A 57,671-nucleotide genomic window follows, 5' to 3' on the forward strand; every position below is an offset into this window, starting at 1 on the left:
GTCTGGAACATCCCCTTTAACGGGCTGGCCATCGCCGCCGGGGGCGTCGCCACGGATCGGATCGTCCAGAGCGAACACTTCACCCAGCTCGCCCGCCTGCTCATGCGCGAGGTGCAGGCTGCCGCCCGTGCTCACGGTCACTACATCCCGGACGACTTCCTGGAGTCTCAGATCGAGGAGACCCGGCACATGGACGCCTACAAGCCCTCCAGTATGCTCGACTACGTCGCCGGGCGCGAAGTCGAGGTAGAGTCGATTTTCGGCGAACCCTTACGCCGGGGGATGTCGAAGAGTGTTGTCATGCCCCGCCTGGAGACCTTGTATTACCTGCTCAAAGGGCTCTGCCCGCCGCCCGCGAAGGATGGCCACGGCAAGTCCAAGCACCGAAAGAAAGCCTGACCCTTTTTCCCATGGACCGCATCGCCGACGCCTTTTCCCGTGCCAAAGCCGAGGAGCGCACGCTCTTTGTCTCCTACCTGTGCGCGGGCGACCCCGATCCGCAGACTTCGTTTGAGGCCTGCCGCGCCTTGATCGACAACGGCGTCGGCCTGATGGAGCTGGGCGTGCCTTTTTCCGATCCGCTGGCCGACGGCAAGACCAATCAGTTGGCCGCCCAGCGCGCGCTCGAGAACGAGATCCGCCAAAGCGATATCTTTGCCCTCGCCAAGCGCGTGCGCGGCATTACGGACAAGCCGATCATCTTTTACACCTATTACAACCTCGTGTTCGCCAACGGGGTCGACGCCTATGTGCGTCAGGTCAAGGAAGCGGGCGTCGACGGCATTCTCGTGCTCGACCTGCCGCCCGAAGAAGCCGGCGAAGTGCTCGAAGCCTGCGAGCGCCACGACGTGAAGACCGTTTTCATTGTCGCCCCGACCACTCCGACCGAGCGTCTGTCGATCATCGCCGAAGCCACCACCGGCTTCATCTATTACGTCTCGCAAGAAGGCGTTACGGGCGTCCGTAAGTCGCTTGCCGAGGATATCGGCGACAAGGTGGCGAAGATCAAGGAGCACATCGACCTGCCCGTGGTCGTGGGCTTTGGTATCTCGACGCCGGAACAGGTCAAGACGGTCGCCAGCGTGGCCGACGGTGTGGTGGTGGGCAGCGCCCTCGTCAACTGCATCGGCGACAACCTCGACCACCCCGAGCAGGGTATTGCGAAGCTCGGGGCCAAGGCTCGCGAACTCGTGGGCGGACTCAGCTTGTAGTCGCTTTTTGCCTACGCATCCGCAAGCTCGAATGCTCGGGTGGGGTAGCTAGTATCCCCTATCGTTTGGCTTGCTATGGCTAGTATGGGCACTTAAGAGTGTGACTATGCTAGCTGTCTTGCGGTCGGGCCTTCTGTCTCGGGGGCTGTTTTTGCGTTTCCTGTTTCTGTGCTCGTTGGCCCTGTGCCCGAGTGCTGGCTGGGCTTGGTCTTGGGGCGTGAAGTGGCAGGAAGTCACGCCGGAAGAGATCGCGATGGCGGAGCCCAAGATCGACCCGGATGCGGGCGCGGAAATCCTCATCCGCGAGATGGAAGTGGACGACCAGCTCCGCACCGAGGTCGTCCGTCGCAACTACATGCGCTTCAAAGTCTTCGACCAGCGTGGTGTAGATCGGCTCAACCCGATGAAGATTGAGGTGGAGCGCAAGGTAAAGGTTTATGGAGTGGCCGCGCGCGTGATCAAGCCAGACGGATCCATTCTCGTGGTGGAGAAGAGCGATATCTTTTCCCGCGAGACTTCGCGTGACGATGATGAACGCTGGCGCACAGTCTCGTTTTCCTTCCCCGGCATCGAGCCAGGCTGCATTGTCGAATACCAGTGGGATGAAATCGAAACCGGGCGTAATGCCAGCGGGATGTTTTTCCGTTTCGCTTCCCGTTATCCCACTCACTTGGCCCGCTTTCGGATCCGCCCCTTCATCACATACAACTGGACGGGCAACATGTTGCAGGGGGAAAGGCTGGAGAAAGGCGGAGCCGGCTACCGCGAAGTGGTCCTGCGCGACTTGCCCGCGCTACCAGATGAACCTTTCATGCCGCCTCGTTTCGACTATCAACCGTGGGTCAGCCTTTATTATACGGGCGACAGGCGGTATGGAAAGCCGGATGTCTTTTGGGGAGAAGTCGCCGATTGGCTGCATGATCACCAGCGGCAGCGCTTCAAGTCGCGCCGGTCGGAGATCCGCGAAAAGGCGGCCGAGTTGACGGCGGGGGCCAATACTCCGCAGGAGAAGATCCAGCGCATTTATGATTTTTGCACCTACCAGATCCGCAATACGCGCATTTCGTTGCCCGATGGCAGCTTTCACGACATCCCCAAAGACCTCGACAACGCCGACGCCCCTGCAACGCTAAAGGCCGGGGTGGGGACGCCCGACGATATTGCCATCCTCTTTGGGTCGCTGCTGGAGGCAGCGGGCCTGCATGTGTCGCTCGCTCTTTGTAACGACCGCTCGCTCTTGAGCTTCTACGTCGAATCTCTCGTGCCCCAGTCTTTGCCCGACTTGATGGTGGCCGTGCGGATCGACGATTCCCGCTGGGTATACTGCAACCCAGGCGTGCCTTTCGTGCCCAACGGCATGCTACACTGGTCCAATGAAAATGGTGTTGCCCTACTGGCAGGGGAGAAAGAGCCGAGGTTCCTCAAGCTGGGCGCCTCCCCGGCGGGCGATACCCAAATCAAACGCAGGGCCATTGTGAGCATCGACGAAGAAGGAAAGCTCTCCGGCACTGTCACCTTCAGCTACACCGGCCATGCTGCCATTCGCCAAAGAGATATATACAATGGCGTTACCCCCGTGAAGCGGGAGGAAGACATGCTGGAGAAAACGCGGGAGATGTTGCCCAATGCACAGATCACCGAGCTGCAGTTCAAGAACCTGGTCGATTGCAACCTGCCCTTGGAGGTCAGTTTCGAGATTGAGGTGCCTGCCTATGCGGACGTCGCCGTGCAGCGGATCTTCATTCAGCCTTCGTTCTTTGAAAAGGGTGCCGAACCGGTGCTGAGGAAGGAGAAGCGCGAACATGCGATCCAGTTTCCTTGTGCCTGGGAGATGCAGGATGAGGTGCGCATTACCTACCCCGACGGCTATGAAGTGGAGGAAGGCCGGACGCCTGTCAGCGTTGCCAACGATGAATACCTTACCCATCAGGTGGTCTTTGGAAAGGTAAAGGATCGCAACATGTTGATCTACCGTCGTCAGCAGGCGATCAAGTTCCTCAATGTGGGGGCTGAAGGCTATGAACCGATCAAGAACTATTTCGACCTCGTCTATGAGCAAGACCAGCATGTGGTGACGCTGCGCCCAAAGCAGCCCGACCCGCTCGCAGCCGCCGAATAACACAAGATCCCTTTGATGATGCCCTTCAGTTCTCGCCTTCTCTGGTCTGCGCTCTATCTGATCACACTTGCGTCAGCCGGCGTGGCTGCGCCAAAGCTACCCGCATGGGTAGAACAAGCTCGCCAGACGGCTATCCCCGCGGCTTATACCTCCGCACCGGCGGTCGTGCTGAACGATGTCTCCGAAGTGGAAGTGGCGCGTTCGGGCAAGATCGAGAGCCGCACCTATTATGCCGTTCGCATCCAAAACGTGGAAGGGCGCGAATATGCATCTGCCACCCTTTCCTATAATCTGGAGACGGACAAGGTCCGTGAGCTCAACGCCTGGCTCATCCTGCCCAACGGCGAAGTACGCACCTACAAAGAGCGTGATTTCGCCCGTCGGGAGGAAAAACTCTCCCGCAATGTTTACCACGAGGGGTGGGAGCGTAGCCTGGATCTGGAGTCTGCGGCGGCTCCCGGTTCCATCTTTGCCTGGAGCGCCCGTTTGGAAGAAGATTCGATCTTTCCTCAGTTGATCAGGTATTTCGAGAAAGGGGTGCCAGTGATTCAGACCCGCCTGCAGTTGGAACTGCCTGAAGGATGGCGGTTGACCACCACCCCGGTCAACAATCCTACCTACACCTATCAGGAGGAGGGCCTGCGGCACCGTTGGATCGCCAGCTACCTTGACGCAGTCGAGTATGAAGAGTGGCAGCCAGACGTGGCTTTCCCTTTTCTTGGCATCAACCTTTTCCCGGCCGAGCAGGATCAGCGACGCGCCCGGATGGAGACTTATACCGACTGGAACAGCATTGCTGCCTTCCACGTTCCGGTCATGGACGGTGCTGCGACCCCTGACGAAGCGGTGAGAGCCAAGGTCTTGGAATTGACCAAGGATTGCTCCACGCAGTGGCAAAAAATCCAGGCAGTATCGCGCTTTTGCCAGGCCGTAAGCTATGCCAGTATCGCGCTCGATTTGAGCAAAGGGGGCGGCTACCGGCCATACCCTGCGCCCACCGTGCTTAGCCGTAATTATGGCGACTGCAAGGACAAGACGGCCCTGTTGCGCGCCATGCTCTCCTGCCTCGGGGTTGAAAGCTATGCCGTTGCCTGCCTGGTTTCAGACTCGGATGCCGTCACGCCCCTGTGGGCATCGCCCATGCAGTTTAACCACTGCATCACGGCCTTGCGTGCCCCGGAAGGTATCGAAACTGGGGCTGCCGTGGACCATCCCGACCTGGGCAAGCTGCTGATTTTCGACCCAACTAACCCCTATGTGCCGGTGGGCAGTATCAGCAACAGCCTGGCAGGCTCCTTCGCTTTGGTCATCGCCCCGGAAGTGCAGCGCTTGCAGGCAATCCCTACCACGCTTCGTTCGGTGAAGCTTGAACTGAAAGGCACGCTCACGCCCCGCGGCGGTCTGACTGCTCATGTGGAGGAAGTGGCGGAGGGCCACGAAGCGGTCCTCGGGCGCAGGCTCTACCGTAACCATGGCAGCTCTCACTACGAGCAGGGGCTGCTCAACTGGATGCGTAGCGAACTGTCTGCGACCAGAATTTCCGCCTGGGACGTGACCGACGACCTCGACTCCGACCGCTTTACCGTGGGGCTTGATCTGGAGGCGCCGTCCTTCGGTCGTGCCTTGGGCTCGACGATGATGATCATCAAGCCCTTCATCAACTCCAACTACATGCAGCGGCCCGACTTGGGCGAGAAGCGCGCAGCTCCCATCCGGATGCCCTATTTTTCGACGGAGAATGCCGTCGAGATCGCTTTGCCCGAAGGCTACGTGGTCGATGAACTGCCGGCGCCGTTGCTGGTGGAAGATACCTTTGGGCGGGTCGAAGTGGAGTATCGCGAGGAAAACGGCGCGCTTATCGCGCACCGCAAGGTTTCCCTCAACGGTGCCACGGTGCCCGCTACGGAGCTGGAGCGGCTCAACGCCTTCTTCGATGCCTACCAAAAAGCGGGGCAGGGGCGCGTTGTGATCAAGCGCCTCTAACCCCGCTGCTGGCGAAAGGAAAAGGGGTGTTGAGCGAGTGTCCTATTGAGCGGTCCTTTTCACAGTGGCACCCCTCCAGGGTGCTTTATTCTTCGAACGGTTACCTGCAGTGTCGGTTCGCTCCGCAAACCTCAACTGCAGGCTAAGGGATGGCATCCCTCAGGGATGCTGCATCATCCAGCAAGCCAGAGGCTTGCCAGCTCGTAGCCCGGGGTTGAGGTCCGCATAAGCGGGCCGATACCCCGGGATATTTAGCTCCCCGCAAAGGCACCCTGGAAGGGTGCCACCATAGGACGTGCAAACATCTTGTTGAAGGAATTCGCTTTTGCGAGCATTCACCCCAACGCGACACTAGATCAGCACCTCGAAGATGTGGGCCGGGTTCTTTTGCGGGTCCAGCTTGATGAAGGCCTTACGGCCCTTCCAGCTATAGACGGGCTGGGTCGGGTCGTTGAGGTCGCGCACCCCGAATTCACGATTGGCGTCGATGCCCATGGCTTCCAGCGGCAGCTCGATGAAGCCCTGCTGCGTCCAGTGCCAGTCCATATTGACGACGACGAGGATACGGCTGGAGCGGTCGAAGTTCTGCTTCAGGTAGGCGAGGAACTGCGGGTTGTCGGTCTCGACGAAGGTGATGTTGGCCGTGCGGCGCAGGGCGGCATGCTCGCGGCGCAGGTTGTTTACGCGGCGGATCTCCTCTTTGAGGTTGCCCGGCTGGTCCCACTTCCAGTCTTTGAGCTGATACTTCTCGTTGTGGTTGTACTCTTCCTTGCCGGGGAAGGGCTCCTTGTCCATCAGCTCGTAGGCGGGGCCGTAGATGCCGTGGTTGGAGCTGAGGGTAGCGGCGAGGATGTAGCGGCCGAGGAAGGTGGCGCGGTTGCCCTGCTGCAGGTCTTCGTGCAGGATGTCGGGCGTATTGGGCCAGAAGTTGGGCCAGAAGTAGTCGCGCACGGGCGTCTGGGTCAGCTCCTCCACGTATTCACGCAGCTCCGCCGGGTTATTGCGCCAGGTGAAGTAGGTGTAGCCGTGGGTGTAGCCGGCCTTGCCCAGCCAATACTTGCGCTTGGGGCGGGTAAAGGCTTCGGCGAGGAAGATGACTTCCGGGTGCTGCGTCTTGATCTCCGTGACGCACCAGTTCCAGAAGGGGAACGACTTGGTGTGCGGGTTGTCGACGCGGAAGACCTTTACGCCACGCTCGATCCAGAATTCAAAGACGCTCTTCAGCTCTTCCCACAGGTTTTCCCAGTCCTCCGTCTCGAAGTTGAAGGGCAGGATGTCCTGATACTTCTTGGGCGGGTTTTCGGCGTACTGGACGGTGCCGTCGGGGCGCCACTTGAACCACTGCGGGTGCTCCTTCACGTAAGGGTGGTCGGGGGCGCACTGGAAGGCGATGTCCATCGCCAACTCCATGCCGTGCGCCTCCGCCTGCTCGCGGAAGAAGGCAAAGTCTTCAAACGTGCCCAGCTCGGGCAAGAGCGCCTTGTGGCCGCCTTCGGTCGAGCCGATGGCCCAGGGGCTGCCGACGTCTTCGGGGGTGGGGGTGAGGCTGTTGTTGCGGCCCTTGCGGAAGACGCGCCCGATGGGGTGGATGGGCGGCAGGTAGACGATGTCGAAGCCCAGGCGCGCCACTTCGGGCAGCAGGCGGGCGGCATCGCGGAAGGTGCCGTGCGTCACGCCATCGTGGGTGGCGGAGCGGGGGAAAAATTCGTACCAGGCGCTGCAGGCGGCCAGCTCGCGCTCTACCAGCAGGCGGCAGGGCTCGGCCAAGGTCGTTTCCAGCGCGCGGTTGGGGTAGCGCTCCATCAGGTGGTGCAGCTCGTCGCTGCGGGCAAGGCTGAGGCGCTGACCGAGGTCGCGCTCCTTGTCGCTCAGGAAGGTGCCCCAGCCCTGCAGGCGTTCCTTCTCTTCACCGATGGCGCGCAGGGCCGCCGCGATGACAAGTTCGCCACCGATCAGCAGCTCCACGTCGAGCTTCTGGCCGGAATCGGCCTTCTTGATAAAGCCTTCGCGCCAGCTGCCCCAGTGGTCGATCAGGCCGGCCACGGTGTATTCGTAGGCGCCGATCTCGCCGGGCGTCCAATGCGCGTCCCACTCGTCGTTGCCGAGGGGGCGCATGCGCTGCTCCTGCCAGTCGGTCGAGCCGAGGCGGCGGGTGCGGAGATAGACGCAGACGAGGTCGTGGCTGTCGGCGAAAACGTGGGCGTTAAAGTGGATCTGGTCTCCCAGCACGCGCTTGATGAAGAACTGGCCGCCGGGGATTCCGGGGCTGACTTGATCGACCAAGACGCGGCGTTGGGCGGGGGCTTTAAGCGAGGGTGCCATGTTGGGCAATGATCTGGGCGTAGAGCTGATGGGTTTGCTTGGCGATGGCCTGCCAGCTAAAGGTGTCGACCGCGCGGATCCGGCCCGCCTTGGCGAAGCGGTTGCGCAGGGCCTCGTCTTTCATCAGGCGGTTGATCTGGTGCGCGAGGTCTTTGGAAAACTCTTCGGGGTGGTAGGGCGTGAAGGGGCTTTCCTGGTGTTGCGCAACCGGCACGAGGAAGCCCGTCTCGTCGTGCACCACCACCTCGGGGATGCCGCCGACGCAGGAGCCGACCACCGGGGTCTCGCAGGCCATGGCTTCGAGGTTGATAATGCCGAAGGGCTCGTAGATCGAGGGGCAGCAGAAGACGCTGGCGCCTGAGTAGAGCTGGATCAGTGTCGGCTTGTCGACCTTCTCGGCGATCCAGTGGATGCCCGAGCGCTCCTTGGAGGCGGCGGCGACGGCCTGCTTCATCTCTTCGGCGATCTCCGGGGTGTCGGGCGCACCGGCGCAGAGCACCACCTGATAGCTCGGGTCCATGTGCTTGATCGCTTCGACGAGGTAGATGATGCCCTTTTGCCGGGTGATGCGGCCAACGAAGAGCAGGTAGGGCTGCTTCGGGTCGATCCCGTAGCGCTGCAGGGCCGAGGCGGCATCGACGGGGCGGTATTCCTCCGGGTCGATCCCGTTATAAATGATGTGGATACGGTTTTCCGGCACGTCGAAATGCTTCAACACGTCGGTCTTGGTGCCGTGGGAGACGGCGATGACGGCGTCGGCCATCTCCAGCGCAGTCTTTTCGACCCAGCAGCTGAAATCGTAACCGCCGCCGAGTTGCTCGCGCTTCCAGGGGCGCAGCGGCTCCAGCGAGTGCACCGTGACGACCAGCGGGATGCCGTAGCACAGCTTGGCCATGATGCCGCCCAGATGAGTATACCAGGTGTGGCAGTGCACCACGTCGGCGTCGATCTTCGTGGTGTTGAAGTCGAGGCAGCGCTGGGCGGCGCCGAAGAGGCCCTGCAGATTGGGCGGGCAGGTGTAGCCGGCCTTGCTGAAGTCGAAGCCGCGCACGCGCAATGCTCCCTGCTGGAGGTTTTGATCGCCAAAGGCGCGCACATCCACGTCCATCAGTTGGGCTAGCTGTTGGGAGAGGTATTCGACGTGCACCCCGGCTCCGCCGTAGGTGTAGGGAGGATACTCGTTCGTCAGGAGCAGGGTTTTCATCTGTCAGTCAAAAAGTAAGGGGAATCGCTAATAAACGGCCGGGCAGGGGGAGACGTTGTACAGGCACCGGCCTCGTCTAGCGGTTTAAGCGCGTGGTGGCTGCTTGTCGAGTCTTGATCCTGCGCGACTTAGGCGGCGGCGTTGGCGCTGCTGGGCGGGGGCGTGTGGGTGTCTTCCTCGTATTCGAGGCGGATGGAGAAAATCATCGAGAGGATGAGCAGGCCGGCGACCGTCAGCACCAGCACAAGGTTGCCCGCCACGTCGTGGATGTTGCCCAGGTCGATGCCGGCGAGGTGCACATGGTCGTGCAAGGCATCGGGGCCGTGCGTATAGGCCCAGATCGTGAGGAAAAGGCTGCGCAGGAGGTTGTTGAAAAACGCGAGAGCCATCGCGCTGGCCACGAGCGCCACCTTTTTCCACACCTCGTCGAAGAAGATCGCGGAGATGAAGGAGCCGGCGAAGAGACAGGCCATGAGCGAGCGGATGCCCGAGCAGGCTTCGGCCACGCCCACCTCGCCTTGCGGCAGCACCAGCACGCTGTGGCGCTGCTCGATCACAAAGCCGAGCGCGTTCATCACGTTGAAGACGACCGTCGCTACCTTCAGCATGAGGAAGGTCGAGACGGTGTGGTCGAGCGAGCCGAACATCGGCACCGACAGCAGCCAGATCAGCGCCGGGAAAATAAAGAAGCTGGCGAAAGTCAGCCGCAGCTTGCCGTTGAGGGGCTGGCCCTGCTTGTCTTCGCGCGCCAGGAGGAAGGCCGAGCCGAGCAGCATGCCCGCAAAGCCCAGCGAGTAAAAATTGGACGTCACCAGGTTGCGCCCTTCGAGCGCGTGGTAAAAGCCGCCCCAGATAAAGAGAAACGCGCCAAATGCCACCGCCGTGATCGCCAGCACGTTGGCGGCGGGGATCCAGCCCTCCAGCGGGCCGGAGCGCTTCTTCAGCCGTTCGAGGAACTTGCCGTGCTGCTTGCGCTGGGTCTTGGTCAACGTGCTTTCATCGGGCCGCTGCAGTAGCCATTGCATCCGCGTATAGCGCTCGTAGAGCACATAAAGCACGAAAAGCGGCACGAGGTAGCCAAACATATATTCGTCGTCGCGCTCCCACCACACTTGCTGATTGAGGATCATGATCACCATCAGGCCGGCCAGGATCAAGGCGGCGTAGCGGAGAGGCGGGGTGAGCGCGGGCAGGAATTTGGCAAGCATCGAAGGCATGAGCTTGCAGGGTATCGGCCCCGATACAAGCCGAAGCGAACGCGAGATGACGTTTGCAGGAACTTCTGCGTTTTTTCCTTGCGCGCTATGCCCAATCCGCATTTGATGCGTGTTTTTCCCATGAGCAACGAGCCCAGCGAAGCCCAGCAGAATTTCAAGAACCCGCAAGAGATCACCATCTTTGACGTGGAGCAAATGCAGCGCTATGTCACCGATACCGGTAAGATCCTGCCGCGCAAGTTCACCGGCCTGAACGCCCAGCAGCAACGCCACGTGACGAAGACGATCAAGCGTGCGCGTAACATGCTGTTGATGAAGTAGGCCTGCAAGCCGACTTTTTACGACAAAGCGCGGGAGCCGAAAAGGGTCCGCGCTTTTTTCGTGCCACTGCCCGATCCTCCGCTACGATCAGCCTCTTGCCATCATGCAACGATTTGAAGGTAACAACGCGTCCCTCGAGTTTCTGGCGGGGCGCCTGAAGGCGGGCGAAGTGGTCGCCCTGCCCACCGAAACGGTTTACGGCCTCGCAGCCAATGCGCTCAACCCGACCGCCTGCCGCCAGATCTTCGAGATCAAGGGCCGCCCGTTGATCGACCCGCTCATCGTGCATGTCGGCTCACAGAATGCCGCCCGCCGCCTGGCGGAGTGGCCGGAAAAGGCGCTGTTGCTGGCCGAACACTTCTGGCCAGGCCCGCTGACCCTCGTGTTGCCCAAGAAGAAGCTCGTGCCCGACCTCGTAACGGCGGGGCGCGATACGGTGGCACTCCGCCAGCCCGCGCACCCACTCGCCCTGCGCCTGCTCACGGGTTACGACCTGCAGCTCGCGGCCCCGAGTGCGAACCCCTTCGGTTACGTTTCGCCTACCACGCTGGACCACGTCGAGGCGTCGCTGGGCGAGCGCGTGGCTTGGGGCCTCGAAGGCGGGCCCTGTCAGGTGGGGGTCGAGTCCACCATTGTGGCGGTGACGAAAGCGGGCGAAGTCGGCCTGTTGCGCCCCGGAGGGGTCTCGGTCGAGGCGCTGGAGCAGGTCCTCGGGCAGCCGGTGAACGACCTCCGCCGCGCGGCTCCCGACCATGTGAAGGAAGGCCTCGCTGCCCCCGGCATGTTGGCCCGCCATTACAGCCCCAGCACGCCGCTTGCGCTCTTTGCGGGTGGAGAAACCCCGGCGGTGGGGGAGGGTGAGGCCATCGTCTGGCAAAAGCGACCCGCTTCCGGTCCTGCCATCGACGGGCAAACTTTCTGGTTGAGCGAAGACGGCAACCCGGCGGTCGTGGCGCGCGAATTGTTCGGCATGTTGCGCCGTCTCGACGAGCGGGGCTTCCCGCGCGTGTGGTTCGAGTTGGCCGAAGACAGCGGTCTCGGCCTTGCGATCAACGATCGGCTGGGCCGAGCGGCGGCCAAACGCTGAAGACGAGAGAGTCGACCCTCGTCCTCAACAGTGGTAGAAACTTCTTAGCGGCTGGCGCGGAGGCGCTTGCGCATGGCGACGGCTGCGAGGCCCAGGCCACCCGCCACCAGTGCGATCTGGGAAGGCTCGGGAATGGCGGCGCCTGGGATCGGCGTGGCGACTCCCGGTTGGTCCTCATAACCCCAGCTATAGACCGAGAGGGTGCTGTCGCTGGAGTAGGAGAACTCGAGCCAGCCATACTTGTAGGTATCGCTCGAGCCCTTGTCGCGGAATCCGTAGCCGAGGAAGAACACTTCGTCGGGCGTGTAATTGGCGAAATCGAAAGCGAGGTAAGGCGAATCCACCACTGCATTTTCGCTGCCGACGATGTCGCCGGGAGAGAGCAGGGTAGGCTGGTATTGGGTGTAGCAGCCCATGTTCACGCCTTCACCGACGAAAAGATACTCATGCTCGGAGTCATAGGTAGGCACGATACCACCGAATTCCAAATTCGGGCCTACACAGAATGGAAGACCGGGCGAAGTCGATGTGATGGGGCCGTAGTCGTTACCATCGACGTCTACGTAGTGCAGACCGCCGCCCCCTTCGACAGGGCCCTCGTAAGGGCTGGGGTTGGGCACAAATACCTGCACGGCGGCAGCGGCTTCGGTGCTCAGCAGGGCCATGGCTGCGGCGATACCGGCAGCGTTGGCAGGAGATCCAGAGACAGGACTAGCGAGGCGTTTTTTCATAATGCCGTTCAGGCTGGCTAATATAAAGAGTAACGCAACATCTTTCGGGGTGCGGCGAAGGATCGCCTGTCAGCCTTGGTTTTTACGCCGACCGCCTTGCCCGCTGGCTCGACGCTTAGGCGTGACAAGTGCAGTGGGGCTTTGTTACGCCTTAATGCCTCCCCTACACCCTCAGGACATGCTACGTTTCCCCCTTTTCCTTCTGCTGTGCCTCTGCGTGCATCTTGCCCAGGCGGCCCAGAGTGACGATGAATTGATTCTCGGCCACGTGCGCGAGCTGCTGAGCGCCTCCGGTCAGGCCGACAAGGTGAGCTACCGGATCGATGCGAGCCTCGAGAACCCCGAAGTCTTCCGGCTGGAGCGCAAGGGTGGGGCGGTAGAAGTCGTGGCAGGCGGTGCCCCCGGCGTCTTCTACGGCGCGCAGGAGACCGTTTTGCCCCATAGCGTAGTGGAAGCCGAGGGCGCGCCCGACTTCGATATCCGGGGCTCGGTGCTGATGATGCTCAGCGCGAGCTGGGCCTACCAGTCCGACCTCAGCCCGGAGACCTACCCGTGGTTCTTCGACCGCGAGCTGATGACGCGCTACCTCGACTACATCGCCTCGGCCCGCATCAACACCCTCATCGTGTGGTCGGGCCACCTCTTCCCGCACATCCTCGAGCTGCCCGGCTATCCCGACGCCTCGCAATTTTCGGACGAGGAGATCCGCCGCAACCAGGAGCAGTTCCGCTGGCTGGCGACGGAAGCCGCCAAGCGCAACATCTCCGTGCTCACCCACTTTTACAACATCCACATCAGCGAGCACATGGCCGAGGCCATGCACCGCGAGCCGACCGAAGGCGACGACCCGACGCGCTATCAGGTGCCCGACCAGTTCGTCAGCGACTATTATTACACCATCCTCAGCCGCTACTTCGAGGAGTTCCCGCACGTGGGCCTCTACGTCTGCCCTGGCGAATCGCTCAAGCTGGAACACCAGGAAGCATGGTTCCGCGACGTGATCTTCAAGGCGGCCCAGGACAGCGGCAAAGACCCTCTCCTCATCATCCGCGACTGGACGCTCGACGACGACTTCAAGGCCGCACTGCCCGGCATGTATGACAACCTTTACTCGGAGTTGAAGCACAACGACGAGACGATCACCAGCCCCTGGCCCGACGTGCGCCACGAGGAGTGGAAGGGCTTCCTCAAGGGCCACATCGTGAACCTGCACGACCCGGCCGACACCACGCCCTACCGCGTGGGCAGCCCCCGCCTGATCGGCGAGATGGTGCGCCACTGGGACGAGGCCGGCTGGTTCAAGGGCGCCTGGTTTTACCCGCCCCAGTGCTGGATCTGGCCCGATACGCTCGACATCACCGAAGACGGCGAGCCGCTGGTCAACTTCGACCGCGACGAGCTCTGGCACCTGCTGGAAGGCCGCCACCTCTGGCAGGCCGGTCGCGAAATCGAGGCCGACCACCAGTGGGCCAGCGCCTGGCTCGGTCGCAAGTTCGACAACCCCCAAGTCGGCCCGCTGCTGACGGACTGGTACGACCTGACCGGCCCGATCCTGCCCGGCCTGCAAAACCTGACCGCCACCCGCTTCGGCAACTTTTTCCCCGCCGCTATCGCCACGGTGCAGGCCAACGTCGACGACATCCTGACCTACCGCGTGCGCCTCGACGACCCCCGGCCCGAAGGCCCGACCGGCTACACCCACCAGCGCTATTACTCGCAGCCGGTGGATGAGTATACGATCGAGCAATACAGCGAGCGCCACCAGCCCGGCGAGCTGAAGGACCTGCGCAGCCTGCCCGTGGCCCAACTCGGCGTCGAGCTGGCGGCCGGTCGCGACGGCAGCGGCTATCTGCGCCCCGACTACCTGCTGCAGACCTACCTCGCGATGGCCAAGGAAGCCCTCGCCAAGGCCGAAGCCGCCGCCGCGCTGCCCAGCAACGACCCGGCCGAGCTGCAACGCTTTGTGCAAGACAGCCGCTGCCTCGTCCTCACGGTCGAATACTACCAGTTGAAAGTCGATGCCGCGCTGGAAAAGCGCATGTATCAGCTCACCGGCCGAAAAGCGCGCCTGGAGACCTTCGAGCAGTTGATGGAAGACTCGGTGGCCAAATACGAGGAGCTGATTGACTACGCCCGCCAGTATTACACCGGCGGCACCCCCATGTTCCACGCGCTGACCTGGGAGCAGACGCTCAAGATGCGCGTGCAGTGGGACTACGAGCTGCAAATGAAGTGGCTCGAAGGCCTCAACCGTTAAGCGGCCCTTTTTCCGCACCCATATGTCCAGCACCACGATCAAGCGCGCCTCGTTTTACCGGGCGCGATCCCCGCTTTCCCGGCCCATTGCCGACGCCACCCACGAGATCGACGCGATCGAGTTTGTGGTCACGCGGCTCGAACTGGCCGACGGAACGGTCGGCGAGTCTTACCTGCTCGCCTTCGAGTTTTCGCCGCACGGCATCGCGGGTGCGCTCAAGGATGCCGCCCCGCTGGTCGAAGGCCGCGAGGTCTGCGAAACAGGCCGCTTCCTGCGCGATTTCGAGCAGCAGAGCGAATACTTCGGCATCAACGGCCTGCACCGCTGGGCCCAAGGCGCGATCAACCTCGCCATGTGGGACGCCTGGGCACGCGTGCTCGGCCAGCCCGTGTGGAAGCTCTTCGGCGTCTGCCACCACCGCGTGCCCCTCTACGGCAGCGGCGGCTGGCTTTCTTACACGCCCGACGAGCTGGTCGACGAAGTCACCCGCTACGTCTCCCGCGGCTTCCGGGCGGTGAAGATCAAGGTTGGCTCGCCCGAGCTGGAGCGCGACCTCGAGCGCCTGCACAAGGTGCGCGAGGCCGTAGGCCCCGGAATCCGCATCATGATGGACGCCAACCAAGGCATGAACCTGCCCAATGCGCTGGAGCTGGCCCGCGCCGCCCGGCCCATCGGCATCCACTGGTTTGAAGAGCCGCTGCCGCATACCGATTTCGAGGGCTACGCGCACCTGCGCCGTCAGGCCGGTATGTCCATCGCGATGGGCGAGCGCGAGTTCGACCTTGTGCCGCTGCGCGAGCTGATCCGCCGCGAGGCGATCGACCTCTGGCAGCCCGACATCCTCCGCCTCGGCAGCGTCGAGGCCTGGCGCGATTCGGCCGCTCTGGCCCACGCCCATCACCTGCCAGTGCTGCCGCACTATTACAAGGAATACGACGTGCCGCTGCTGATGACGATCCCCAACCCCTACGGCGCCGAGTCGTTTGACTGGGTCGATGGCATCATCACGCACCCCATCCGCATGCAGGACGGCTTTGCCTACCCCAACCCCGGACCCGGTTGGGGCTTCCGTTTCAAGGACGAAGCGCTGCAGGAGTTGTAGGAGCCGGCGATTGTATAAGGAAAGGCGGTCGAAGCGATTCGGTCGCCTTTTTTTACACGCGCAGCTCAGTAGCACGGGGCTGCAAGGCCTTTTGCGTAGGCGAGTGCACCTTATAAAATGGCCCCGAACGCCCGGTTTTGGCGACTTTTGGAGCGTAGGTGCGAGATTGAGCGTTTTTGCCCTTGCGGAGGGGTGGGTGGGGCGACTTATTTACCCACTCAATGCCCAAGCGGACGGACATTGAGAGCATCCTGATCATTGGATCTGGCCCGATCATCATCGGCCAGGCCTGTGAATTCGACTATAGCGGTACCCAGGCGTGCAAGGCCCTGCGGGAAGAAGGTTATCGTGTGATCCTCGCCAACAGCAATCCGGCGACGATCATGACCGACCCTGAATTCGCAGATGTGACTTACATCGAGCCTCTGACGGTGGAGATCATGGAAAAGATCATCGCCAAGGAGCGCCCGAACGCCCTGTTACCGACGTTGGGTGGCCAGACGGCCCTCAACCTCGCGGTGAAGCTGCACGAGGAAGGCATCCTCGAAAAGTATGGCGTCGAGATGATCGGCGCCCGCTACGATGCCATCCAGAAGGGCGAAGACCGTGAGCTGTTCAAGGAGGCGATGCAGAAAATCGGCCTCGACGTCGCCCAGTCGGCCATCGTGCAGACGCTGCACGACGCCCAGGAGGCGATCAAGAGCCTCGGCACCTTCCCCTTCATCATCCGCCCCAGCTTCACCATGGGTGGCACCGGCGGCGGCGTGGCCTACAACCGCGAAGACTTCGACAACATCGTGCAGGGAGGCCTCGACGCCAGCCCCACCCACGAAGTCCAGATCGAAGAATGCCTCGTAGGCTGGAAGGAATATGAGATGGAAGTGATGCGCGACCACAAGGACCAGTGCGTCGTGGTGTGCTCCATCGAAAACTTTGACCCCATGGGCGTCCACACGGGCGACTCCATCACCGTTGCGCCCACCATGACGCTGACGGACAAGGAGTACCAGCTGATGCGCGACGCCTCCTTCGCCGTGATCCGCGAGATCGGCGTCGAGACCGGCGGCTCCAACATCCAGTTCTCCATCGACCCGAAGACGGGCCGCATGGTGGTGATCGAGATGAACCCGCGCGTGAGCCGCTCTTCTGCGCTCGCCTCCAAGGCCACGGGCTTCCCCATCGCCAAGTTTGCCGCCAAGCTCGCCGTCGGTTACAGCCTCGACGAGCTGCAAAACGACATTACGCGCGAGACCCCGGCCAGCTTCGAGCCCACGATCGACTACGTTGTCACCAAGATCCCCCGCTTTGCCTTCGAAAAGTTCGCCAATACCGACGACACGCTGACTTCCTCCATGAAGTCGGTGGGTGAGGCGATGGCGATCGGCCGCACCTTCAAGGAATCGTTCCAGAAGGCCCTGCGCTCCCTCGAAACCGGTGCCAACGGCTTCGGTGGCGGCGGCAAGCTCGGCGGCGACAAGCTGCCCGACATCGGCGAAATCAAGCGCCACCTCAGCCGCCCGAACCACAACCGCCCGGCCTACCTCCGCTACGCCTTCCTCGCCGGGATGACGGTCGACGAGATCCACCAGCTCAGCTGGATCGATCCGTGGTTCCTCACTCAGCTTGAAGACCTCGTGCTGCTCGAAAAGCGCATGAAGGCCGCTGGTCACGACCTCGACTCCTCGCTGCTGCGCGAAGCCAAGGAAGCCGGCTACACCGACACGCAGATCAACGCCTTTACCGGCCTGGCCCCGGAGGAAATCCGCCGCCGCCGCGAAGAAGCGGGCGCGAAGACCACCTTCCGCCTCGTCGACACCTGCGCGGCCGAGTTTGAGGCCTATACGCCTTACTACTACTCGAGCTTCGGCGACGAAAACGAAGTCATCCCCAGCGAGCGCAAGAAGATCATGATTCTGGGCGGCGGTCCCAACCGGATCGGGCAGGGGATCGAGTTCGACTACTGCTGCGTGCACGCCAGCTTTGCCTTGCGCGAAGACGGTTACGAAACGGTGATGGTCAATTCCAACCCGGAAACCGTTTCGACCGACTACGACACTTCCGACCGCCTTTACTTCGAGCCGCTGACGCTCGACGACGTGCTGGAGATCTACCGCACGGAAAAGTGCGACGGAGCCATCGTGCAGTTCGGCGGCCAGACCCCGCTCAACCTCGCCACGCAGCTCAAGGCTCACGGCGTCAAGATCATCGGCACCTCGCCCGAGATGATCGACGCGGCCGAAGACCGTGAGATCTTCAAGGACATCCTGAACAAGATCGGCCTGCGCCAGCCCGTCAACGGCATCGCCTACAACGAAGGTGCCGCCTTCGCCGAGGCCGCCCGCATCGGCTTCCCGATCCTCCTGCGCCCCAGCTTCGTGCTTGGTGGCCGCGGCATGTTCATCCTCTATACCGAGGATGAAATGAAGCAGGTGGTGCGCGAAGTGTTCGACGTGGCCCCCGGCAAGCCCGTGCTGCTCGACAAGTTCCTCGAAGACGCCATCGAGCTCGACGTGGATGCGATCAGCGACGGCGAGACGACTGTGATCGGCGGCATGCTCGAGCACATCGAGTACGCCGGCGTGCACTCGGGCGACGCCGCCATGGTGATGCCCCCGCACACCCTCGGCCGCAAGATCCTGCAGGAAGTGCGCGAAGCCACCTACGCTCTCGCCAAGGAGCTGAAGGTAGTCGGCCTGATGAACGTGCAATACGCGATCAAGGACGGCGACCTCTACATCCTCGAGGTCAACCCCCGTGCGTCCCGCACCGTGCCCTTTGTTTCCAAGGCGATCGGCGTGCCGCTGGCCAAGCTGGCTGCGCGCTGCATGGCCGGCCAAAAGCTCAAGGACCTCGGCTTCACCGAAGAAGTGGTGCCCGAGTTCTGGGCCGTCAAGGAGTCCGTCTTCCCGTTCCTGCGCTTCCCGGGTGCGTCCATCGCGCTCACGCCCGAGATGCGCTCCACCGGTGAAGTCATGGGCCTCGACGAAGACCTCGGCCTCGCTTTCGCCAAGACGCAGATGGCATCCGGGCCCGCGCTTCCGCGCTCCGGTAAGGTGTTCCTCTCCGTCAAGGATGCGGACAAGCCGCTGGCGGTCGACATCGCGCGCCGCCTGATCGAGCTTGGCTTCACCATCGTCTCGACTTCCGGCACCAAGGACATCCTGGAGCAAAACGGCGTCGCCGTGCAGGCTGTCTCGAAGATTGGCGAAGGCCGCCCCAACGTGGTCGACCTGATCAAGAACGGCGAGATCGCCATGATCATCAACACCCCCAGCGGCATGATCCCGCGCCGGAACGAAAACATCATCCGGACCGAGGCGATCAAGCACAAGGTGTCGATCATGACGACGCTCAGCGGTGCCCGCACTGCCGTGCTCGCCCTCCAGCGCCTCCAGGGCAAGGAAGTCGACGTCAAGCCGATCCAGCACTACCACAAAGTCCTGGCCAACGCCCGCTCCTAGGCCCATGAGCCAGGCTTCGCCAACCCTTACCGCCCTTCTGTTCGGTCCCGACCAGAAGGGCCTGGTGGCCAAGACATCGGGCTGGATCTTCGCCTGCGAGGCCAACATCCTCCATGCCGACCAGCATACCGATCTCGAGGCCGGGATCTTCTTCCAGCGCATCGTCTGGCAGCCTCGCCCGGAGACGGATGTGGACCGCCACGCCGAAGCCTTCCGCGGCTTTATGCAGGAGCTGGGCATGGAGGTGGAGCTGGCCCGGAGCGACCGTCTGCCCAAGGTAGGCGTGCTCGTCTCGAAGATCCCGCACTGCTTCCACGACTTCATGCTGCGCTGGAAGTCGGGCGAATTTGCCTGCGAGGTGCCGCTCGTCATCTCCAACCATACGGAGTTGGCGGACGATGCGGCCTACTACGGCGTGCCCTTCCACCACCTGCCCGTCACGGCCGCCAACAAGGCCGAGGTGGAGCAGCGGCAGATCGAGCTCTTCCGCGAGGCGGGGGTCGATCTCGTGATCATGGCGCGCTACATGCAGGTGCTGTCGTCGACCTTCCTGGAAAACGTCGGCTGCCCGGTGATCAACATCCACCACAGCTTTCTGCCCGCGTTTGCCGGAGCCAAGCCCTACCATCAGGCCTTCGCGCGAGGCGTGAAGCTGATCGGGGCCACCGCCCACTACGCGACGGCAGTGCTCGACGACGGCCCGATCATCCAGCAAGACGTGGCTCGGGTGAACCACCGCCACTCGGTTAACGACCTCGTGCGCAAAGGCCGCGATCTGGAGAAGGTCGTCTTCGCCCAGGCCATCCGCTGGCACCTCGAACACCGGGTGCTCGCCTACGGCAACAAAACGGTCGTCTTCGACTGATGGTTTGGAGCAGGAGTTAAAAAGAGTTCAAAAGAGTCAGAAATTTTCACAGAAGTGCGCAAAGAACGCAATGCAGGTTAGGAAATGCTCTGTCTTCGCGCTCTCGGTGTTCTTCTGTAATTTCTAAAATCCTCTTTTTCACTCCTGTTCAATTCCCCTACCGCACCGAGTTTAGCGTTGACCGCGCTAGCTGCTCAGGCCTACTTCTTTAAGCTTTTATCCGCCTCGCTTTTTCCGATGAGTTCCCAACCCCCGCACAGCCAGAAGCCCCAGAAAATCGATCCGGCCTTGGATCCCAACCGGGAGCTGCCGCCGGATGCCGATGTGGATGAGCATTTCATCAACTTCTGGAAGAAGCAGGGGCCCGCGTTTGCCTTTTTCTTCATCGTACTCGGCCTTGGCCTGATCGGCATTCAGACCTGGAATTACCTGCAGGCCCGCGGCGAGGAAAAGGCCAAGGCGGCCTACCAGGAAGCCCTCGCGGCGGAAGACCCGGCGGCGCTGTTGAGCTTTGCCGACGCCCACGCCAAGAGCGAACTGGGCGGGCTTGCCTACCTCAACATCGCCCAGCGCGAGTTCGAGCAGGCAGACTACACGCAGGCGGCGGCGCATTACCAGAAGGCCGTCGACGCCTTGGGCGACTCCGCTTTTGGCCAACGTGCCCGCATGAGCCTCGCGGTGACGCAGCTGCGCAATGGTAATCAGGCCCAGGGCCTCGCCGGTCTCGAAGATCTGGCGTTTGACCCCAACGCGCTGGAAGCCGTCCGTGCCGAAGCCGCGATCTACCTCGCGGGAGAGCGCTGGTCGCAAAACAACATCAAGGGCGCGCGTCAGATGCTCCTGATGGTCCAGCAACTGCCCGAAGCCCGCCTCTGGCAGGGCGCGGCGCAAGGCATGCTCGACCAGTTGCCAGCCGACACCGCTTCCGGTGAGACGGCAAACGAAGCGATCGAACTTCCGGGCGGCCTTTAGGCCGCTCTTTTTTTGCGCGGAAGCTTTTTAGATCTGGGGGAAGGCGGGTTTCATCCAGGCCTCCACCTGCTCGCGGCAGTGCAGCTTCTCGATCCAGTCGGGCGGGATGCCGTCGCCGGCGTCCATGCTGAAGTAGGCTCCGGCCAGCGCTCCCAGATAGGCGCCGCGTCCGGCGGAGTCGCCCCCGCTGTAGATGTTGCGGCGGATCGCGTCGGCAAAGCTTTGCGCGCCCAGCAAATTCTGGATCAGGCAGGGCACCCCGTGGTCGAGGTGGCAGTCCATTCCCACCGTTTCGGTATAGGCAACCGGGTCGGCGCCTTTGGCTTTGCGGGCGTGCTCCACCGCCTTGCGCACCTCGCTGGAGGCCCCTTCCAGAGCTGCATCGAGGGCTGAGTCGAGATCGCACGAGAGCAGCACCTGCTGGAGCAGCACGGTGGCAAAGCGCCCGTAGGCTACTGCGGTCGCGTTGTTGTTGGTGGCGCGCACGGCAGCCTCTGCTTCGTCGAGCAACGAGTCCGCATTGGCGCGCGCGGCGACAAGCGGGGCCAGCTTGGCGAGCGCCGGCATCTGGTCGTCGTCGGCCCCCTGCGGGGTAGAGTAGAGCTCGGCTTCGTTGCCGTTGCCCTGCGTGCCCGCATCCAGCTTTTTGAGGGTCTCCTTGATCGCCACGTCGCGGTAGCCATCGAAGACGCCTTCGGCAAAGCGACCGTGCCAGATGCGCTGGTAGTCGGCCAGTTCAAATTCGCCTCCGTTGGCCGCAAGGGTCTCCAGCATCACGAGGATCTGCTCGCCATACTGGGTCTGGTCGCCCGCCGTGCGGTTGCCGTGGGCGAAGTAGCCCTTTACGCCGTCGTAGTGCGCTTGCTTGGGCTCGAGAAACTCGGGGTATTTGTCGGCAATCTCCCGGATGCGCTGGGGGGCATAGATCCAGTGCACACCGAGGGCGGCTGCGTCGGCAATCAGAGCCCCCCACACGGTGGCTTTTTGCCGCTCAGGCTGAGGACGCTGTTTGTTTTCCATGCATCAGCCTAAGCCTTTCGGTGGGGCGGGCAACCATGTGGCTCAATTTACCGTTGGGCGGGGCTATCCGTTGGTGGCCGGTTTGTGCTTCTGGCAATAGCGCCAGAGGGCGTTGGAAAGCTCTTCGATGCGCAGCGGCTTGGCGAGGTAATCGTTCATGCCGGCGTCGAAGCACGCCTGACGGTCTTCGGGACGCGTGTGGGCGGTCAGGCCGATCAGGTGCACCCCCAGGTGCTGCGAGCCTGCCTTGCCCGCGCGGATCGCTCGGGAGGCTTCAAGGCCGTCCAGCTCCGGCATCTGCACATCGAGCAACACCACCTCGGCTTCGAACTCGCCCAGCTTGTCCAGCAGTTGGCGACCATCCTCCACGAACACCGGCTCCTGGTTGAGCTTGCGCAGCTGGTTTTCCAGCACCTTGCGGTTGTTGATATTGTCTTCGGCGCAGATCAGGCGCAGCGGCGGCACCTGGCGGGGAGGGCGGACGAGACCGCCCCCGGAGGCCTTGGAGCCCTGTCGCGTGTATGGGGCTACTTCGCGCAACGGCAGTTGCACGGTGAAGATGGTGCCATGGCCTACCTGGCTTTCGCAGCGCACTTGCCCGCCCAGATGGTCGAGCAGTCGGCGGCTGATGGCGAGGCCGAGGCCCGTGCCGCCGTAGCGGCGACGGATACTGCTGTCGGCCTGGCGGAAGGGCTCGAAAATCTTCTCCTGCTGCTCGCGGGGGATGCCTGCCCCGGTGTCGGCCACGCGCACCTCCAGCATGTGCTGCCCGTGGGGCTGCGGCTGCAGGTGGGCCTCGACGCTGATCATGCCGCGGGAGGTGAATTTGAGCGCGTTGCTGAGCAGGTTGTGCAGCACTTGACTAAAGCGGAGCACGTCGATCTCGATTTGCGGCCACTCGTCGTTGCGCCATTCGCGGAGGAATTTGATGCCCTTGAGCGAGGCCTCGCGCGCATAGCTGGCGGTGACGTCGTGCAAGACGAGATTCAGGTCGGCCGGCTCGAAGTGGAGTTGGAGGTTGCCGCTGCTGATCTTCGAGTAGTCGAGGATGCTGTTGATCAGGGTGAGCAGCAGGCTGCCGTTCTGCTGGATGTGGCGCACGTATTCGGCCCGCTCCTCCTGGTCTTCCGCATCGGCCAGCAGCTCCGAAAAGCCGATGATGGCGTTCATCGGGGTGCGAATCTCATGGCTCATCACGGCCAGGAATTCGCTCTTGGCCTTGTTGGCCACCTCGGCCTCGTCGCGGGCCGCGCGCAGGTCCTGATTGGCCCGCGAGAGCTGTTCTGCCGTCTGCTGCAGCATCGTGTCGGAGTGCTTGCGCCGCGTGATGTCTTCCACCACAGCCACCACGCAATAGGGCTCCCCCTGGGAGGTCAGGATCAGGCTCACCGTCAGCTCGGCCCACAAGGTCTGCCCATCGTGGGTGAGGTAACGCTTCTCCATGCTGTAGCCGGGGATCGAGCGCGAGACGACTTGCTCGAACAACGCCAGATCGGCCTGCAGGTCTTCCGGGAAAGTGATTTCGCTGAAGGTCCTGCCCACCAGATCGTCGGCGCAGTAGCCCAGCATCTCGCAGAAACAGTGGTTGAGGCGCCACATGTGGCCCTGCAGGTCGGTGTGGACGATGCCGACGGGGGCGTAGTCCAGCGTGCGGTGGATCAAGTCGAGATGGGCCTTCAGCTGGTCGTTCTCGTCCGTTAAAGCCGGCGCGGGCACGAGGCGCACATAGTAGACCCCGTAATCGGGCAGCCAGCGCAGGAACAACTCGGCGCGCTGTGAGGGGAACGCTTTGGTGGTGACAAAGACCTGCGCAGCCACGAGGGGGTCGTTTTTCGCGCGCTCCACCCAGCCGGGGAGCAGGTCCTGATCTTGCGGGCGCAGGGCATGATGCCAGGCTTGGCCTGCGGGGGGCGTTCCCAGCAGACCAAGCCAGGACTCATTGGCCTGGAGCAAGTGAAGAGACGGCGCTACCAATGCCGTGGGCAGAGGATCTATGTTCAGAAACGTGAGATCAAGATCCTCGGGGAGACGACCAGAATGGGAATTATCCGCGCGTGAGTCCATGCAGAGGGTGCAGGGGAGAAGGAAGGAAGGGGCGTGGAAATAAATGTCGGATGATAACGGCTAGAATACAGTGTTTTTGGATAAAACACTAACCTGTTTTTGTTTTTTCCTCAAATTAGACCCCTCAGGACGTTATTGACCTTAGTATCACCGGAAAACAGCGTGAGACTTCTCAGTATTTTTACATAACCATCCTGTAAAAAAAACTCAAAAAGCGTTCGCAAAAAGCTCGTGACGCTGAGCATAGGTTTTGGCGTCCGGCCCAAAGGCTTGAGCCCATCGGCGATGGAGCGAAGGCTTCAGCGCTGCAGTCGGGTGCGATTTGGCGAACTGACTCCACAGCCGCGGCCACTCCTCCGCTTGCCACCGCCCCGGGCGGCTCCACAAGCTGCGGAGGTTGTCCTCCGTGGGTGCCAGGCGCGTCAGGGCTTCCAGCTGCAGGCCCAAAGCCGCCGCATGGTCTTGTGGCTCCAGCCAGTCCATCAGATCCGCCAGGCCTAGCCTCGGAGCGTCGAGGCCCTGAGGCGGGGAGGGTAGAGCCCATGCGGCGCTCAGCAAGGCGAGGCGGGCGGCGGGGGGCAGGGCACGGATTTCCGCCTCGTCGAGCTTCAGTTGCGAGGGGGTTGGGAAATACCGCACCACTTCTCCGGCCGGGAGCGTCTGCGCCACGCGGGCGCCTTGGGGCGAGAAGCCGAGCAGGCTGCCGCGCGCGGTCCGCCCCGGGGCCTCGCGCCAAGTTACCGTCACGGCAGGAAATTCGACCGCCCAGGACCGCCAATCGGCCGACGCGGGTGCTTCGACTGACCTGGAGGGAGCGGGCGGCAAGGGGGCTTCGAGCCAGCTTTGCCATTGCGCTGCCTCTGGGTGGTCAGGGCTCTCACGCAAGAGGCGCTCCAGCACGCGCTGGGCGGCTTCAGGCGCGATTGCCTGCTCGCGGCGCGCCCACCAGCCCTCCACGCGGCGGCGCTCCGTGGAGGCGGGAAAAAGATCGAGATACTGCTGCAGCAGGCGGCGATCGGCCATGTCCTCCGCACTCTCCCGCTCCGCCAGCAGCCGGAGGAAGTGTAGGGCCTCTTGCCGCGAAGGCGTCAGCCCGGGCTGGTAAGACGCGACCTCTGCCAACATCGCCGCGCGCTCGGCCTCACCTTGGGTGAGGCAAAGGCGGGCGTAAGTCTCCAGCCAGGCGGTGACGAGCTGGCGGTCGATCGCCCGGGCCTGAACGCGCTGCTCGCCCATTTCCCGCCGCCAGCGGATCACGGCGGCCTCCCAGCTCGTCTCTTGCAAGGGCAAGGCGAGGGCGGCCTCGGCCTCCGCTTGCATCAGCAGACGCTCCCAATCTTCCAAGGGAAAGGTGGCCAAGTGCCTGCGGGCTGCCGCCGGTTCATGTTGCCCCAGCCAGGCCTGAGCCACGGCCAGCCGCAGGTAAAGGTCTCCCAGTGGGTCGAGGCGGGCGGGGGGCGGGGGCGTCTGCTGCAAAAGGCGATCCGCGGCGGCCACGTCGCCTCGCTGCAGGTAGGTGGCCACGCCAATGCGCCACAAATAGTCTCTCAACGGCCCCGGCTCGGACTGTGCGGCCCAGAGCTCGAGTTGGCCCGGCTCGACGCCTTGCGGCCCCCACTGCGCCTGCCAGATGCGGGCCAGCGCCCACGGTTGGCTGCCAGCGGGAAAGGCGGCCACATCGGGCACCCGGCGTTGCGCCCAGGCGGCGGCGAGTTCCGCCCCGGGATCGGTTGCCTGTCCAAATCCGCCCGTCGCCATGCACAGGCAGCCGAGCAATGCCCACCAACGCCTTAAGAAAACGAGGTGTCGGCCGCCCATATGCGTCTAGGGCAGGAAGAGCGTGTAAAGCGTCCCTCCCAGCCACACGAAGGGCTGCATTAGCATGATGATCGGCCTCGTGTAGAGCATCTGCCCTTGCGGAATATTGATCAGCACGATCAGCAGAATGAGGCCAGGCATCGCCATCTGCGCCATAGTCTCGCGCGAGATGCCGAAAATGTGCCGCACAAAGTGCGAACCGTCGAGCGGCGGAATCGGCATCAGGTTGAAGACGAAGAGGGCGCAGTTGACCTGAATCACCATGATTCCAAGGTCTGCCAAGGGGGCCCAGAAGGCAGCTCCCGCTAGAATCAATGCGCCGACGAAGGCCTGCACCAGGTTCATGCCGGGGCCGGCGGCGACCGTCAGCAGTTCGCGGCGCACAGGGTTAGGGAGGCGGTCGAAGGCCCGCCCATCGTAGACGACCGGCTTGCCCCAGCCAAGCATGACGGGGGCGCCGGGCGACATGATCTGCGCGAAGATGTTGATGCCGGGGATCACGAACGACCCGATGGGATCCAGGTGGGCCATCGGGTTGAGCGTCACGCGCCCTTGCTGACGGGGCAGGTAATTGCCCATCAGGTCGGCGACCTTGGCGTGACCATATTCGTGCAGTGCAATGCTGATCAGCAAGACGATGAACAGCAAAACGGCATTGGCGACTTCGGGAGGCATGTGTGGAACTTACAACAAAGCGGGGGTGAATGCCGCCATTAATGGAAATATTGCACCCCGGCCTCGAAGAGCGGCTGATAGTGGTTGCCCGGCACGTTGACCCCCACAAACGGTCCCACCCGCTCACTATGGCCCATTTTACCCAGCACGCGACCGCAAGGGCTGGTGATGCCCTCGATGGCGTGAATCGAGCCGTTGGGGTTGTGACGCGGGTCGTAGGTCGCGCGACCCTCGGCGTCGATGTACTGCGTGGCCACCTGGTCGTTGGCCCACAGGGTTTGCAGGGCCTCGGTGCTGGCCTCGAAGCAGCCTTCGCCGTGCGAGATCGGGATCATGTGCTCTTCGCCCAGTCGGCAATGCGCCAGCCACGGGCTCTTGGTCGAGAGCACGCGGGTGCGGGCGTAGCGCGACATGTGGCGACCGATCCAGTTGTAAGTCAGCGTCGGGTCGCCCGGCTGCAGGTCTCGGATTTCGCCAAAGGGCAGCAGGCCCAGCTTCACCATGGCCTGGAAGCCGTTGCAGATACCCAGCGCGAGGCCGTCGCGCTCGTGCAACAAGCGGTGCGTGGCATCCTTGACGGCAGCCTGGCGGAAGACGGAGGCGATGAACTTGCCGCTACCGGCCGGTTCGTCACCCGCGCTGAAGCCGCCTGGCAAGACGAGGATCTGGCACTGGTCGAGGCGGCGCACGATGCGCTCCAGCGAACCGGCCACATCGGCGTCGGTCAGGTTGCGGAAGATTTCGACCTGCGGGATCGCGCCGGCCCGGGCAAACGCACGAGCGGTATCGTATTCGCAGTTCGTCCCCGGGAAGACGGGGATGAAGACGCGCGGCTTGGCCACCTTGGTCTTCGGGCGATGACGCTCGCGAGGGGCAAAGCGCTGCTCCTGCGGGCGGCCTTCGCGCGCCGGGGCTTCCACCGGGAAGATCTTTTCCAGCGGCTCTTCCCACCAGCTGCGGAGCTGCGCCAAGGGCAAAACGGTGCCGGCGGCGTGGATTTCGGCGGCTTCGAGCGTTTCGCCCAGCACGGTGTGCGGCAAGTCGCGCAGGTCAGCTCCGGCGGTTACTTCCAGCAACAGCGCACCGTAGTCGGGCTGGAGCAGTTCGGCTTCGGCGATGGCAGCATCGAAGGCAAAGCCTACGAAGTTGCCCAGCGTCATCTTCGTCACCGCTTCGATCAAGCCACCGGCCTTCACGCTGATGGCGGAGAGCACCTGACCGGCACCGATCAACTCGCTCACGCGGTCGTAACGGGCACGCAGGGCCTCAAAATCGGGCAGGTAGGCGGCGTTCTTGGGCACCTGCACCCGGATTACGCGGCTGCCGGCGCGCTTGAACTCGGGTGAGATCACGCGCTCGACATCCACCGGGGCGAGGGCAAAGGAGACCAGCGTCGGCGGTACATCCAGATCGTGGAAGCTGCCCGACATGCTGTCCTTGCCGCCAATCGCGGCCGTTTCCAGCTCCAGTTGGGCGTGGAGGGCTCCGAGCAGGGCGGCCAAGGGCTTGCCCCAGCGCTCGGGCGATTCGCGCAGGCGCTCGAAGTATTCCTGCAGGGTCAGGCGCACGCGGTCGCGCTGGCCACCGGCAGCCACGATGCGGGCGACCGATTCCAGCACGGCATATACGGCGCCGTGGAAGGGGCTCCAGCTCGAAAGATACGGGTTGTAGCCGTGGCTCATCAGCGTGGCGGTGGCGGTGTCTTCGACCACCGGCACGTCGTCCAGCTCTTCACCCGGCTCGATGCCGCCGGCGGCGAGGGGCACCTTGGCGGCCATCGCTTCGGGGGCCGTCAGCTCGTGCGCGCCGCCAAAGGGGAACAGGACCGTGCCAGCGCCGATGCTGCCGTCAAAACGTTCCATCAGGCCCTTTTGCGAGCACACGTTGAGGTCTTGCAGCACCTGCTGCCAGCGCTCGGCGAGGCTCAGGCCTTCGGGCAGGGCAGGGCGGAAGGTGGGCTCACCTTGCGGGGCGGTCACGCGGGCGGTCGTCTCCTGGCGGCAGCCGTTGGTATCGAGGAACTCGCGGTCGAGGTTCACGATACGCTCGCCTTGCCAGAACATCTCCAGCCGGCCCGTGTCGGTGACTTCCGCCACCTGGCTCGCTTCGAGGTTTTCTTCGGCGGCGAGCTGGGCAAAGGCTTCCACGTCTTCCGGGGCGAGCACCACGGCCATACGCTCCTGGCTTTCGCTGATCGCAAGCTCAGTACCGTCGAGGCCGGCGTATTTCTTGGGCACCGCGTCGAGGTTGATGCGCAGGCTGGGGGCCAGCTCGCCAATGGCGACGGACACGCCGCCTGCGCCAAAGTCGTTGCAGCGCTTGATCATGTGCGCCGCGCGGGGGCGACGGAAGAGTCGCTGCAGCTTGCGCTCGGTCGGGGCGTCGCCCTTTTGCACCTCGGCGCTGTTTTCGAGCGCCTGGGTGTTGTGCTCCTTGGAAGAGCCGGTGGCACCGCCGATGCCGTCGCGGCCGGTGCGGCCACCGACGAGCAGGATGATGTCGCCCGGGGCCGGGCGCTCGCGGCGCACTTGGCGACGTGGCGCGGCACCCACTACGGCGCCGATTTCAAGGCGCTTGGCGACATAGCCGGGGTGGTAAATCTCGGTCACGGCACCCGTGGCGAGGCCGATCTGGTTGCCGTAGCTGCTGTAGCCGCGGGCGGCTTCCTGCGTGATGCGGCGCTGCGGCAGCTTGCCCTCCAGCGTCTCGCCGATGGGTAGGCGCGGGTCGGCGGCACCCGTTACACGCATCGCCTGGTAGACGTAGGCGCGACCGGAGAGGGGATCACGGATGCAACCGCCGAGGCAGGTGGCGGCACCGCCAAACGGTTCGATCTCGGTCGGGTGGTTGTGCGTCTCGTTCTTGAACATCACGAGCCACTCTTCGACGCGCTCCTCGACCTTGGCGTGGCCGGTGCCGGTGGCCTGGGCGGGCTCGGCGGCCTTGCTGCCGGTGGGGCAGGTCTCGGGGGCCGGGGGCGGGAAGGGCTCGTTGCGGCGGATCTTGACCGGCACGATGATGCTCGCGGCGTTGATCTCCTCCGAGGCTTCCAGATCGTCGAGCTGGCCGCGCTGGCGGAGCTGCTTAAGGCCGATCGTCGCCAGATCCATCAGGCAGATCGGCTTGTCGGCCTGCCGCTCCAGATAGAGGCTCGAGCGCAGGGTCGTGTAAGTCTCCCACACCTGCTGGATCGGCTTGGTCAGCGGGCTTTCCTCAAACTCGGCCTTGGTGATCTCGGTGAGGAAGGTGGTGTGGCGGCAGTGGTCGCTCCAGTAAGTGTCGAGCAGCTTCAGCTCGGTCAACGACGGGTCGCGCTGCTCCTGCTCGCGGAAATAGGCCTGCGTGTGGCGCAGGTCGTCCAGCGTCATGGCGAGGCCCTGATCGCGGCGGAGGGCCTCCAGCGCCTTGTCGTCGTGGCCGATAAAGCCTGCGAGCACGGGCACGGGGCGCGGGGCCGGGATGTTGGACTCCAGCGTCTCCGGGCGGTCGAGCGAAGCTTCGCGGCTGTCGACCGGGTTGATGAGGTAGCGGCGGGCGGCGGCGAGGTCGTCGGCGGAGAGATCGCCCGTCAACACATACAGCGTGGCGGTGGCGATGAGCGGACGATGCCCGGCGATGATCTGGATGCACTGGGCGGCACTCTCGGCGCGTTGGTCGAACTGGCCGGGCAGGAACTCGACGGCGATCACGTGCGCCTTTTCGGGCAGCGGGGCGGCGTCTTCGTGGATATCGTCCACCGGCGGTTCGGCAAAGACGGTCCACTTGATGGCCTCCCACTTGTCGGCGGGCACGCCCTCGACATCATAGCGCAGCAGCAGGCGCACCTCCTCAAGGCCCTTGAGGCCCAGGAGGGAACGCAAGTCGTCCCGCAAATGTTGCGCTTCCTGGCGAAGCGCGGGCCGTTTCTCCACGAAAAGGCGCTGAATCATGGTAAGGCTGTGATGCCGAAGGCCGTGCATCAGCGCAAGCGCATTTGCCCAGATGGCCCTGCAACTTATGCACAGCGCCCTTTTCGGCCCTCACCCGAGCCGCGCGATTTCGAGCAGTTGACGCAGCGGGAAGGGGCGGGGGAGCAGGAGCGCACGCTTGGGCAGGTGGGCCTTGGCGGCGTCCATTTCGTCGCGGCGCGCGATCACGACCAGTTGCAGGTGGTCGTTGGCTTCGAGGGCTTCCTGCACGTCGTCGCTGATCTCGGTAAAGATCCGGTAGGGCAGCAAGAGCAGATCCTGGCCGGCGGCGATCTCCTTCACCTTGTCGAAATCGGATTCGGGGGTGAAATACGAGAGCTTGGCGCCACGGGCGAGCATGGCGGTGTGGGCGGCGCGTAAGGCCAGGTCGCCATCGTCGACCATCAGCACATGGCTGGGGCGCGAAGGGTCGCGGGGCGGGAGGGCGCGCACGGGGGGCACCTTGAAGGTCTGCGCCCGCTCTTCCTTTTTGGCGGGCTCGCTTTTGGCTTCCGCCGTGACGGGGAAGAACAGCACGAAGCGCGCGCCTTCGCCCGGGGCCGAGTCGACCGCGATGCCGCCGCCCTGCGACTGCATGAGCGTGTAGGCGGTGCTCAGGCCGAGGCCCATGCGGTCTTCCCGCGCGTGGCCGGAGTAGAAGGGGTGGAAGATCTCCTGGTGCTTCTCTGCCGGGATGCCGCAGCCGTCGTCGTCGACCTTAAGGCAGGCGTAGCGGCCCGGCGGGGGCGGCAGGATCGCGGTGCGGAAGTCTTCCGCCTCGACGACCAGCTCCTGCACCTCGAAGTTGACGCGGCCCCGGCTGGAGCCGATGGCGTCGCGGGCGTTGCAGGCCAGGTGCAGCAATACTTGCTCGATCTGGGAGGCGTTGCCCTCGATTTCAAGCGAATCCGTGGGCAGGCTGAAGCGGAGCTGGATCTGCTCGGGCAAGAGCAGACGGATGAGCGGCTCCACCTCGCGCACGAGCGTGGCCAGGTCGAGGCGCTCGCGGTGGTGCGGGTCGTTGAGCGAAAACGTCATCAGTTGCGAGACGACGGCGGCCCCGCGGCGGCTGGTCTCGAGGATCTTGTCGGCCTTTTGTGCCACGTCGCTTTCCGGCGGGTTGCTGTATTTGAGCAGCTGAGAGATGCCGCTGATGATCGCGATGATGTTGTTGAACTGGTGGGCTACCCCCTGCGCCAGTTGCGCGACCGTCTCCATGCGCAGGGCGTGTTGCAGGTTGTCTTCCACCAGCTGCTGGTAAGTCAGGTCGCGCAGGATCAGCACGTAGTAGCGCTGCAGGCGCTCCCGGGTGGTGATCTTCGAGCCCGCCAGCTCGGCGTAATAAGTAGAGCCGTCGGGCCGGGTGAGGGTGTAGCGGCGGCTGAAGCCCGTGTTCTCTTCCTCTGTGCGCTGGAGGGCGCGGGTCAGGTCGCTCAGGCGCGAGCGGTCGAGGATCAGTTCGAGGCCGGTTTCGAGCAGCTCGCTCCGGCGACGGCGGGTGATACGTTCGCTGGCAGGGTTGGTGTAGACCACTTCCAGCGCCTCGTGCTGCACCGAGTGGCGCACGACGAGCACGCCTTCCTCCAGGTGTTCGATGGCGGAGGCCAGGAGGGTGATCTGCTGCTCCGACTGGTAATTGGTCGTCTGGTCTTCGATCAGCACCACTTCGCCCGAAGCGTGGTCGCCATAGGGCATCGACCGGCGGTGGATGCGCACGATGTGGCGATGCCGCTGTCGGCTCTGCAGCAGGTAATGGCGCGGGTTGGTGCGGTCGAGCTTGAACGATTCGAAGAAATCGACCGGGCGATGCTCGTGCAGCGTATACAGCTCCAGGACGGGCCCCACTTCCTTGCCCACCAGTTGTTCATTGGGCTCGCCCAGCAGGCGCACGGCGGCGGCGTTGGCAAAGACGATTCCGCTGCCTTCCTCGTAGTGCAGCACGGCCGTGGGCAAGGCTTCCAGCACGGCCCGCAGGCGCACCTCGCGCTGGATGCGGTCCTGTTCGAGGCGGTGACGGTTGACTGCCAGCTCCAGCGCGATGGCCAGCTCGCGCTGCGAAACGGGCTTCACGAGGTAAGAGCCGGGGTCGGTCGCGAGGGCGCGTGTCACGCGGTCTTCGTCGGACATGCCGCTGACGTAGATGATTGGCACATTGTGCTCGCGGCGCAGGCGGTCCCCGGCCTCGATGCCATCCATCCCGCCCACGAGCACGATATCCATCACCACAATATCGACTTGCACTTGTTGTACGATGTCGAGCGCCTCTTCTGCCAGTGGTACGGCCGCGATGAGGTTGTGCCCCGCAAGCTTGACGAAGGCCCCGAACACTTCACGTGAGGAGGCATCGTCTTCTACGATCAGGACGGAAAGCGGATGGCGGGTGTGGGAAACAGGCATGTTTGTGCCGGAGACAAAGGCTTGAGGGCAAAAATGCAACAAATCCCTGCTGAGGTAAAGCGCATCCCAAAGATACAGATTTGTTAAAGACCTTCTGGGGGAAGTCGATTTACACCGCAAATGCAAGTCTCAGCCTGCCACTTCCGCCGCCTCTTGCCGGGGCGTGACCGTCGCCGCCTCGTCACCCTGGCGTCGATGCTGGTGGCGCCGGGCTTGTTTGCCGGTGAAGCCGGCCCCCGCTACCAGCGTGAGGCAGAAGACACCGGGCCGGACATCCGCTTCATGGGCCCGGCCGTTTCGATGCCGGCCGAGCAAATCACCGGTTCCAAGCGCCGCGAAGGCAACTTCTGGCTGTGGGGCAACCATCCGTATCTGCAGGTGGTAGAGCCGGTGGGGATGCGCTTCGAGCCCTACACCCCGCCTGCCGACCGGACCGATCTGCTGACCCCACCCGAATGGGTCGACCACGAGGCCATCGCGTTGAAGAAGCATCAGGAGCGCGAAGCCGCAAAGGCCGAAGCCCTGGCCGCCCTCGAAGCCGAAACAGGCGTCTCGGTGGACCCCATGGTGGCCGCGCCTGTTTCCAGCCAGCCGCCCGGTTCGCCCATCTTGCCGCTCGATGGTATTACCATTTCTTCAGCGGGTGGTGGCTCGACGGCTGCCGCTGCGCCCCAAACGGTCGAGCCGGGGGTGGATACGCTCGACGTTTCCAACGAATACCTCATTCTCTTCGAGAAGCAGCTACGCGAAGGCGAAGCCAAGGTGCCGTTCCGCCTGCCGGGTGAAGCCGGTTCGGGGGTGGATACGCCGCGATTGGTGCCGCCGGGCCGTAGCGAAGGCAGCGCGCGTTACCGGGTCATTCCTTAATTTTCCGGTATTTCGGCCGCTGGGGAAGCAGCACATGGGGCATATTGCTTGCAAGATCGTACTTCGTACCGCCAGTTGGGCCTTCCTGCTGTGTAGTCTTTCCTGGGCGGCTGGCCCGCGTATGAGCGGTGCCGCCCGCGTCCGCGAAGCCGAGCCGCCGCCTCAAACGGCCCCGGCTGCCGAAGTAAGGCCCGCTCCGCGCCCCGCCGCCCCGGCCCCGCGCGAGACGCCGCCTGCCCCGGTCGAGCCAGTGGTGGAGACGCCCGCCGCGCCAGCCGAACCCGTCGCCGAGGTAGTGGTGGAAGAGCCGCCTGCACCCGCGCCCGTAGTGGCAGAAAAACCGGCGGAGCCCGCACCGGTGGAAAAGCCGCTCGTCGTCGAAGCCCCGCCCCCCGCACCCGTCGCGGAGCCTGCTGCGCCCCGCGAAGAGCCCGCGCCGGTAGTCCCTACGTTTGGTGATGCCCCGGTGGTAATGGCAGACCCGGCGCAGCCCCAGTGGCTCTCCTACGCCGAAGAAGTCGCTCCGGAGCCCGCGGCCGAGCACGCTGAGCCCAGCCATTCCGCCTCTGCGCCTGGCCATGCGGCCCCGGCTTCAGTTGCCGCACCCGCTCTCGAAGAGCATCACGACCCGGCCCCCGCGCCCGCCGCTCCCGTGGTCGCACATGAGGAGCCGCACCACGAGCCGGCGCCAGCAGCCCCTTACGATCCCTTTGCGCCACCGCCTCCCGTTTTGCATGAAGACCATGCGGACGAGCATCACGTGGCGGAGGTAGACGACCATCATACGCCCACGCCCGGACCTGTCGCCCATGCGCCGGAGCCTGCTTCTTCGCACGGCGCTCATGACTCGCATGTGCCGGAGCCGCTGCCCTTGTCACAGGCGATGGCGGCCCAGCAGCACGAGGCGCATGCCGCGCCCGCCCACGACGATCATGATGCGCATGCCGCGTCGGACCACGGGATGAGCGATGCCCACCACGGGCACACGCCCGAAGTCGCCTTGCCCGCCCGCCCGCCGCGCGACCCGATGCCCTCGCTGGTCGATGTCGATACGCTGGAGCGTTTGCTGCTTGAAGACGAAGGCAGCTCCAACACCGTTTTGCGCGATTTCGAGCCGGTCTCGGTGGACCCCAAGCTGCAGGCGCTGGAGCGCTCGGCCTGGGTGCAAAAGACCATCGGCCAGCTCCCGCAGGCGGAAAAACTCTACCTCCAGCTGCTGCAGGAGACGCCCGACCGCTACAAGCCGGAGATCTACCTCGAACTGGCCAATTTTTACACCGAGACGCAGCAATACCTGAAGACGATCTCCGTCTACGAGCGCTTCGTCCGTCGCTTCGAGCAAGACCCGCGCGTGCCGGAAGTGCGCCTGCGCCTCGGTATGCTCTACCGCCGCTACGAGAACTACAAGCTAGCGATCGACAGCTTTTTCTCCGTCCTGCAAATCTCGTTCTACATCCCCGAAGAGCGCGTCGACTCCTACCGCCGCCTCTCCGAGATGGCCCAATACGAGATTGCCGAAACGTATTACCAAAAGGGCGACTACACCCGCGCGGCCGAATTTTACCAACGCCTGCAGCGCGTTTCCAAGAGCCCGAAAATCCAGGCCGAAGCGCGGCTCAAGCAGGCCTATGCCGACCTCCTGCTCGGCAATTATACGCTCGTCGTGCGCGAGTTGCGCACCTTTTCCGAGGAGTTTCCGCAAAGCGATTTCCTGGCCGACAGCCGCTTCCTGCTCGCGCGTGCCTACTACATGCTGGGCGACCGCGACCTCGCCCGCCGCGAAACCCTGAAGATCCTCGGCACCGAGCTTCGGCCGGTCGATGACAGCCTCTGGGGCTACTGGCTCAAGACCATCGGCAACCAGCTCGCCAACGACCTCTACGAGTCGAAGGACTACGAGGGCGCGCACCGCATTTATCACGCTCTGCTCAGCATGAGCGAAGACCCCGAGTGGCGCTGGCCCATCGTCTACCAGATTGGACTTTGCCTGGAGCGCCAGCAGCAGGACGCCAAGGCGATCGAGATCTACGCCCGCTTGCTCGACCAGACTTCCAGCCTCGTCGAGGCCCAGCCCGACACGGAGACGCGACAGCGCTTTTCCGAGCTGCGCCAGCGCGCGCAAACCCGCCTCGACCACCTCCAATGGCGCGACAATTTCAATCGCCAGGTCGACCAGCTTGCGCCGCAGGACTTGGGCCCTTTAATCAAGCCCTCATGAGTGCGCGCGAAACCTTCGAACGGCATGCCGGGCTGTGCCAGGAAATCCTGGAGCTACTGCAGCAGGAAAATCAGTTTTTGCGGGACAACCGCGAGCCTTCGCCCGAGATCGTCGAGGCCAAACAGCGCCTGCTGCCCCAGCTTGGGGAAAGCCTCGACGCGATCAAGAACCTCCAGCTGCGCCCCGAAGAGCGCACCAACCAGCTCCGCCAGCAAAAGCAGAAGCTGGAGCAGCTCCTGATGCGCATCTTTCTGATCGACAAGGAAAACGAGAAGCTGCTGCTGGAGGCGACCAAGCAACAGCGCGCCCCACGAGCCAATCCGCGCCGCGCCAGCCTGGCCGATATCCAGAAGGCCTACCAGCAGGGTCTGAAGCGGTAGGCGTGCACAAAAAAAACGCCCGGACCGAAGAGGCACGAGCGTCGCAAAGAGATGGAAGGGTAGGTTACAGCAAGCCCAGCTCCATCTTGCCGGTCTCGCTGATCATGTCCTGATTCCACGGCGGGTCCCAGACAATGTCGACCGTCGCTTCGCGGACCCCGGGCACGCCCTCGAGCTTGTACTTGGCGTCCTGCGCGATGGCCGGGCCCATGCCGCAGCCGGGGGCCGTGAGGGTCATCGCCATTTGCACGTCGTAGGCGTCGGCGGCTTCGTCCTTGACCGTCTCCAGCGTGTAGACCAGCCCGAGATCGACGATGTTGACCGGGATTTCCGGGTCGAACACCGCGCGCAGGGCCTCCCAGAGGGAGTCTTCGCTGGGCGGGCCTTCGTGGTCGTCACCCTTGTCGCTCTGCTTGGCGTGTTCGGGCGTCTCTTCACCCAAGGCCTCGGCATACTTGCCGTTGATCTGGGCCATACCGCCTTCCCAAGTCACCGTGAAGTTGCCGCCGAGTCGGTGGGTGATCGTCACGCGCGTGCCTTCGGGGATCGTCACCTGATCCCCATATGGCACAATCGTGGCCGGAACCGCACTGCTCAGCGTGCGCTCGTCCATTGAATACATGAGGCAAACTTAATGAGGCTAATTCTCAAAAGCAAGCCGCGAGCCCACGTTGCGGTGAGATTTTAGCAGAGCTTAAAACCGCACCGCGTAGGCCTCGGCCGTCAGGCGCGTGCAAGGCTCGACATTCCAGGTGATGCGGACGGTAGCCGGCACCGCCGGGTTTGGAAAGCGGCGTGCGACCCAGGTGATGTCGGCCCAGGTGGGGGCGGAGGGTACCTCCTGCACGGGCGTAGACCGACCCTGCAGGTCTTCGAGGGAAATGGTCAGCACCTGGTGGGCCTTCGGGCGGTCAGCGCCGTCGATCCGGGTATTCTGGGCGCCGAAGCCGCGCGGGCGCAGCGGGTGGAGGTCTTCCGTATCGCCCTCCCAGGCGCGCGCGATCACCAGCAGGTCGAAGCCCTTGGGCAGGGGCTGCTCCAGCCGACCCTCCAGCCCGTAGGCGCTCCGGCGAAACTGCATCGGCACCAGCCGCACATCGCGGGGCAGGGGCGGGTCGATCTGCGAGCGCAAGGCCCGCATGTCTGCAAAGTCGCCCAGCCCGATCAGCGCCATTTGCTCCGGCCCCAGCTCGATCAGCAAGCGGTCTTCGGTGTGCTGGAGCGGCGGGGGCAGGATGCTGTCCGAGAAAAGCACGTGAGCGGCGGCAAGGTCGGGCAGCGTCAGCTCGATCAACTGCGGGCGCAGGCGCGGGTTAACCAGGTAGAGCAGACCCGCTTGAGCCCCGCCGGTAAGCCAGCCGTGCCAAGGGGCCACCGTGGGCTCGCCGTCGCCCAGGTAACGTGTCTCCAGCCCCCGGCTCCAAGCCTCGACAAACCAGGCGCGCGAATCCCGCAGGCACTTCACGTCGCTGGGCTGGAGCAGGGTAGGGTCGCCGGAAAAAGCATCGCAACGGCTGCCGCGCGCGAGCTGGGCCAGGTGGCTGCGCAGGAGGCCCGTCGTGCCGCGATAGGAGGCCGTATTGGTCATGCCGATCAGCTTCCCGTGGTCGGCCACGCGATGCCATGGCACCCCGGCCTGATGCAATTGCCAGGTGCCGCGGTCGACAAAAAGGTCGAGGCTGCGCGTGGCGGCGGTCGCAGGCAGGTCGCCCAGATGAGGGTCGCCGGGGCAGAGCGCGTCGAATAGCTCCAGCAGGGCCGGATCGAGGGCCGGGGCGTGCGGCCAACCGTGCCGCTCGTGTTGCCGGTCGCGCGTAAAGCCATTTTGCCCGATCAGGCAGACGTCGGGGCAGGCCTGCCGCAGGCGGCGGATCATGGTGCGGAAGCGGTCGAGCCCCAGCCGGTAGGCCTCGCGCGGGCTGCGACTGCTCCCCGACACGTCGGCCCCCAGTCGGGCGTAGTCAAATTTGAAGCAGCGCACGCCCCAGTTGCTCGCCGCGTTGAGCAAGGCCTGCTCCAGCGCGTCCGCAAAAGGGCCCTCGATCAAGGAGTAATGCCAGTGGTCGGCGCTCAGGCTCTCCTGCCACTCGGGCACTTTGAGCCACGCCCCGCTGGTAGAAAACCAGAGCCCGGGCGTAAATCCCGCCTGCCGCACCTCCTGCAGAAAATCCTGCATCGGCGTGAGCCAGTAGAGCCGGTTGGCGTGCTCGAAGCCCAGCTCTTGATCGAACCAGAAGCCGTCGAGCGCAAACACCTCCATTTCGAGCCCCTGTGCCCGCCAGCTCTTGAGCGACTGCAGGGCCTGCCGCGCCAGCTCCTCGGTCAGCGCCACGCGGTCTCCCAACTCATCGTGGAAGCCCCAGGTGCTATAGATGCTGCGCCAACCTGCCATGCGCCCGCCAGCTTAGCCAGCGGTCATCCAAATGAAAGGGTAAATTACCTAGATAGCGGAAAATACGGAGGGAAACGCTAGGGGTGGGCGAAGCCGACGCACCGCGCGGTTGATTCCTGGATGAAAGCACCGCTATACCTAAGTCTTCATGAGCGACGTTCTGATCCTGAGCATGATCGTGATTCTTGTGGGAACCCAATTTCTATTGGGACGGCGGTCTGCTTTTAATCGACCTCCGCAGCTGAAAAACGGCAAACGCTGGTGCGCTCCGGAGCTTCTCTTGGCAGTCGTCGGGATCATCCGTGAGATCTTGCTGTGCTGCCTTGCGGTATGGGTGTTCTGGAATTACTTCCGGCCGGCGTGGAATCTGCCGTCATGGGGAAACCTGCTGGCTGCTGCTGCTCCGGTGTGTTGGTCGGGTTGGAAGATCCTGAACCTGCGCCGCGTCGGTTGGGACGACTCCGGCCTATATGAATCCAGTCTCCTCCGCACGCGGTTCGTAGAGTGGGCTCAAGTCCAGCGTCTGAGCTTCAGGCTCTGCTTCTACCAGATGCATTCATCTCAGGGGACGATTTCGGCCGATGCAGTGGACTGGAGCCAATGAATTGGTACAGGAAGCGGCGCAAAAAACCGGCCTCACGTGGAGCTAGCCTCGCCTGCCATCCTCACAACTCCTGCGGGTCGATTCCGCGCTTGAAGAGGTCGGCTTCGGGGAGGGCAAGGCGTTCGTCGCGGAGCTGGAGCTGCTTGAGGCGGTCCTTGTCGGCGAGCCAGTCGGCCCCGTCGAAGAAGTAGGCGCCGCGCGTGCCCTGGCTCTTGTAGGCGCTCTTCTGGCGGTAGGCCGTGCCGAGATAGACGTAAGGGACGGCTTGCTCCTGGGCCCATTCCAGCGTGCGGCCCATCAACCATTTGCCCAGCGAAAGCTCCGTGACCACCGCGCTGTCGTAAAACGAATACCAGTAGTGCACCCCCTGCGACCACGCCACGAGCAGCGCGTAGGCCACCACCTTGCCCTCCAGCCGCACCTCCGCGATCCGGTTCAGGTAAGGCTTGGCGAGGATGTAGCGCAGACGCTCGGGCGTGAGGTAGGCCTGGTCGAAACGCTGATCGATCCACTGCAACGCGTCGACCTCCAGTTGCACCTGGTGGGCGGCCAAGTAGGCGTCCTTTTCGTGCAGCGAGAATACCGGGCCTAGCTCGTCGAGCCGCCGCTGGTGGTAGCGTCGCTTCTTGTCGAAGCCAAATTCAGCGGTATTTACCCGCAGGCTCCGGCACTTGTAAAAGAGGTGGCGAGGCTCACCCGGGTCGCCCGAATAGGGCAGGTAGCCGCGCGCATAGATCGGCTCAAGATCGTCCCCCGGCTCCCATTGCGCATATTCGCAGTAGCCGAAGGAGTAGGTCGCGTAGTTGTTGACGAATTCAGACGCAAAAAACCGCACCTCCTCAGCATACCCGCTGCACCTTCCAGCAAAAGCGCGAAACGCTGACGTAGTGCAAGCTGCTTGTTATCAATCACAAAAGACTGGCCGCCACCTATCGGATCCTGCTCGCTCAAAGCCACGATGCAAAAAGAAAGCACCGCTGGCGGGCGGTGCTTGAAAGGGAAAGGCGCGAACTTGACTCGCTTAAGCTTCGAGGGGAGCCCAGGCAAAGGCGTCGTCCTTTTGCTTCACGCGGCCCAGACCCGGGTAGGGGAAGTGGGTGCCGAAGACGGGCATGCCGGTTTCGGCCAGCTGGTGCAACGTCTCGTAGCGGGTCTCGATGGCCTCTTCGTGGTCGAGGTCGAGGAGGAAGTCCCAGTGCGGGTTGGCCAGGTAAATGTGCTGGTGCAGCGTGAGGTCCGACAGGTGGAAGAGCACGGGCTTGCCATTCACCTTCAGTTGCACGGCGCAGTGGCCGGGCGTGTGGCCGGGCAGGGGCACCAGTTGCATGCCGGGCAGGGCTTCGTCCCACGAGCGGCAGATCACGAGGTTGCCTTCGATGGCTTGCCAGATCTCGCTCAAAGCGTCGATCGTCACCTGCTGGTCGGCCGCGACGTGCTCCTGGGCGATCAGCTCTTGCCAGTGGGCGGCTTCGGCTTCGTGCAGGAACACCGTGGCATGGGGGAAGAGCGCGCGGCCTTCGCCGTCTACCAAGCCACCCGTATGGTCGAGGTGGGCGTGGGTGAGGATCAGCTTGGTGACCTGCTGGGGCTGGAAGCCAGCCGAGCGCAGGCTCTTGACCAGGTGGCCGGCCAGCGGGTAGGCGGTGCGGTCGCGGCCACAGCCGGCGTCGACCAATACCAGGTCGTCTGCGGTCTGGATCAGCAGGGCGAGCACCGGCAGGCGCAGCGTGTCGCCAGCCTGGTCGATCTCGGCCAGGGCATCCTGGACCTCTTCGCTACTGGCGGTACGGGGGGCGATGAAGCTATTCACCGGCACCTCCATCCAGCCGTCGTGCAAAGCCCACACCTTCCAGCCGGCGGACTTCACCGGCAAGTTGAGTTCGCGGGCGGTCGGGACTACGGAAGGTAAAGTGGTGATGGACATGGAAGACATTTTAGTGGCGATTTGTAATTCGTAAATAGTAATCGGCGAATCCAATGAGATTGTCGAGAATAAACGACAAATATTTCGCAAATTATTTTACGCAAGTCGTGAGAGGCGGGCGGGGCTTGCCAAGCGCGTGGGCTGCCGACTACAAACAGGCACGCAACGTGATTGGGTTTGCCGCGTCCCCGGGAAATCCTCAACCTCTCCCCTCACTGTTACCATGCCGAAAGAGAATGATGATACACGCGGCTACCTGATCACCTTCGAAGGCTCGGAGGGCAGCGGGAAGTCGACCCAGATCAGCCGCATTGCCAACCGCTTCGAAGATGCGGGCTACGAAGTCGTGGTGACGCGCGAGCCAGGCGGCACGCGCATCGGCGAAGAGATTCGCCAGATCCTGATGCACAACGATTCGTCGTCGAACATGACGCCGGAGGCCGAGCTGCTGCTCTTTGCCGCCAGCCGGGCCCAGCTCGTGCGCGAGCTGATCACCCCCGCGCTCGAGCGCGGCTGCATCGTCTTGTGCGACCGCTTCATGGATTCGACGACCGTCTATCAAGGCATCGCTCGCCAGATCGCCTCGGAGCCGGTGAAGCTGATCAACGAATTTGCGGTGGGCGATGTGGAGCCCGACGTGACGGTGGTGATCGATGTGCCGGCCGAGCTGGGCTTCGAACGCATCAAGTCGCGCGTCAGCGACCTCTCCGACCGCATGGAGCAGGAAAACATCGAGTTTTACCAGAAGGTGCGCAACGGCTACCTGATGCTCGCCAAGGCCATGCCTGAGCGCTTCATCATCGTCGACGGCCAGCCCCAGCGCGCGGAAGTCGAGGAAACCATCTGGCGCGCCCTCCGCGACCGCGTGGTGTAGACGACGATGGCCCTCTCCAGCGCTCTCCCTCCCGCCTTGCGGCAGACGCGCCCGGTCCAGGTGCTGGAGCGCCTGCATGCCCGGCGGCGCCTGCCCCACGCCATGCTCCTGCACGGGGATTCCATGCCCGCGCTGGTGGAGCTGGCCCAGGCGCTGGCGGCCGAGCTGCTGAAGACGACCCCCGCCAAGGCCGAGACGCACCCAGACTGTTTTGTGCTGCGCCCCGCCCGTCGGGGCCGCCAGATCCGCATTGTGGACGACAAGGGCAAGGCCAGCCCCAACACCATGCGTTGGATGTTGCAGCAGCTCATGCAAAGCTCCAGCGCGGGCGGCAGCAAGGTGGGCATCGTCTACGAGGCCGACCGGCTCAACCGCTCGGCCGAAAACGCCTTTCTCAAGACGCTGGAAGAGCCGCCCCGCGAGACGCACCTGTTGCTTGTGACGACGCGGCCTTACGAGCTGCTGCCCACCACGCGCAGCCGCTGCTTCCAGTTTCGCGTGCCGCTGGCAGACAAGCCGATCGCGCACGAAGGCTGGCGCCAATGGATCGCCGATTACCAGCGTTGGCTCGACAAGGCCCGCAGCGTGGCGGGCGATGCGGGCGCGCGGGCCGACGTGATCATGCTCACCTACGGCCTCATCTCGCGCTTCACCGCACTGCTCGACGAGATCGTGGGCGGTTCGTGGAAGGCCGAGCGCGACAACATCTCCGAAGAGTGGAGCGACGAAGAGATCGAGGCGCAGGAAGTTGGCCTCAAGCGGGGGATGCGCGTGCGCCTGTGGCAGGAGATCGAGCTGGCTACGCGCGACCACGTGCTGACCCAATCGTTTGATCGCGCGGCGGCCCAGAGTCTCGGCCAGGCCGTCGAAACCCTGGAGGAGATGGATTTTCTGACCGGCGTCTTCAACCTCAACGACGAGGTGGCGCTGGAGCAGTATTTCCTCCGTTCGCTCCGCATCTGGGCGATGGCCCAGTAACCTCTATTTTTACCGACCATGACCCACCACGAACTCGAAGAGGGCAGCGTCGAAGCGCTCGACTTTACCAAGCTCAACCAGATCGGCCAGCAAGGGCTGCATGTGATCCCCGCCGTGGCGCAGGAAGTCGAGACGGGCGATGTCGTCATGCTCGGCTATGTCAACCGCGAGGCCCTCGAAGCCGCCCAACGCGAGCGCAAGGCCGTCTTCTGGAGCACCAGCCGCAACGAGCTATGGATCAAGGGGTTGACCAGCGGCAACTACCTTGAGCTGGAAGACATCCGCGTCAACTGCGAGCAGAACAGCATTCTTTACCGCGTGCGCCTGCGGGGCGACGGAGCCTGCCACACCCTCGTGGCCGGGCAAAAAAAACGTCACCGCCGCAGTTGCTACTACCGTAGGCTGGGCGATGACGGAAAATTGGAAATGATCGAGGAGTAGCTACTCCGTTTCCTCGATGATGTAAGTCAGGCTGGTTCCCAGCTTCTGGAAAATACCGGTGCTGAGATCCCCGTCGTCCAGGAGTTGATCGATTTTTACCTGGAATTCCTCGCTTATGGTGGGATCCGTAATGGCCAGGGCGGCGTGGATGCCGTTCTGGTCCAGTTGCCAGTCCCAGTTGCCACCGATCTTGGTGGTGCCGGTGAAGCTGTCGCTCACGAAGTAGCCTTCCATCCCCGTGGGAGTGACGCCCGGAGTCGTGTCGTCCGGCCAGCCACGGTTGTCAAAGGCGTAGTGTTCGAAAAGGCCGACAAAGGTGCGGAATTCCTTGGCCGTCGTCGATGCGTGGGTCGTGGCACGCAGGGCACGGAAGGTGGGCACCGCGATCGCGGCCAGCAGGCCGATGATCACGACCACCACCATCAGCTCGAGCAGCGTAAAGCCTGAGCGTTGGCTCCGTGTGTTCATGAGAAGATGAATATAATGATCGGGATGAAATGTGCCCTTATAAGAGGACACCCTGAAGCCAATCACTTACGGACATCTTGGGCAATGTTTAACTTGGGCACCCTTTTTAAGTGTCAATAGGGTAATAACATTGAAAATCGCCCGGGATGAAAGGTTCTGCATGTGATCGACTTCACTGCAGATAATACGTAATTACTGTAGTTAGTTCAACTCGATTTCATCTTCTCTTGTTCGCCCTTGCAGTAAGCGCTTTACCTCTCGGCGTTTAGCTTCACGGCCGAGGTAGTCAATTAGTATATCAAACCGTTTGCCTACCTCCAGGGCGTTTAACACTAGCTGGCGCAAAAATGGGTCGGGGCAGAAGTTGGCGGCGGCCAGATCTGCAAAGGTTGCCGGGTCGTCGACATGGCTCAGGCACTCCAGAAACTCTTCCGGCGCCTCTTCGCACAGGGCGGGCTCGGCGCGGATGATCTGGGCGGTGCGATCCTGCATCTGGCGGGCGGCCTGCAGCGTCACCGCGTATTCGCTGACGAGGGGCGAGACCCGCGCCACGCGGTAGGGCTGTTCGCGCACGATGCCCTCGATCTTGATGCGGGTGATGCCGTGCAGCACGAGGTTGGAGGTGCCGTCGGGCTGCAGGTAGCTGGCGCGGATGAGGCCTGCCGTGCCCACTTGCTCCATCGGTTCCGGCTCGGCGGCGCCTTGCCCCTCCGGCCGTTCCTGGACGATGGCGAAGATGCGGTTGGTTTCGAGCACGTCGCGCAGCATTTCGCGGTAGCGCGGCTCGAAAATATGGAGCGGCATTACGGCACGCGGAAACAGCACCTGCGACGACAGCGTCATCACGGGCATCTCTTCCGGCAGCTTCCCATCAAAGTCCATTCTGCAGCTTAGCGCGGTTAAGGCCTCATGCAACGGGCCGGGGCTATTTTCCCGCCCGCCGCATGCCTTGGGGCTCTACTCAAGCCACTGCCACACCTGCAGTTTTTTGGGGTCGGGGTCGGGCGTCTCCGCAAAGTAGACGGCCAAGCGCAGGGCGCCCAGGCGGTCGGCGGGCGTTTTGGGCCGCAGTTTGCGCAGGTCGTCGAACAACGTTTCCGGGGAGCGCCCCTGCAGCTCGTCGATGTTCCAGAAGCCCAGGTCGATCAAGTCTCGGGTGGCCGCGATGGGCATTCCCGGGATGCGCGAGAGGGGAGACTTGAGAGCCTCGTGATCCGTTTCCTTCTTCTTGCGCGGCGTGGGCGCGGCAAAAAAATCGTCCATCGCCTATTTACGGATGATCCGGTCGAAGGTGTCACCACGGAAAAAGTGCCGCGGGCCGTCGCTGAGCAGGAAATCATGCGGGAAGCCCAGCTCGATGGCACTCACCTGGTCCAGCCGCTCGACCTGTTCGGGCGAAAGCTCCCAATCGACGCAGGCGATGTTATCCTTCAGCTGGTCGAGCTTGCGCGCTCCGACGATGGGGAGGGCACCCTTGGCGCGCAGCCAGTTGAGGGCGACCTGCGCAGGACTGTGACCCGCCTCCTTCGCCACCGCGATCAGCTCATCGGCGATCTTCAGGTTGCGGTCGTTGAAGCGCTTGTCGTCGCCCCGGGTGGTGTCGACCTTGCCCTTGTTCTGGCTTGAGAACTTGCCGCTGAGCACGCCGGCCCCGAGCGGCGACCATGCGCAGACGGTCAGGCCCAGGTGGTCGGCCATCGGCGTAAGATCGCGCTCCACCGTGCGCTCGACCAGGCTGTATTCGATCTGCAGGCCAGCAAACGGCGTCCAGTCCTTCAACTCGGCCAGCGTATTGGCGCGGGCCACCAGCCATGCCGGCATGTCCGACACCCCGACGTGTAGCACCTTGCCTTGGCGCACCAGGTCATCCAGCGAGCGCATCACTTCGTCGATCGGGGTGATGAAATCCCACGCGTGCAGCCACAGCACATCAAGGTGATCGGTCTGCAGGCGCTTCAAACTACCTTCAACGGACTGGCGCAGGTTTTTGCGGTGGTTGCCCCCACTGTTGGGGTCGTCCTGCCGCTTCATGAACGTATATTTGGTCGCGATGACAAAGCGGTCGCGCTCTTTCTTCGCAAACTCGCCCACAAACTTCTCGCTCGTGCCGCCGGTGTAGCCATCGGCCGTGTCGATAAAGTTGCCGCCCGCATCCACGAACGCATCCCATTGCTGCTGCGACACCTTTTTGTCGGCGCCGAAGCCCCAGTCTTCCCCAAAAGTCATGGTGCCGAGCGACAGCTCCGACACGCGCAAGCCTGTATTGCCAAGTAGTCGATAACGCATGCCTGCACTGATACCACGCCTAGCGGCAGCCGCAAGCGGGTGGGGGAGGGAGAGCGGAAAGGCCAAGGATTTTTTCCCTTGCCTCGCTGGTGATGTGCAGGAACGTTATTTTGCGGTTGCCGTAGATGACGGAATATCAGAAGCTGTTTGGTAGTGATGAAATTATCTTCTATGTCCTGTCTCGCCCTGGCTTTGGCAGTCTCCGTGAATGGAGCTGTCGGTCTGGATGTCTCCGATATCATGTTTGTGGGCTACTCTTCGGATGGCGACACCGACGACTTTTCCTTCGTTTTGTTCGAGGATTTGACGGCGGGGACCGAGATTCGCTTTACCGATCACGCCTGGAACGGCACCGCGTTCGATACCAGCAATATCAACTCGGACGGTGAAATCGTCTGGACGGCCGACAGCGCCCTCGGCGCGGGTAGCGTGGTGCGCATTTCCATGACCACCGAACAGAATACCACTGCCACGTTCGGTTCCGTTTCCGGTTCGTTCGGTTCGTCGAATCTGTCGGGCGCCGGCGATGTATTCTTCGCCTTCCAAGGCTCCCTGACCTCCCCCAGCTTCATCCATGGTTTAAACTATCGGGGCGCTTACAACACGCCTGCCGTCGGGAGCGGTTTCGACTCGCTCTTGCCCGACGCCCTGGATGTGCCCAATGGTAACATTCTGGTGAGATCGGGAAGCTCCCCGGACAACGGTGAGTATACGATTGACCGGGAGCTGGCGGATTTCGCGGACAACAAGGCGCTGATCTCCGACCGCAACAACTGGTTCGTCTCGGATGATGATTTCGAGCTGGCTTACCTCACGATCCCCGGCCCCGAGGATCCTGGCCCGGTGGTCCCGGAGCCTGAGACCTATAGCCTGATCCTCGGCGCCGCCGCCTTCCTCGGCTTGGCATTCCGCCGCTTCCGCCGCGCGTAGGCATACTTCGAGACGCTTTTTGATGGAGGCCATCGCTCACTCGTAGCGATGGCCTTTTCGTTTGAATCATGTCGGAGGCTCATCGTGCCGGGCTGCTGCCTGCGCCGAAGGCGGAATGAGAGGACGGCGGCAAAGGCTCGTTCCTGCCCGTGACCTGAAACGCCTGGCAATCGGGATCGAGTGCCTTGAAGTGAAAGAAGGTGGATACCTTTGGGGAATCGAGGCCGCCTCGGATTTGGCCGTGCAGCAGCGCGGCTCGCGAAATGTCCCCCTCTCTCTTGCCGGAAAACCTGCCATCTTGAAGCGAGGCGATGGATAGACGGTAGTCTGCGCCTTCTTGGCCATCCTTTACTTCGCTGACTCGGCAGCTGTAGATGCGGATGGTCTCGTCTGATGCCTCGGCTGCCATGACAAAAGTCTGTCCTAACTGAATTTCGCCACTTACGCTTTCGCCGAGCGAGACCACGGAAATGCCCGCCGCTGCTAGCGTCTGACGGTTCATCCAGCTGGAAGGCGTGTCATCTTCTCCCAGAAGCTGATTTGCGACCTCCTCGAAGCGCTCGGCCTGTTTCTGGTCCCAATACGGGGAGTCAAGGTAGGAGCGAAGCAAGAGGGATCGTATCTTGTCTTGCGACCACTCAGGGTGCGCATGGACGATCAGCGGCAGATAATCGACCTTCAGCGATTTGCCCGCATCATGAAGATCTAGCGCTTGCGCGATGAACGCCTGCCGTTGCTCCGGAGACCACCAGGTTTCCAAAGCGAAAAGGATGTCCAGCGGCTGGTCCGTCTCGAACGCCCTTTGGGTTGCAGCCCGGTACTCGTCGTCCCCCATCGTATGTTGGTGGAAAATGAAAAATTCACGCGGCTGGGGATTCGTTTCGGCTGAGGATTGCTCATGAATCCCCCAGGGGTGGACTGGTTCTGGGGCCTGCCAGCGGATGACCAGCTGTTCGTGGGGGCCTCGATTGAGTTGCAGGATCGTGTAAGCAGGGGCCTCGTCTAAATAAACCTCGATGGCCCAATCTTCCTCCAGGGCTTGCCTGACCTGCGCGAGCGGTTGGCTGCTATCGGCCGGGACTGTAAAACGCCAGGTGGAGACGTCGTGGCGAAAGAGCGCCGGCCCGCTATAGAGCAACTCCGGTTCAAAGGCGGCCAACGAGGCCGGAAGTTGAAAGGGAGTGTGCGACGGGTAGAAAAAGGCGGGTAGGGCCTGCTCAAGGTCGAAACCTGCTTCGGTTTCGCGAAACGCCCGTGCGACAATAGAGCCTGCGATTTCGTCCGCGATCTTTCTCTCAAAAGCGGAGCCCAAGGTCAGTCCTATGTGTTCCGCTTGCACTCTAACCACCCCCGTTACGCTATCTTGCGAGGCTAGCGGGAAGCGCTGAAAAAGGGTCGGATATTCGGGATTCTGGAACGCAGGCCCCATTCCGTAGCGAACCTCCACCGTCTGGGCACGCTTCGGCGGCAGATTGTGCGAACGCTCATGCTGCAGTAATTCGATGAAGAGCCAGAGATCGGGCGGGAGCGCGCTTGCCTCCGTCGCCAGAATTACCGATTCGACCTGCGGATGCTCTTTGAGGTGCTCCGCTGTCGCGCGGACAACTTCCTCGGCGAGGAGGGAGCCGCCGCCGCCCACCCATACACGTAGCGGGCGTCGCAGTTGCTGCTGATCGTAGCTCGGGTCCAGCCTCTGGCAAGAGCTTTGGGTGGCCAGTGTATGGGCTCCTGCCTGGAAGCTGAAGGGAAGAAGCCTGCCATGCCCAGCTGCTTCGATCAAAATTGCCGCCAGCAGTGCAATCCCGAGCGCGGAGCCAATGGCCACCCATATCTTTTGTATCTTCGTCACCCCAAGGAGGCTATCGTTTAGAATCGTAAGCACAAGCTTCTTGTTGTGGGTGAGGTTTAAGGCTGTTGCGGTCAGCGTCTGTCGATTCAGTTTGCCTGCTTTGCAAACTTTAGAAAAGATAGAAAAGCATGCACAACTACCCTCACATCGTGTCGGTCCCCGGGGTGATGCAGGGAAAGCCTTGTATCAAGGGAACTCGCATTACGGTTGCCAACATCGTGCGCCAGATTGGCGATGGGCGTTCGGTAGAAGCAATCTGCGCCGATTACCCCCAGCTTGCTCCTGAAGCTATTCGCGAAGCTCTCTTGTTCTCTTCAGAGTTGGCCAGCTTCGAGACATACGAGCTTGTCAGCTAATGCGAATCGTGCTCGACGAGAATCTACCTTCTTCCTGGAAGGCGGAACTGGCACAGGAAGGGCACGAGGCTTGGCACTGGCTGGAGTTGGGCAAGGGCGGAACTCCAGATGAAATTGTTTTTGAAAAGGCAGCCCAACTGGAGGCGGTTCTACTGACTCAAGACCTTGATTTTGGAGAGATACTTGCCCGTACGGGTAACCAAACTCCAAGTGTGATCCAGTTGAGGGTGGAATCGCCGATTCCGCAAATCTGCGGGCGGGACATTCGGCAAGTTCTGCGAGAACAGGGCCGTGCATTGGCTGCAGGCTGCTTGATTACCTACGACGGCAAACGACACCGCATCCGCCTCCTCCCACTGTGACACCCCTTGCGCACTCCTTGTCTCAAGTGAGACATGAGGTGGGACATTGATGAGGGTTTGGCACACTTTGGATTGGGCAAATAGCGTAGTTTTTGACGTTTAAGCTGTTGTTATATATTAACTTGTGAGAAATGTTTCCGTTTGGGCCTCCAGCCTGCTGGAAGGGGAGGCAAATGAGCAAGATTATCGGCATTGACCTGGGGACGACCAATTCGTGCATGGCCGTAATGGAAGGCGGCGAGCCGGTGGTCATCCCGAATAGCGAGGGAGCGCGCACTACGCCCTCCGTCGTGGCATTTTCTAAAAACGGGGAGCGTCTGGTCGGCCAGGCCGCGAAGCGCCAAGCCGTCACGAACCCCACCAACACGATCTTCTCGGCCAAGCGCCTGATCGGTCGCAAGTATACCGAGAGCCAGGAAGAAGTCCGCAACCTCCCCTACAACGTAGTGGAAGGCAAGAACGGCGACGCCTGGATCGAAGTTCAAGAAGGCGGCGAGACGAAGAAATACCCGCCGGAGCAGATCAGCTCCATGGTGCTCGCCAAGCTGAAGGCCGACGCCGAAGCCTACCTCGGCGAAAAGGTCACGCAGGCGGTCATCACCGTCCCGGCCTACTTCAACGACGCCCAGCGCCAGGCCACCAAGGACGCTGGCACCATCGCGGGCCTTGAAGTGCTCCGCATCATCAACGAGCCGACCGCTGCGTCGCTCGCTTACGGCCTCGACAAGAAGTCCGACGAGATCATCGCGGTCTACGACCTTGGCGGCGGCACCTACGATATTTCCCTCCTCGAAATCGGCGACGGCGTCTTTGAGGTGAAGGCCACCAATGGCGACACCCACCTGGGTGGCGACAACTGGGACGAAGCCCTCATCAACTGGCTCTGCGACGACTTCAAGAAGGAGCACGGCATCGACCTGCGCGGCGACAAGATGGCCCTCCAGCGCCTCAAGGAGGAAGCGGAAAAGGCCAAGATCGCCCTCAGCTCCAGCCAAAGCACCGACATCAACCTGCCCTTCATCACGGCAGACCAGAGCGGCCCGAAGCACTTGAACGTGTCCCTCAGCCGCTCCAAGCTCGAGCAGATCACCGACAAGCTCTTCGAGCGCACCATCCAGCCCTTCCACAGCTGCCTCAAGGACGCCGGCCTCTCCGCCAGCGAAATCAAGGAGCTCGTGCTCGTGGGCGGCATGACCCGCATGCCCAAGGTGCAGGAGATCGCTCGCAAGCTGACCGGCAAGGAGCCGCACAAAGGCGTGAACCCCGACGAAGTGGTCGCCATCGGCGCCGCGATTCAAGGGGCCGTGCTCGCTGGCGACGTGAAGGACGTGCTGCTGCTCGACGTGACTCCGCTCACGCTCTCGATCGAAACCGCAGGTGGTGTTTCCACCGCCATGATCGAGCGTAACACCACGATCCCGACCAAGAAGAGCCAGGTCTTCTCCACCTATGCCGACCAGCAGACCGCGGTGGACATCAAGGTCCTCCAAGGCGAGCGCCCGATGGCGAAGGACAACAAGCAGATCGGCATCTTCCGCCTCGACGGCATCCCGCCGGCCCCTCGTGGTGTGCCGCAGATCGAAGTGACTTTCGACATCGACGCCAACGGCATCCTCAAGGTCTCGGCCAAGGACAAGGGCACGGGCAAGGAAAGCAACGTGACCATCACCAACGCCTCCGGCCTCTCCAAGGAAGAAGTCGAACAGGCTAAGAAGGACGCCGAGCGCAACGCCGAGGCCGATAAGAAGGCCAAGGAAGCGGTCGAAACCCGCAACCAGCTCGACAACCAGGTCTTCGCCATCGAAAAGCTGGTGAAGGAAAATGGCGACAAGCTGGGTGCCGACAAGGACCACGTCGAAGCCATCGTCAAGGAAGCCCGCGAAGCCCTGGACAGCGACGACGCCGACCGCATGAAGGCCGCGCTCGAAAAGCTGAACAAGGACGAAAAGCTCCAGCAAGCCGTCGCCCGTCTCTACCAGGAGACCGCCGGTGCGGAGCAGGGTGGGGCCGCTGGCCCGCAAGGCGGCGCCTCCGCTGGCAACGCCAAGAAGCCCAACGACGACAACGTGGTCGATGCCGAAGTGGTCGACGACGACAACAAGTAACAACCTTTTGCTCCCCGTCGCGGGCGTTCTGCGGCGGGGACTCCTTTTGGCTCGATGGCGGCACTGCCCGCCCGGCCGGATACCTTAAACCAAGAAAAACTCAACCATTAGTCTGACATCTACTATGGCGAACGTGAATATCACCCCTCTCGGCGATCGAGTGCTGGTCAAGCCCGTCACGGCGGACGAAGAAGTGAAGGGCGGGATCATCATCCCCGACTCGGCTAAGGAAAAGCCCACTACCGCAGAAGTGCTCGCCCTCGGCACCGGCAAGAAGGACGGCGAAGACTACAAGTTCACCGTCAGCGTCGGCGACCGCGTGATCATCAGCAAGTACGGCGGCACCGTGGTGAAGTACGACAACGTCGAATACACCATCCTGCGCGAAGACGACATCCTCGGCATCGTCCGCTAAGGCCGACCTCGCCTGACAACCTCCTACTGATAACCAGCAACACATTTTAGCGCTATGGCTAAGCAAATCCGTTTTGACGAAGACGCCCGTAAGAAGCTGCTGCGCGGCGTGGAAATCCTCGCCCGCACCGTCAAGGTAACCCTCGGGCCCAAGGGCCGCAACGTGGTCATCGACAAGAAGTTCGGTAGCCCGACCATCACCAAGGACGGCGTTTCCGTCGCCAAGGAAATCGAACTGCCCGACCCCTACGAAAACATGGGCGCGCAGATGGTGAAGGAAGTCGCCACCAAGACGAGCGACAACGCCGGCGACGGCACCACCACCGCTACCGTGCTCGCCGAAGCCATCTTCCGCGAAGGCCTCAAGAGCGTTTCCAGCGGCGCCAACCCCGTCTACGTGAAGCGCGGTATCGACAAGGCCGTCCAGGTCGCCGTCAAGAACATCCGTGAGCAGGCCATCCCGGTTAACGACCGCAACGCCGTCAAGAACGTCGCCACCGTGTCCGCCAACTGGGAAGTGGAAATCGGCGAAATCATCGCCGAAGCCATGGACAAGGTCGGCAAGGACGGCACCATCACCGTCGAAGAAGCCAAGGGCATCGAAACCACCCTCGACGTGGTCGAAGGTATGCAGTTCGACAAGGGCTACCTCAGCCCCTACTTCGCGACCGACCAGGAAGCGATGGAAGCCGTGCTCGACGACGCCTACATCCTCATCCACGAGAAGAAGATCAGCAACCTCAACGACCTGCTGCCCATCCTCCAGAAGGTGGCCCAGCAAGGCAAGCCGCTGCTGATCATCGCCGAAGACGTGGAAGGCGAAGCCCTCGCGACACTCGTGGTCAACAAGCTCCGCGGCATGCTCCAGATCTGCGCCGTCAAGGCCCCCGGCTTTGGTGACCGCCGCAAGGAAATGCTCAAGGACATCGCCGTCCTCACCGGTGGCCAGTTCATCACCGAAGACCTCGGCATCAAGCTCGACAGCCTCGAACTCTCCGACCTCGGCCGTGCCAAGCGCGTCACGATCGACAAGGAAAGCACCACCATCGTGGAAGGTGCCGGCGCCGCCAACGACATCCAAGGCCGCGTGAAGCAGATCCGCCGCGCGATCGAAGAAACCACCAGCGACTACGACCGCGAAAAGCTCCAGGAGCGCCTCGCCAAGCTCGCCGGCGGTGTGGCCGTGATCAACGTCGGTGCCGCGACCGAGCCCGAAATGAAGGAGAAGAAGGCCCGCGTGGAAGACGCTCTGCACGCTACCCGCGCTGCCGTCGAAGAAGGCATCGTGGCTGGCGGTGGCACCGCTCTGCTCCGCGCCCGTAAGGCCGTCGACGTCCTCTCGCTCGAAGGCGACGAAGAGATCGGCCGCCTGATCATCGCCAAGGCCCTCGAAGCCCCCCTGCGTCAGCTCTGCACCAACGCCGGTGTGGAAGGCAGCCTCATCGTCCAGCAAGTCCTCTCGAAGGAAGGCAAGGAAGGCTACAACGTCGCCACGGGTGAATTCGAAGACCTCCTCGCCGCTGGCGTGGTGGACCCGGCCAAGGTGACCCGCTCTGCCCTGCAGAACGCCGCCTCCGTTTCCGGCCTCCTCCTCACGACCGAAGCCATCATCACCGACCTGCCGGAAGAGAAGAAGGAAGCTCCCGACATGGGCGGCATGGGTGGTATGGGCGGCATGGGCGGCATGATGTAAGGCACCCGCCTTACCGGCCCTCCCCACCAAAATCACTTGCTCATTCGCTCCCGGTGCCCCGCGCGCCGGGAGCTTTTTTGTGGTCTGGTGTTGTCCTTGTGAGACTACCGCTACGGCATATGATTATGCGTTATTTTAACCACAAAAAGCACAGAATCCACAAAAACCAAACCCTATCTAAAATGAGTGCTTCCATGTCTGGACTTTCACTTTGCCACTCCCCGCTTGTGTTTCTCTTTTGTGAATTCTGTGCTTTTTGTGGTTAAAGTTTATACCGTGGATTTTCCCGCACCGACCAAGAAGCAGGCATAAAAAACGCCCGGCTCGAACAACATCGAACCGGGCGCGAAGAACAAACGGGTGACGACCTCTACACTGCGGCGGGTGCGGCCTGTTGCTGCAGCTTCATCAGCTTGAAGCGGTAGGAGTCGCGGAGGGCCTGCCAAGAGGCTTCGATGATGTTGGGCGAAGCGCCGCAGGTCCACCAATCCTGCTCGCCGTCGCTGGAATTGATCAGCACCTGCACGATGGAGTCGGTGCCGCTGTTGGCCTGGAGGATGCGCACCTTGTAATCCGCGAGGTGGACGTTTTGCAGCTCGGGGAAGTGCGTGCCGAAGGCCTTGCGCGCGGCGTGGTCGAGCGCGCCGACCGGGCCGCCGCTTTCGGCGATGGCGAGGTGCACTTCGTCGTCGTTGTTGACGCGGAGTTTGATCACCGCCTCGGCGATCACCTCTTCGCGCTCGCGCACCACTTCGGAGATCGTGCGGTAGCTGACGAGCTTGAAGTTGTCTTCGAGGCCATGGAAGTGCTCGTTGAGCAGCACTTCAAAGGACGCATCGGCGTTCTCGAACTCGTAGCCCACGTTTTCGAGCTCCTTGAGGCGCTGGAGGAACGAGCGCATCTCAGGGCTCTTGTGGTCGACGTCGATGCCCAGCTCGGCCGCCTTCATCGCCACGCTGCTGCCGCCCGCCATGTCGCTGAGCAAGATGCGCTGGCGGTTGCCGACCGTCTCCGGCTGGATGTGCTCGTAGCTGTGCGCCACCTTTTGCGCCGCGTTGGCGTGCACGCCGCCCTTGTGGGCAAACGCGCTCTGGCCGACCCACGGGGCCTTTTTGTTGGCCACCTGGTTGGCGTAGCGGGCCACTTCGAGCGAAAACGGGCGCCACTGGGGCAGGCTGGCCCGGCAGTTGACCGGGTAGCCGAGCTTGAGCGCGAGGTTGGGCACGATCGTCGTGAGGTCGGCATTGCCGACGCGCTCGCCGTAGCCGTTCATGGTGCCCTGGACGAGTGTGGCGCCGGCTTCGACGCCTGCCATGCTGACGGCGACGCCGAGGCCGCAGTCGTTGTGGCAGTGCATGCCGATGCGCGTGTTGGGGAAGTGGGCCACGACCTTGCGCACCGTCTCCTGCAGCCAGCTGACCATCGAGCCGCCGTTGGTATCGCAGAGCGTGAGGCACTGGGCACCGCCGCGTTCGGCTGCTTCGAGGGTGGCCAGCGCGTAGGCCGGGTCGTCCTTGTAACCGTCGAAAAAGTGCTCGGCATCGTAGATCACCTCGCGGCCCTTGCTGGTGAGGAAGCGCACGGAGTCTTCGATCATACGCAGGTTTTCCTCCGGCGTGGTGCGCAGGACCTCCGTCACGTGCAGCAGCCAGGTCTTGCCAAAGATGGTGACGACGGGGGTGTCGGCGGCCACGAGGGTCGCGAGCTGCGCGTCGTCCTCCGCTTTGATGCCGGCGCGGCGGGTGGAGCCGAAGGCCGCCAGCTTGGCGTGCTGGAACTGGGCGCCGCGGGCCAGGTCGAAGAAGGCCATATCGCGCGGGTTGCTGCCCGGCCAGCCGCCTTCGATGTAGTCAAAGCCCATGGCGTCCATGCGCTGGGCGATGATCAGCTTGTCTTTGGCGGAAAAGGAGATGCCCTCGCCCTGCGTGCCGTCACGCAAAGTGGTATCGTAGATCAGAACGGGCGGTTTCTCGGAACTCATGTCGGAAATAAGCAAAAGTGCAGTCTTGATGGGGGCCTCGTTGAGGCAAACGAAAAGATCGGACCGGCGGGAAAACCGGGAAAAGCGCAGCCCGGCGTGGGTGGGCTTGCAAAACAAAAGGCCAGGTCAAAGGGGCCGGTCGGCCGAAATCAGACGCACAACAGCCGGCCCCTCAGCTAATAATGAGGGTGCCAATAATCAGTCCGAGAATGAGCTGATGGCTGGGCATTACCCCACCAACAAGCCCCATCTCTGCCCGCCGGTCAAGCCTTTCGTTGCGCAAGTTCCGGCCATGCTCGCCCGCGCCGCCACCGCACCCGCCCCAGGATCACGATTTTTCCGATTGCCAGCCACCCCGCCGCCCCGTTTATTCTCGTTCTTTCGTCACCGGAGGCTTGGCAGAGTGGACGATTGCGGCGGTCTTGAAAACCGCAGGGCCCGCAAGGGTTCCGGGGGTTCGAATCCCTCAGCCTCCGCCATTTTTTTTAGGGGTGGTGGCAGGAAAGCTGACATTGAAAAGCAGCTAGCATCTCTGTGGACTCTTGGAAAAGATTTTGAAATGGACACAAACGAAAGCGTTAAAAAGCCAACTCTTTATCTTGATCAGAACGTCCTCGACATGTTCGTAAAGCGCGGAGTAGAATCAACGCTTAACGCCATTCGCAAGCAATATCAAGTTGTTTATTCGGATGTCACTCTGCAGGAAATTAAGAACTCGGGTCCGTGGAGTGATGCTTTTATTAAACTTCTTATCCGGTTGGATGCAGCATATCTGCGCATTAGGGTTGAAAACGGATATCAGGTTACTGGGGAAGCTTTTATATTGAAAGAGGATCCGGCGGTAGTCTATGAAGGATATCTAGAGGATGAGGGTCCTATGTTGGTCCAGCAAATTATGACCCCGTTTCTCGTTAAGTTGTACGGTGGTAACACCAATCAGAGCTTGTCAGATATCGGAAATAGGGAAGCATTGTTGTTTGAAGAGCTTCTCAGCGTATTGGCTAACTCAAGTGAGCTTTTTGGTGATGAGAATCCGATGATCGCTCAGCGCATTCAAGAGCATGTAGTCATGCTTAACGATAATTTTAGGAAGGCAATAAATGAGAGAAACGAAAAGATGAAGGATATGGTTGACGAGGCTGGATGTCGTTCCATGGTTAAAGATTATCGTGCAGCTATAAAAGTAGATCCTAAGGTTTTAAATAACATAAAATCTCCAAAGATTATAGAGAAAATCTGGAGTTTGGTTAAGGATCAAGATTCCTTTAAGGGGCTGTCTGTTGATGATTTTTTGGGTATTTCTCGTCATCCCACCCAAGAAAGGCATCAATTTCTTTTCGAAAAAGTGTCAACTATTTACAATGCCTTAAATTTTATCGGATTTTATCCTGATTCTAAAATGAACATTGAGAGGCGTATGATTGCCGCATTGGGCGATGCGGATCACGCATCAAGAGCGTGCTTTGCACGTGAATTTTGGTCTGCCGATTCAAATTTAGTGAAGAAAACGAAAGCGATTTACGAATATCTTAATATAGGTACGATTGTGACAGAAGTTAAATTTATATTAGATGAAGAAGAACCGGGTCAAAGCTCTGTGCAGTAGTATTGTTTTGAGCCTGGAATTTCAGTGTTATAAAAAAATCCACCCCCATTTCGGAGGTGGATGTATAAATATGAAACAAGCTCCAGTTCTCGCGTTAGTCGTGGCGGCGGCGGTAGGCGATAAAGCCGAGGGCGCCGAGACCGGCGAGAGCGGCGTAGGTCGAGGGCTCG

The 57,671-nt window shown here is 62.4% G+C and carries 46 protein-coding genes and 1 tRNA gene (1 of these 47 running past the window's edge); 26 read left to right on the plus strand and 21 right to left on the minus strand.

The window, feature by feature from the left end; translation table 11 throughout:
* The 4 genes from Q7P63_05065 to Q7P63_05080 all read left to right on the plus strand — a co-directional run.
* Nucleotides 1-399 (plus strand): ketopantoate reductase C-terminal domain-containing protein (locus Q7P63_05065; GenBank protein MDP0499454.1); only part of this gene is annotated, 399 nt, incomplete at its 5' end.
* Between the two features lie 11 nt (nt 400-410).
* Entirely contained in the window at nt 411-1,211 is an 801-nt protein-coding gene (gene trpA / locus Q7P63_05070; GenBank protein MDP0499455.1) for a tryptophan synthase subunit alpha, read from the plus strand.
* A 217-nt stretch (nt 1,212-1,428) separates the two neighbouring features.
* Complete coding sequence (locus Q7P63_05075; GenBank protein MDP0499456.1) at nt 1,429-3,330, plus strand: DUF3857 and transglutaminase domain-containing protein; 1,902 nt, start codon at nt 1,429-1,431, stop codon at nt 3,328-3,330.
* An 81-nt stretch (nt 3,331-3,411) separates the two neighbouring features.
* Nucleotides 3,412-5,313 carry a DUF3857 domain-containing protein gene (locus tag Q7P63_05080; GenBank protein MDP0499457.1) on the plus strand — a complete coding sequence of 634 codons (1,902 nt, stop codon included), beginning with the start codon at nt 3,412-3,414 and terminating at the stop codon, nt 5,311-5,313.
* 351 nt (nt 5,314-5,664) lie between these two features.
* On the opposite strand, the gene Q7P63_05085 is transcribed toward Q7P63_05080, so the two are convergent.
* From Q7P63_05085 to Q7P63_05095, 3 genes are all read right to left on the minus strand, one after another.
* Nucleotides 5,665-7,635, minus strand: a complete 1,971-nt coding sequence (locus Q7P63_05085) for an alpha-1,4-glucan--maltose-1-phosphate maltosyltransferase (protein MDP0499458.1) — start codon at nt 7,633-7,635, stop codon at nt 5,665-5,667.
* Nucleotides 7,619-8,839, minus strand: a complete 1,221-nt coding sequence (glgA, locus tag Q7P63_05090) for a glycogen synthase (protein ID MDP0499459.1) — start codon at nt 8,837-8,839, stop codon at nt 7,619-7,621. Before glgA ends, Q7P63_05085 begins: the two co-directional genes overlap by 17 nt.
* 128 nt (nt 8,840-8,967) lie before the next feature.
* On the minus strand, nt 8,968-10,056 hold the full coding sequence (locus Q7P63_05095) for an exosortase/archaeosortase family protein (GenBank protein ID MDP0499460.1): 1,089 nt from the start codon (nt 10,054-10,056) through the stop codon (nt 8,968-8,970).
* A gap of 120 nt (nt 10,057-10,176) precedes the next feature.
* On the opposite strand from Q7P63_05095, the gene rpsR reads away from it, so the two are divergent.
* Nucleotides 10,177-10,377 (plus strand): 30S ribosomal protein S18, encoded by a 201-nt coding sequence (gene rpsR / locus Q7P63_05100; protein MDP0499461.1) that lies wholly within the window; start codon nt 10,177-10,179, stop codon nt 10,375-10,377.
* A gap of 103 nt (nt 10,378-10,480) precedes the next feature.
* The gene (locus tag Q7P63_05105; GenBank protein ID MDP0499462.1) at nt 10,481-11,464 is read left to right on the plus strand and encodes an L-threonylcarbamoyladenylate synthase; all 984 of its coding nucleotides are present in this window, start codon (nt 10,481-10,483) and stop codon (nt 11,462-11,464) included.
* A 44-nt stretch (nt 11,465-11,508) separates the two neighbouring features.
* Here the strand turns inward: Q7P63_05105 and Q7P63_05110 are convergent, their stop codons facing one another.
* Nucleotides 11,509-12,195: a PEP-CTERM sorting domain-containing protein gene (locus Q7P63_05110; GenBank protein ID MDP0499463.1), complete on the minus strand. Its 687-nt coding sequence runs from the start codon at nt 12,193-12,195 to the stop codon at nt 11,509-11,511.
* Between the two features lie 178 nt (nt 12,196-12,373).
* On the opposite strand from Q7P63_05110, the gene Q7P63_05115 reads away from it, so the two are divergent.
* The 5 genes from Q7P63_05115 (at nt 12,374) to Q7P63_05135 (ending at nt 20,852) form a co-directional block, all read left to right on the plus strand.
* Nucleotides 12,374-14,452: a hypothetical protein gene (locus tag Q7P63_05115; GenBank protein MDP0499464.1), complete on the plus strand. Its 2,079-nt coding sequence runs from the start codon at nt 12,374-12,376 to the stop codon at nt 14,450-14,452.
* A gap of 22 nt (nt 14,453-14,474) precedes the next feature.
* Complete coding sequence (locus Q7P63_05120; GenBank protein ID MDP0499465.1) at nt 14,475-15,554, plus strand: mandelate racemase/muconate lactonizing enzyme family protein; 1,080 nt, start codon at nt 14,475-14,477, stop codon at nt 15,552-15,554.
* A gap of 221 nt (nt 15,555-15,775) precedes the next feature.
* On the plus strand, nt 15,776-19,015 hold the full coding sequence (gene carB / locus Q7P63_05125) for a carbamoyl-phosphate synthase large subunit (GenBank protein ID MDP0499466.1): 3,240 nt from the start codon (nt 15,776-15,778) through the stop codon (nt 19,013-19,015).
* Between the two features lie 4 nt (nt 19,016-19,019).
* On the plus strand, nt 19,020-19,880 hold the full coding sequence (gene purU / locus Q7P63_05130) for a formyltetrahydrofolate deformylase (GenBank protein ID MDP0499467.1): 861 nt from the start codon (nt 19,020-19,022) through the stop codon (nt 19,878-19,880).
* A gap of 237 nt (nt 19,881-20,117) precedes the next feature.
* Nucleotides 20,118-20,852: a tetratricopeptide repeat protein gene (locus tag Q7P63_05135; GenBank protein MDP0499468.1), complete on the plus strand. Its 735-nt coding sequence runs from the start codon at nt 20,118-20,120 to the stop codon at nt 20,850-20,852.
* A gap of 27 nt (nt 20,853-20,879) precedes the next feature.
* Here the strand turns inward: Q7P63_05135 and Q7P63_05140 are convergent, their stop codons facing one another.
* The 6 genes from Q7P63_05140 to Q7P63_05165 all read right to left on the minus strand — a co-directional run bounded on the left by Q7P63_05140 (nt 20,880) and on the right by Q7P63_05165 (nt 32,773).
* A complete protein-coding gene (locus tag Q7P63_05140) occupies nt 20,880-21,872 on the minus strand; it encodes an ADP-ribosylglycohydrolase family protein (protein ID MDP0499469.1) in 993 nt (330 codons plus the stop codon).
* Nucleotides 21,873-21,935: 63 nt separating this feature from the next.
* Nucleotides 21,936-23,825 (minus strand): ATP-binding protein, encoded by a 1,890-nt coding sequence (locus Q7P63_05145; GenBank protein MDP0499470.1) that lies wholly within the window; start codon nt 23,823-23,825, stop codon nt 21,936-21,938.
* Nucleotides 23,826-24,143: 318 nt separating this feature from the next.
* Entirely contained in the window at nt 24,144-25,694 is a 1,551-nt protein-coding gene (locus Q7P63_05150) for a hypothetical protein (protein MDP0499471.1), read from the minus strand.
* Between the two features lie 66 nt (nt 25,695-25,760).
* Nucleotides 25,761-26,429 carry a site-2 protease family protein gene (locus Q7P63_05155; GenBank protein MDP0499472.1) on the minus strand — a complete coding sequence of 223 codons (669 nt, stop codon included), beginning with the start codon at nt 26,427-26,429 and terminating at the stop codon, nt 25,761-25,763.
* A 38-nt stretch (nt 26,430-26,467) separates the two neighbouring features.
* A complete protein-coding gene (locus Q7P63_05160) occupies nt 26,468-30,358 on the minus strand; it encodes a phosphoribosylformylglycinamidine synthase (GenBank protein ID MDP0499473.1) in 3,891 nt (1,296 codons plus the stop codon).
* 90 nt (nt 30,359-30,448) lie between these two features.
* Nucleotides 30,449-32,773 carry a response regulator gene (locus tag Q7P63_05165; protein ID MDP0499474.1) on the minus strand — a complete coding sequence of 775 codons (2,325 nt, stop codon included), beginning with the start codon at nt 32,771-32,773 and terminating at the stop codon, nt 30,449-30,451.
* A gap of 120 nt (nt 32,774-32,893) precedes the next feature.
* Here Q7P63_05165 and Q7P63_05170 point away from each other — a divergent pair, with 120 nt between their 5' ends.
* The 3 genes from Q7P63_05170 (at nt 32,894) to Q7P63_05180 (ending at nt 36,238) form a co-directional block, all read left to right on the plus strand.
* Nucleotides 32,894-33,640: a hypothetical protein gene (locus Q7P63_05170; GenBank protein ID MDP0499475.1), complete on the plus strand. Its 747-nt coding sequence runs from the start codon at nt 32,894-32,896 to the stop codon at nt 33,638-33,640.
* Between the two features lie 121 nt (nt 33,641-33,761).
* Complete coding sequence (locus Q7P63_05175) at nt 33,762-35,858, plus strand: tetratricopeptide repeat protein (protein ID MDP0499476.1); 2,097 nt, start codon at nt 33,762-33,764, stop codon at nt 35,856-35,858.
* Nucleotides 35,855-36,238 carry a hypothetical protein gene (locus Q7P63_05180; GenBank protein MDP0499477.1) on the plus strand — a complete coding sequence of 128 codons (384 nt, stop codon included), beginning with the start codon at nt 35,855-35,857 and terminating at the stop codon, nt 36,236-36,238. Before Q7P63_05175 ends, Q7P63_05180 begins: the two co-directional genes overlap by 4 nt.
* Before the next feature lie 64 nt (nt 36,239-36,302).
* On the opposite strand, the gene sufT is transcribed toward Q7P63_05180, so the two are convergent.
* Both sufT and Q7P63_05190 read right to left on the minus strand, forming a co-directional pair.
* Complete coding sequence (gene sufT, locus Q7P63_05185) at nt 36,303-36,860, minus strand: putative Fe-S cluster assembly protein SufT (GenBank protein ID MDP0499478.1); 558 nt, start codon at nt 36,858-36,860, stop codon at nt 36,303-36,305.
* 72 nt (nt 36,861-36,932) lie between these two features.
* Entirely contained in the window at nt 36,933-38,630 is a 1,698-nt protein-coding gene (locus Q7P63_05190; protein MDP0499479.1) for a hypothetical protein, read from the minus strand.
* A 148-nt stretch (nt 38,631-38,778) separates the two neighbouring features.
* On the opposite strand from Q7P63_05190, the gene Q7P63_05195 reads away from it, so the two are divergent.
* Entirely contained in the window at nt 38,779-39,234 is a 456-nt protein-coding gene (locus Q7P63_05195; protein MDP0499480.1) for a hypothetical protein, read from the plus strand.
* 61 nt (nt 39,235-39,295) lie between these two features.
* On the opposite strand, the gene Q7P63_05200 is transcribed toward Q7P63_05195, so the two are convergent.
* Both Q7P63_05200 and Q7P63_05205 read right to left on the minus strand, forming a co-directional pair.
* Nucleotides 39,296-40,069, minus strand: coding sequence for a GNAT family N-acetyltransferase (locus Q7P63_05200; GenBank protein ID MDP0499481.1), 774 nt, complete (start codon nt 40,067-40,069; stop codon nt 39,296-39,298).
* A 186-nt stretch (nt 40,070-40,255) separates the two neighbouring features.
* A complete protein-coding gene (locus Q7P63_05205; GenBank protein MDP0499482.1) occupies nt 40,256-41,167 on the minus strand; it encodes an MBL fold metallo-hydrolase in 912 nt (303 codons plus the stop codon).
* A gap of 214 nt (nt 41,168-41,381) precedes the next feature.
* On the opposite strand from Q7P63_05205, the gene tmk reads away from it, so the two are divergent.
* From tmk to Q7P63_05220, 3 genes are read left to right on the plus strand one after another with little or no spacing between them, the layout of a single operon-like run.
* Nucleotides 41,382-42,032 (plus strand): dTMP kinase, encoded by a 651-nt coding sequence (tmk, locus tag Q7P63_05210; protein ID MDP0499483.1) that lies wholly within the window; start codon nt 41,382-41,384, stop codon nt 42,030-42,032.
* Nucleotides 42,033-42,038: 6 nt separating this feature from the next.
* Nucleotides 42,039-43,010: a DNA polymerase III subunit gamma/tau gene (locus Q7P63_05215; protein ID MDP0499484.1), complete on the plus strand. Its 972-nt coding sequence runs from the start codon at nt 42,039-42,041 to the stop codon at nt 43,008-43,010.
* Nucleotides 43,011-43,028: 18 nt separating this feature from the next.
* Nucleotides 43,029-43,451 (plus strand): phosphoribosyl-AMP cyclohydrolase, encoded by a 423-nt coding sequence (locus Q7P63_05220; protein MDP0499485.1) that lies wholly within the window; start codon nt 43,029-43,031, stop codon nt 43,449-43,451.
* Here the strand turns inward: Q7P63_05220 and Q7P63_05225 are convergent, their stop codons facing one another.
* From Q7P63_05225 to Q7P63_05240, 4 genes are all read right to left on the minus strand, one after another.
* Nucleotides 43,452-43,919 (minus strand): prepilin-type N-terminal cleavage/methylation domain-containing protein, encoded by a 468-nt coding sequence (locus Q7P63_05225; GenBank protein MDP0499486.1) that lies wholly within the window; start codon nt 43,917-43,919, stop codon nt 43,452-43,454. It lies immediately after the preceding gene.
* Between the two features lie 201 nt (nt 43,920-44,120).
* Nucleotides 44,121-44,801, minus strand: a complete 681-nt coding sequence (locus tag Q7P63_05230) for an LON peptidase substrate-binding domain-containing protein (GenBank protein ID MDP0499487.1) — start codon at nt 44,799-44,801, stop codon at nt 44,121-44,123.
* Nucleotides 44,802-44,876: 75 nt separating this feature from the next.
* Entirely contained in the window at nt 44,877-45,182 is a 306-nt protein-coding gene (locus tag Q7P63_05235) for a helix-hairpin-helix domain-containing protein (GenBank protein ID MDP0499488.1), read from the minus strand.
* A 3-nt stretch (nt 45,183-45,185) separates the two neighbouring features.
* Nucleotides 45,186-46,205: an aldo/keto reductase gene (locus Q7P63_05240; GenBank protein ID MDP0499489.1), complete on the minus strand. Its 1,020-nt coding sequence runs from the start codon at nt 46,203-46,205 to the stop codon at nt 45,186-45,188.
* 171 nt (nt 46,206-46,376) lie between these two features.
* On the opposite strand from Q7P63_05240, the gene Q7P63_05245 reads away from it, so the two are divergent.
* On the plus strand, nt 46,377-47,135 hold the full coding sequence (locus Q7P63_05245) for a PEP-CTERM sorting domain-containing protein (GenBank protein MDP0499490.1): 759 nt from the start codon (nt 46,377-46,379) through the stop codon (nt 47,133-47,135).
* Between the two features lie 79 nt (nt 47,136-47,214).
* Here the strand turns inward: Q7P63_05245 and Q7P63_05250 are convergent, their stop codons facing one another.
* Nucleotides 47,215-48,984 carry a hypothetical protein gene (locus tag Q7P63_05250; GenBank protein ID MDP0499491.1) on the minus strand — a complete coding sequence of 590 codons (1,770 nt, stop codon included), beginning with the start codon at nt 48,982-48,984 and terminating at the stop codon, nt 47,215-47,217.
* Between the two features lie 128 nt (nt 48,985-49,112).
* On the opposite strand from Q7P63_05250, the gene Q7P63_05255 reads away from it, so the two are divergent.
* From Q7P63_05255 to groL, 5 genes are all read left to right on the plus strand, one after another.
* A complete protein-coding gene (locus tag Q7P63_05255) occupies nt 49,113-49,340 on the plus strand; it encodes a DUF433 domain-containing protein (protein ID MDP0499492.1) in 228 nt (75 codons plus the stop codon).
* Nucleotides 49,340-49,702: a DUF5615 family PIN-like protein gene (locus Q7P63_05260; protein MDP0499493.1), complete on the plus strand. Its 363-nt coding sequence runs from the start codon at nt 49,340-49,342 to the stop codon at nt 49,700-49,702. Before Q7P63_05255 ends, Q7P63_05260 begins: the two co-directional genes overlap by 1 nt.
* Before the next feature lie 173 nt (nt 49,703-49,875).
* Nucleotides 49,876-51,807: a molecular chaperone DnaK gene (gene dnaK, locus Q7P63_05265; protein MDP0499494.1), complete on the plus strand. Its 1,932-nt coding sequence runs from the start codon at nt 49,876-49,878 to the stop codon at nt 51,805-51,807.
* Nucleotides 51,808-51,940: 133 nt separating this feature from the next.
* The gene (locus Q7P63_05270) at nt 51,941-52,222 is read left to right on the plus strand and encodes a co-chaperone GroES (protein ID MDP0499495.1); all 282 of its coding nucleotides are present in this window, start codon (nt 51,941-51,943) and stop codon (nt 52,220-52,222) included.
* A 54-nt stretch (nt 52,223-52,276) separates the two neighbouring features.
* Nucleotides 52,277-53,914 (plus strand): chaperonin GroEL, encoded by a 1,638-nt coding sequence (gene groL / locus Q7P63_05275; GenBank protein ID MDP0499496.1) that lies wholly within the window; start codon nt 52,277-52,279, stop codon nt 53,912-53,914.
* A 370-nt stretch (nt 53,915-54,284) separates the two neighbouring features.
* On the opposite strand, the gene cimA is transcribed toward groL, so the two are convergent.
* Complete coding sequence (cimA, locus tag Q7P63_05280; GenBank protein MDP0499497.1) at nt 54,285-55,895, minus strand: citramalate synthase; 1,611 nt, start codon at nt 55,893-55,895, stop codon at nt 54,285-54,287.
* Between the two features lie 389 nt (nt 55,896-56,284).
* Here cimA and Q7P63_05285 point away from each other — a divergent pair.
* Nucleotides 56,285-56,374 (plus strand) — tRNA-Ser (locus tag Q7P63_05285).
* Between the two features lie 80 nt (nt 56,375-56,454).
* Entirely contained in the window at nt 56,455-57,501 is a 1,047-nt protein-coding gene (locus tag Q7P63_05290) for a hypothetical protein (GenBank protein ID MDP0499498.1), read from the plus strand.
* A gap of 94 nt (nt 57,502-57,595) precedes the next feature.
* On the opposite strand, the gene Q7P63_05295 is transcribed toward Q7P63_05290, so the two are convergent.
* Nucleotides 57,596-57,671: the final stretch of a PEP-CTERM sorting domain-containing protein gene (locus tag Q7P63_05295; protein MDP0499499.1), read on the minus strand. 569 nt of this gene lie beyond the right edge of the window; only the last 76 of its 645 coding nucleotides appear in the window; its start codon lies off the right edge, out of view — the gene reads right to left on this strand; its stop codon occupies nt 57,596-57,598.

It is taken from the genome of Verrucomicrobiota bacterium JB022 (assembly GCA_030673845.1).
Classification (GTDB): domain Bacteria; phylum Verrucomicrobiota; class Verrucomicrobiia; order Opitutales; family Oceanipulchritudinaceae; genus WOUP01.

Coding starts and splice junctions, on each gene's coding strand:
- purU (MDP0499467.1), top strand. CDS start 19,020: ATGAGCCAGGCTTCGCCAACCCTTACCGCCCTTCTGTTCGGTCCCGAC.
- Q7P63_05230 (MDP0499487.1), bottom strand. CDS start 44,801: ATGGACTTTGATGGGAAGCTGCCGGAAGAGATGCCCGTGATGACGCTG.
- Q7P63_05155 (MDP0499472.1), bottom strand. CDS start 26,429: ATGCCTCCCGAAGTCGCCAATGCCGTTTTGCTGTTCATCGTCTTGCTG.
- glgA (MDP0499459.1), bottom strand. CDS start 8,839: ATGAAAACCCTGCTCCTGACGAACGAGTATCCTCCCTACACCTACGGC.
- Q7P63_05190 (MDP0499479.1), bottom strand. CDS start 38,630: ATGGCAGGTTGGCGCAGCATCTATAGCACCTGGGGCTTCCACGATGAG.
- Q7P63_05175 (MDP0499476.1), top strand. CDS start 33,762: ATGAGCGGTGCCGCCCGCGTCCGCGAAGCCGAGCCGCCGCCTCAAACG.
- Q7P63_05105 (MDP0499462.1), top strand. CDS start 10,481: ATGCAACGATTTGAAGGTAACAACGCGTCCCTCGAGTTTCTGGCGGGG.
- tmk (MDP0499483.1), top strand. CDS start 41,382: ATGCCGAAAGAGAATGATGATACACGCGGCTACCTGATCACCTTCGAA.
- rpsR (MDP0499461.1), top strand. CDS start 10,177: ATGAGCAACGAGCCCAGCGAAGCCCAGCAGAATTTCAAGAACCCGCAA.
- Q7P63_05170 (MDP0499475.1), top strand. CDS start 32,894: ATGCAAGTCTCAGCCTGCCACTTCCGCCGCCTCTTGCCGGGGCGTGAC.
- Q7P63_05160 (MDP0499473.1), bottom strand. CDS start 30,358: ATGATTCAGCGCCTTTTCGTGGAGAAACGGCCCGCGCTTCGCCAGGAA.
- cimA (MDP0499497.1), bottom strand. CDS start 55,895: ATGAGTTCCGAGAAACCGCCCGTTCTGATCTACGATACCACTTTGCGT.
- Q7P63_05240 (MDP0499489.1), bottom strand. CDS start 46,205: ATGCGTTATCGACTACTTGGCAATACAGGCTTGCGCGTGTCGGAGCTG.
- Q7P63_05120 (MDP0499465.1), top strand. CDS start 14,475: ATGTCCAGCACCACGATCAAGCGCGCCTCGTTTTACCGGGCGCGATCC.
- Q7P63_05110 (MDP0499463.1), bottom strand. CDS start 12,195: ATGAAAAAACGCCTCGCTAGTCCTGTCTCTGGATCTCCTGCCAACGCT.
- Q7P63_05165 (MDP0499474.1), bottom strand. CDS start 32,773: ATGCCTGTTTCCCACACCCGCCATCCGCTTTCCGTCCTGATCGTAGAA.
- Q7P63_05180 (MDP0499477.1), top strand. CDS start 35,855: ATGAGTGCGCGCGAAACCTTCGAACGGCATGCCGGGCTGTGCCAGGAA.
- Q7P63_05135 (MDP0499468.1), top strand. CDS start 20,118: ATGAGTTCCCAACCCCCGCACAGCCAGAAGCCCCAGAAAATCGATCCG.
- groL (MDP0499496.1), top strand. CDS start 52,277: ATGGCTAAGCAAATCCGTTTTGACGAAGACGCCCGTAAGAAGCTGCTG.
- Q7P63_05235 (MDP0499488.1), bottom strand. CDS start 45,182: ATGGACGATTTTTTTGCCGCGCCCACGCCGCGCAAGAAGAAGGAAACG.
- Q7P63_05290 (MDP0499498.1), top strand. CDS start 56,455: ATGGACACAAACGAAAGCGTTAAAAAGCCAACTCTTTATCTTGATCAG.
- Q7P63_05095 (MDP0499460.1), bottom strand. CDS start 10,056: ATGCCTTCGATGCTTGCCAAATTCCTGCCCGCGCTCACCCCGCCTCTC.
- dnaK (MDP0499494.1), top strand. CDS start 49,876: ATGAGCAAGATTATCGGCATTGACCTGGGGACGACCAATTCGTGCATG.
- Q7P63_05115 (MDP0499464.1), top strand. CDS start 12,374: ATGCTACGTTTCCCCCTTTTCCTTCTGCTGTGCCTCTGCGTGCATCTT.
- Q7P63_05195 (MDP0499480.1), top strand. CDS start 38,779: ATGAGCGACGTTCTGATCCTGAGCATGATCGTGATTCTTGTGGGAACC.
- Q7P63_05255 (MDP0499492.1), top strand. CDS start 49,113: ATGCACAACTACCCTCACATCGTGTCGGTCCCCGGGGTGATGCAGGGA.
- trpA (MDP0499455.1), top strand. CDS start 411: ATGGACCGCATCGCCGACGCCTTTTCCCGTGCCAAAGCCGAGGAGCGC.
- Q7P63_05140 (MDP0499469.1), bottom strand. CDS start 21,872: ATGGAAAACAAACAGCGTCCTCAGCCTGAGCGGCAAAAAGCCACCGTG.
- Q7P63_05150 (MDP0499471.1), bottom strand. CDS start 25,694: ATGGCGACGGGCGGATTTGGACAGGCAACCGATCCCGGGGCGGAACTC.
- Q7P63_05260 (MDP0499493.1), top strand. CDS start 49,340: ATGCGAATCGTGCTCGACGAGAATCTACCTTCTTCCTGGAAGGCGGAA.
- Q7P63_05225 (MDP0499486.1), bottom strand. CDS start 43,919: ATGAACACACGGAGCCAACGCTCAGGCTTTACGCTGCTCGAGCTGATG.
- Q7P63_05205 (MDP0499482.1), bottom strand. CDS start 41,167: ATGTCTTCCATGTCCATCACCACTTTACCTTCCGTAGTCCCGACCGCC.
- sufT (MDP0499478.1), bottom strand. CDS start 36,860: ATGTATTCAATGGACGAGCGCACGCTGAGCAGTGCGGTTCCGGCCACG.
- carB (MDP0499466.1), top strand. CDS start 15,776: ATGCCCAAGCGGACGGACATTGAGAGCATCCTGATCATTGGATCTGGC.
- Q7P63_05220 (MDP0499485.1), top strand. CDS start 43,029: ATGACCCACCACGAACTCGAAGAGGGCAGCGTCGAAGCGCTCGACTTT.
- Q7P63_05215 (MDP0499484.1), top strand. CDS start 42,039: ATGGCCCTCTCCAGCGCTCTCCCTCCCGCCTTGCGGCAGACGCGCCCG.
- Q7P63_05085 (MDP0499458.1), bottom strand. CDS start 7,635: ATGGCACCCTCGCTTAAAGCCCCCGCCCAACGCCGCGTCTTGGTCGAT.
- Q7P63_05245 (MDP0499490.1), top strand. CDS start 46,377: ATGTCCTGTCTCGCCCTGGCTTTGGCAGTCTCCGTGAATGGAGCTGTC.